48 protein-coding genes are annotated in these 57,046 nt (G+C 70.6%); 23 read left to right on the top strand and 25 right to left on the bottom strand.

Annotated features, from left to right (window positions below):
• The 3 genes from VMS22_05020 to groL form a co-directional block, all read left to right on the top strand.
• On the top strand, positions 1–1,725 hold a 1,725-nt coding region (locus VMS22_05020), incomplete at its 5' end, for a tetratricopeptide repeat protein (GenBank protein HXJ33383.1).
• 229 nt (positions 1,726–1,954) lie between these two features.
• The gene (gene groES / locus VMS22_05015) at positions 1,955–2,248 is read left to right on the top strand and encodes a co-chaperone GroES (GenBank protein ID HXJ33382.1); all 294 of its coding nucleotides are present in this window, start codon (positions 1,955–1,957) and stop codon (positions 2,246–2,248) included.
• Between the two features lie 16 nt (positions 2,249–2,264).
• The gene (gene groL, locus VMS22_05010; GenBank protein ID HXJ33381.1) at positions 2,265–3,893 is read left to right on the top strand and encodes a chaperonin GroEL; all 1,629 of its coding nucleotides are present in this window, start codon (positions 2,265–2,267) and stop codon (positions 3,891–3,893) included.
• A 100-nt stretch (positions 3,894–3,993) separates the two neighbouring features.
• On the opposite strand, the gene VMS22_05005 is transcribed toward groL, so the two are convergent.
• Together VMS22_05005 and VMS22_05000 are read right to left on the bottom strand one after the other, a co-directional pair.
• Entirely contained in the window at positions 3,994–4,236 is a 243-nt protein-coding gene (locus VMS22_05005) for a YMGG-like glycine zipper-containing protein (protein ID HXJ33380.1), read from the bottom strand.
• An 11-nt stretch (positions 4,237–4,247) separates the two neighbouring features.
• A complete protein-coding gene (locus VMS22_05000; GenBank protein HXJ33379.1) occupies positions 4,248–4,649 on the bottom strand; it encodes a Rap1a/Tai family immunity protein in 402 nt (133 codons plus the stop codon).
• 117 nt (positions 4,650–4,766) lie between these two features.
• Here VMS22_05000 and VMS22_04995 point away from each other — a divergent pair, with 117 nt between their 5' ends.
• Complete coding sequence (locus VMS22_04995) at positions 4,767–4,973, top strand: hypothetical protein (protein ID HXJ33378.1); 207 nt, start codon at positions 4,767–4,769, stop codon at positions 4,971–4,973.
• Positions 4,974–4,980: 7 nt separating this feature from the next.
• Here VMS22_04995 and VMS22_04990 read toward each other — a convergent pair whose 3' ends face one another.
• Genes VMS22_04990 through VMS22_04980 form a run of 3 tightly spaced genes read right to left on the bottom strand, consistent with a single transcriptional unit; the run spans position 4,981 to position 7,762 of the window.
• A complete protein-coding gene (locus tag VMS22_04990; GenBank protein ID HXJ33377.1) occupies positions 4,981–6,162 on the bottom strand; it encodes an FAD-dependent oxidoreductase in 1,182 nt (393 codons plus the stop codon).
• 12 nt (positions 6,163–6,174) lie between these two features.
• On the bottom strand, positions 6,175–7,077 hold the full coding sequence (locus tag VMS22_04985) for a VOC family protein (protein HXJ33376.1): 903 nt from the start codon (positions 7,075–7,077) through the stop codon (positions 6,175–6,177).
• A gap of 1 nt (position 7,078) precedes the next feature.
• Positions 7,079–7,762: a GntR family transcriptional regulator gene (locus VMS22_04980; GenBank protein ID HXJ33375.1), complete on the bottom strand. Its 684-nt coding sequence runs from the start codon at positions 7,760–7,762 to the stop codon at positions 7,079–7,081.
• A gap of 61 nt (positions 7,763–7,823) precedes the next feature.
• Between VMS22_04980 and VMS22_04975 the strand changes: the two genes are divergently transcribed.
• Positions 7,824–8,696 carry a fumarylacetoacetate hydrolase family protein gene (locus VMS22_04975; GenBank protein ID HXJ33374.1) on the top strand — a complete coding sequence of 291 codons (873 nt, stop codon included), beginning with the start codon at positions 7,824–7,826 and terminating at the stop codon, positions 8,694–8,696.
• Positions 8,697–8,855: 159 nt separating this feature from the next.
• Here the strand turns inward: VMS22_04975 and VMS22_04970 are convergent, their stop codons facing one another.
• Positions 8,856–10,025 (bottom strand): serine hydrolase domain-containing protein, encoded by a 1,170-nt coding sequence (locus tag VMS22_04970; GenBank protein HXJ33373.1) that lies wholly within the window; start codon positions 10,023–10,025, stop codon positions 8,856–8,858.
• Positions 10,026–10,051: 26 nt separating this feature from the next.
• Positions 10,052–11,527 carry a potassium/proton antiporter gene (locus tag VMS22_04965; GenBank protein HXJ33372.1) on the bottom strand — a complete coding sequence of 492 codons (1,476 nt, stop codon included), beginning with the start codon at positions 11,525–11,527 and terminating at the stop codon, positions 10,052–10,054.
• 91 nt (positions 11,528–11,618) lie between these two features.
• Between VMS22_04965 and VMS22_04960 the strand changes: the two genes are divergently transcribed.
• The 3 genes from VMS22_04960 to VMS22_04950 are packed head-to-tail and all read left to right on the top strand — an operon-like array spanning position 11,619 to position 14,654.
• Complete coding sequence (locus tag VMS22_04960; protein ID HXJ33371.1) at positions 11,619–12,797, top strand: acyl-CoA dehydrogenase family protein; 1,179 nt, start codon at positions 11,619–11,621, stop codon at positions 12,795–12,797.
• A gap of 31 nt (positions 12,798–12,828) precedes the next feature.
• Entirely contained in the window at positions 12,829–13,944 is a 1,116-nt protein-coding gene (locus tag VMS22_04955) for an acyl-CoA dehydrogenase family protein (protein HXJ33370.1), read from the top strand.
• A gap of 11 nt (positions 13,945–13,955) precedes the next feature.
• Complete coding sequence (locus VMS22_04950) at positions 13,956–14,654, top strand: DUF2461 domain-containing protein (GenBank protein HXJ33369.1); 699 nt, start codon at positions 13,956–13,958, stop codon at positions 14,652–14,654.
• A gap of 9 nt (positions 14,655–14,663) precedes the next feature.
• Here VMS22_04950 and VMS22_04945 read toward each other — a convergent pair whose 3' ends face one another.
• Positions 14,664–16,583, bottom strand: coding sequence for a hypothetical protein (locus VMS22_04945; GenBank protein HXJ33368.1), 1,920 nt, complete (start codon positions 16,581–16,583; stop codon positions 14,664–14,666).
• Between the two features lie 267 nt (positions 16,584–16,850).
• Here VMS22_04945 and VMS22_04940 point away from each other — a divergent pair, with 267 nt between their 5' ends.
• Positions 16,851–19,262: a sodium-translocating pyrophosphatase gene (locus VMS22_04940; protein HXJ33367.1), complete on the top strand. Its 2,412-nt coding sequence runs from the start codon at positions 16,851–16,853 to the stop codon at positions 19,260–19,262.
• Between the two features lie 40 nt (positions 19,263–19,302).
• Here VMS22_04940 and VMS22_04935 read toward each other — a convergent pair whose 3' ends face one another.
• On the bottom strand, positions 19,303–19,533 hold the full coding sequence (locus tag VMS22_04935; GenBank protein HXJ33366.1) for a cysteine rich repeat-containing protein: 231 nt from the start codon (positions 19,531–19,533) through the stop codon (positions 19,303–19,305).
• A gap of 322 nt (positions 19,534–19,855) precedes the next feature.
• Here VMS22_04935 and VMS22_04930 point away from each other — a divergent pair, with 322 nt between their 5' ends.
• The gene (locus tag VMS22_04930; GenBank protein HXJ33365.1) at positions 19,856–21,136 is read left to right on the top strand and encodes an aromatic ring-hydroxylating dioxygenase subunit alpha; all 1,281 of its coding nucleotides are present in this window, start codon (positions 19,856–19,858) and stop codon (positions 21,134–21,136) included.
• 36 nt (positions 21,137–21,172) lie between these two features.
• On the opposite strand, the gene VMS22_04925 is transcribed toward VMS22_04930, so the two are convergent.
• On the bottom strand, positions 21,173–23,269 hold the full coding sequence (locus VMS22_04925; protein HXJ33364.1) for an ATP-binding domain-containing protein: 2,097 nt from the start codon (positions 23,267–23,269) through the stop codon (positions 21,173–21,175).
• A gap of 34 nt (positions 23,270–23,303) precedes the next feature.
• On the opposite strand from VMS22_04925, the gene VMS22_04920 reads away from it, so the two are divergent.
• A complete protein-coding gene (locus VMS22_04920; protein ID HXJ33363.1) occupies positions 23,304–23,627 on the top strand; it encodes a hypothetical protein in 324 nt (107 codons plus the stop codon).
• Here the strand turns inward: VMS22_04920 and VMS22_04915 are convergent.
• From VMS22_04915 to VMS22_04905, 3 genes are all read right to left on the bottom strand, one after another.
• Positions 23,620–24,363 (bottom strand): alpha/beta fold hydrolase, encoded by a 744-nt coding sequence (locus tag VMS22_04915; protein ID HXJ33362.1) that lies wholly within the window; start codon positions 24,361–24,363, stop codon positions 23,620–23,622. The genes VMS22_04920 and VMS22_04915 overlap by 8 nt on opposite strands.
• 11 nt (positions 24,364–24,374) lie before the next feature.
• On the bottom strand, positions 24,375–26,099 hold the full coding sequence (locus VMS22_04910; GenBank protein HXJ33361.1) for an aldehyde dehydrogenase family protein: 1,725 nt from the start codon (positions 26,097–26,099) through the stop codon (positions 24,375–24,377).
• Positions 26,100–26,190: 91 nt separating this feature from the next.
• The gene (locus tag VMS22_04905) at positions 26,191–28,293 is read right to left on the bottom strand and encodes a TIM-barrel domain-containing protein (protein HXJ33360.1); all 2,103 of its coding nucleotides are present in this window, start codon (positions 28,291–28,293) and stop codon (positions 26,191–26,193) included.
• A gap of 43 nt (positions 28,294–28,336) precedes the next feature.
• On the opposite strand from VMS22_04905, the gene VMS22_04900 reads away from it, so the two are divergent.
• Positions 28,337–29,704 carry a heterodisulfide reductase-related iron-sulfur binding cluster gene (locus VMS22_04900; GenBank protein HXJ33359.1) on the top strand — a complete coding sequence of 456 codons (1,368 nt, stop codon included), beginning with the start codon at positions 28,337–28,339 and terminating at the stop codon, positions 29,702–29,704.
• A 31-nt stretch (positions 29,705–29,735) separates the two neighbouring features.
• On the opposite strand, the gene VMS22_04895 is transcribed toward VMS22_04900, so the two are convergent.
• Positions 29,736–30,203 (bottom strand): Hsp20/alpha crystallin family protein, encoded by a 468-nt coding sequence (locus tag VMS22_04895; protein ID HXJ33358.1) that lies wholly within the window; start codon positions 30,201–30,203, stop codon positions 29,736–29,738.
• Between the two features lie 189 nt (positions 30,204–30,392).
• Between VMS22_04895 and VMS22_04890 the strand changes: the two genes are divergently transcribed.
• Positions 30,393–30,746 (top strand): cupin domain-containing protein, encoded by a 354-nt coding sequence (locus VMS22_04890; protein HXJ33357.1) that lies wholly within the window; start codon positions 30,393–30,395, stop codon positions 30,744–30,746.
• A gap of 6 nt (positions 30,747–30,752) precedes the next feature.
• Here the strand turns inward: VMS22_04890 and VMS22_04885 are convergent, their stop codons facing one another.
• From VMS22_04885 to VMS22_04875, 3 genes are all read right to left on the bottom strand, one after another.
• On the bottom strand, positions 30,753–31,568 hold the full coding sequence (locus VMS22_04885; protein ID HXJ33356.1) for an enoyl-CoA hydratase/isomerase family protein: 816 nt from the start codon (positions 31,566–31,568) through the stop codon (positions 30,753–30,755).
• A 75-nt stretch (positions 31,569–31,643) separates the two neighbouring features.
• Positions 31,644–32,417 (bottom strand): adenylate/guanylate cyclase domain-containing protein, encoded by a 774-nt coding sequence (locus VMS22_04880; protein HXJ33355.1) that lies wholly within the window; start codon positions 32,415–32,417, stop codon positions 31,644–31,646.
• A complete protein-coding gene (locus tag VMS22_04875) occupies positions 32,411–33,484 on the bottom strand; it encodes a hypothetical protein (GenBank protein HXJ33354.1) in 1,074 nt (357 codons plus the stop codon). Before VMS22_04875 ends, VMS22_04880 begins: the two co-directional genes overlap by 7 nt.
• A 12-nt stretch (positions 33,485–33,496) precedes the next feature.
• On the opposite strand from VMS22_04875, the gene VMS22_04870 reads away from it, so the two are divergent.
• Complete coding sequence (locus VMS22_04870) at positions 33,497–34,018, top strand: hypothetical protein (GenBank protein HXJ33353.1); 522 nt, start codon at positions 33,497–33,499, stop codon at positions 34,016–34,018.
• Positions 34,019–34,054: 36 nt separating this feature from the next.
• Positions 34,055–34,930, top strand: a complete 876-nt coding sequence (locus tag VMS22_04865) for an SDR family oxidoreductase (protein HXJ33352.1) — start codon at positions 34,055–34,057, stop codon at positions 34,928–34,930.
• An 8-nt stretch (positions 34,931–34,938) separates the two neighbouring features.
• Here VMS22_04865 and aroC read toward each other — a convergent pair whose 3' ends face one another.
• Together aroC and VMS22_04855 are read right to left on the bottom strand one after the other, a co-directional pair.
• The gene (gene aroC, locus VMS22_04860; protein ID HXJ33351.1) at positions 34,939–36,021 is read right to left on the bottom strand and encodes a chorismate synthase; all 1,083 of its coding nucleotides are present in this window, start codon (positions 36,019–36,021) and stop codon (positions 34,939–34,941) included.
• A 53-nt stretch (positions 36,022–36,074) separates the two neighbouring features.
• Entirely contained in the window at positions 36,075–37,103 is a 1,029-nt protein-coding gene (locus VMS22_04855) for a TIGR03617 family F420-dependent LLM class oxidoreductase (protein ID HXJ33350.1), read from the bottom strand.
• A 165-nt stretch (positions 37,104–37,268) separates the two neighbouring features.
• Between VMS22_04855 and VMS22_04850 the strand changes: the two genes are divergently transcribed.
• Genes VMS22_04850 through VMS22_04840 form a run of 3 tightly spaced genes read left to right on the top strand, consistent with a single transcriptional unit; the run spans position 37,269 to position 42,643 of the window.
• Positions 37,269–38,453 (top strand): TolC family protein, encoded by a 1,185-nt coding sequence (locus VMS22_04850; GenBank protein HXJ33349.1) that lies wholly within the window; start codon positions 37,269–37,271, stop codon positions 38,451–38,453.
• Positions 38,450–39,547, top strand: coding sequence for an efflux RND transporter periplasmic adaptor subunit (locus VMS22_04845; protein HXJ33348.1), 1,098 nt, complete (start codon positions 38,450–38,452; stop codon positions 39,545–39,547). Before VMS22_04850 ends, VMS22_04845 begins: the two co-directional genes overlap by 4 nt.
• Before the next feature lie 6 nt (positions 39,548–39,553).
• Positions 39,554–42,643 carry a CusA/CzcA family heavy metal efflux RND transporter gene (locus VMS22_04840; protein HXJ33347.1) on the top strand — a complete coding sequence of 1,030 codons (3,090 nt, stop codon included), beginning with the start codon at positions 39,554–39,556 and terminating at the stop codon, positions 42,641–42,643.
• A 6-nt stretch (positions 42,644–42,649) separates the two neighbouring features.
• Here the strand turns inward: VMS22_04840 and VMS22_04835 are convergent, their stop codons facing one another.
• Complete coding sequence (locus VMS22_04835; protein ID HXJ33346.1) at positions 42,650–43,381, bottom strand: SAM-dependent methyltransferase; 732 nt, start codon at positions 43,379–43,381, stop codon at positions 42,650–42,652.
• A 145-nt stretch (positions 43,382–43,526) separates the two neighbouring features.
• Positions 43,527–44,192: a hypothetical protein gene (locus tag VMS22_04830; GenBank protein HXJ33345.1), complete on the bottom strand. Its 666-nt coding sequence runs from the start codon at positions 44,190–44,192 to the stop codon at positions 43,527–43,529.
• A gap of 95 nt (positions 44,193–44,287) precedes the next feature.
• On the opposite strand from VMS22_04830, the gene VMS22_04825 reads away from it, so the two are divergent.
• Entirely contained in the window at positions 44,288–46,996 is a 2,709-nt protein-coding gene (locus VMS22_04825; protein ID HXJ33344.1) for a hypothetical protein, read from the top strand.
• Here the strand turns inward: VMS22_04825 and VMS22_04820 are convergent, their stop codons facing one another.
• Genes VMS22_04820 through VMS22_04805 form a run of 4 tightly spaced genes read right to left on the bottom strand, consistent with a single transcriptional unit; the run spans position 46,997 to position 52,994 of the window.
• The gene (locus tag VMS22_04820) at positions 46,997–48,970 is read right to left on the bottom strand and encodes a tetratricopeptide repeat protein (protein HXJ33343.1); all 1,974 of its coding nucleotides are present in this window, start codon (positions 48,968–48,970) and stop codon (positions 46,997–46,999) included.
• 13 nt (positions 48,971–48,983) lie between these two features.
• A complete protein-coding gene (locus VMS22_04815; GenBank protein HXJ33342.1) occupies positions 48,984–50,588 on the bottom strand; it encodes a GMC oxidoreductase in 1,605 nt (534 codons plus the stop codon).
• Entirely contained in the window at positions 50,578–52,137 is a 1,560-nt protein-coding gene (locus tag VMS22_04810; GenBank protein ID HXJ33341.1) for a class I adenylate-forming enzyme family protein, read from the bottom strand. Before VMS22_04810 ends, VMS22_04815 begins: the two co-directional genes overlap by 11 nt.
• A complete protein-coding gene (locus VMS22_04805) occupies positions 52,137–52,994 on the bottom strand; it encodes an isocitrate lyase/PEP mutase family protein (GenBank protein HXJ33340.1) in 858 nt (285 codons plus the stop codon). Before VMS22_04805 ends, VMS22_04810 begins: the two co-directional genes overlap by 1 nt.
• Positions 52,995–53,019: 25 nt before the next feature.
• Here VMS22_04805 and VMS22_04800 point away from each other — a divergent pair, with 25 nt between their 5' ends.
• From VMS22_04800 to VMS22_04785, 4 genes are all read left to right on the top strand, one after another.
• A complete protein-coding gene (locus tag VMS22_04800) occupies positions 53,020–54,318 on the top strand; it encodes an alpha/beta hydrolase (protein ID HXJ33339.1) in 1,299 nt (432 codons plus the stop codon).
• 112 nt (positions 54,319–54,430) lie between these two features.
• Positions 54,431–54,973 carry a hypothetical protein gene (locus VMS22_04795; protein HXJ33338.1) on the top strand — a complete coding sequence of 181 codons (543 nt, stop codon included), beginning with the start codon at positions 54,431–54,433 and terminating at the stop codon, positions 54,971–54,973.
• A gap of 7 nt (positions 54,974–54,980) precedes the next feature.
• Positions 54,981–56,075 (top strand): cytochrome c peroxidase, encoded by a 1,095-nt coding sequence (locus VMS22_04790; GenBank protein HXJ33337.1) that lies wholly within the window; start codon positions 54,981–54,983, stop codon positions 56,073–56,075.
• Between the two features lie 8 nt (positions 56,076–56,083).
• On the top strand, positions 56,084–56,902 hold the full coding sequence (locus tag VMS22_04785; protein HXJ33336.1) for a sugar phosphate isomerase/epimerase family protein: 819 nt from the start codon (positions 56,084–56,086) through the stop codon (positions 56,900–56,902).
• The last annotated feature ends 144 nt before the right edge of the window (positions 56,903–57,046 follow it).

Below are 57,046 nucleotides of genomic sequence, written 5' to 3'. Positions count from 1 at the left end.
TACGACTCGCAGGAGGACCGCTACGAGACGGTTTGGTCCGAGGTGTCGGTCGGATGCGAGGCGTGCCACGGCCCGGGCTCGCGTCACGTCGAGTGGGCCGAGCAGGCGGCACGCGACGGAGCCGCGCCGAACGCGGATCGCGGGCTCGTGGTTCCGCTTTCGAGCGACGGAGCGCAGTGGGTGCTCGATCCCGACGCCCGCATCGCGCGGCGCAGCGTTCCGCGCGCATCACACGCAGAGCTGGACGCGTGCGGCCGCTGCCACTCGCGCCGCGCCGTGATCCGCGATGCCTACGAATACGGCAAGCCGCTCCTCGACACGCACCGCCCGGCACTGCTCGAGGCGGATCTCTACACGGTCGACGGACAGATCCAGGACGAGGTCTACGAGTGGGGCTCGTTCCTGCAGAGCCCGATGTACCACGCCGGCGTCACGTGCAGCGATTGCCACGATCCCCACAGCCTGCGGCTGCGCGCGGACGGCAATGCGCTGTGCGCGCGCTGCCACCTGCCGGCGAAGTTCGACACGCCCGAGCACCACTTCCATCCGGTCGGGTCGGCCGGCGCGCAGTGCGTCGCGTGCCACATGCCGGCGCGGACGTACATGGTGATCGACGAGCGCCGGGACCACAGCTTCCGCGTCCCGCGCCCCGATCTCTCGGCGACGCTCGGCGTGCCGAACACGTGCACGGGCTGTCACGCGGATCGGACGCCCGACTGGGCCGCGGCGGTGATCGCCGCGCGGCCCGGGGCCCACCGGCTCGGAACGTCGCACTACGCCCAGGCGATCGCGGCCGGCCGAAAGGGTGCGGCCGACGCGGACGGCCGTCTCGCGTCGCTCGCATCCGACGCGACGGCGCCGGCGATCGTGCGTGCGACCGCGGTGAGCCTCCTTGGGAACCCGGCGAATCCGCTCGTGCAGACGGCGCTTCGCGGAGCAGGCAACGGCGACGGGCTCCTGCGGTCCGCCACGGTCGACGCCGTCCGCGACGGCGATCCGCGTGCGGCGGCGCCGGTCGTCGCACCGCTCCTGACCGACCCCCTTCGCGCAGTGCGGCTCGGCGCCGCGCGGGACCTTGCCGGTGCGCCAGCCGGCACGCTCACACCGGACCAGCAGGCCGCGCTGGCGCGGGGGATCGACGAGTATCGCGCGGCCGAGCTCGCCAACGCGGATCGCCCCGAGTCCCACATGAACCTCGCCCTCCTCGACGCGCGGCTCGGGCGCATGGCGGATGCCGAGCGGGAGCTCGACACGGCCATCCGGCTCGGGCCGTACTTCGTACCGGCGCGCGTGAACCTCGCCGACCTCTATCGCGTACAGGGGCGCGACGCCGAGGGCGAGCAGGTCCTGCGTGCGGCGATCGCGATCGCGCCCGGCGTCGCCGAGGGGCACCACGCGCTGGGGCTCCTGCTGGTCCGTCAACGACGCACCGGCGAGGCGCTGGCGGAGCTCGGGCGGGCCGCCGCGCTCGCGCCCGACAACGCCCGCTATGCGTACGTGCTGGGCGTGGCACTGCATTCGACAGGGCAGACGGCGCGTGCGCTGCAGACTCTCGCCACGGCGCACGCGACGCGGCCGGACGATCGCGACCTCCTCGTCGCCCTCGCGACGATCAGCCGCGACGCCGGCGACCGCGATGGGGCCCGCCGCTATGCCGACGAGCTCGCCACGCTCACCCCCTGGGACGCGGATGCCCGCAAGCTGCAACACGAGATGGCCGAATGAGGGGGCCGATTCGACCCTCCGTCCCCCGAGGGATTCCGGGGTCTCCCGGCCCCCGGCCGCCATCCCCGTCCTGATCGCCGGTCAGGGCCGGTGTCCCCCTTGACTGCCAGCGCGTCCGGCCTTACACGCGCCGCGCACGCGCGAGTGTGTACAACCTACAGGAACGGCATCACGCAGCCCGGAGTCCCCCGGAGAAGGGGTCCGGCAGGGAGGTCTTGGTCAAATGGCAGTGCACATCCGTCCCCTCCACGACCGTCTGATCGTCAAGCGGATCGACGAACAGGAGCAGCGCAGCGCCGGCGGGATCATCATCCCCGACACGGCGAAGGAGAAGCCCCAGGAGGCGAAGGTCGTCGCGGTGGGCAAGGGCAAGGTGAACGACGACGGGAAGGTGATCCCCCTCGACGTGAAGGCCGGGGATCGCATCCTGTTCGGAAAGTACTCGGGCAGTGAGATCAAGATCGACGGTGAGGAGCACCTGATCCTGCGCGAGGAAGACGTCCTCGGCATCGTCGAGAGCTGAAAGGAGAATCGGAAACATGGCTGCCAAGATCGTGAAGTTCAGCGAGGAGGCGCGCGCGAAGATGCTGAAGGGCGTCAACGTGCTCGCCGACGCGGTGACCGTGACGCTCGGCCCCCGCGGTCGCAACGTCGTCCTCGAGAAGTCCTGGGGCGCGCCCAACGTGACCAAGGACGGCGTCACCGTCGCAAAGGAGATCGAGTTCGCCGACAAGTTCGAGAACATGGGCGCGCAGATGGTGAAGGAGGTCGCATCGAAGACCTCCGACGTCGCCGGCGACGGCACCACCACCGCGACCGTGCTCGCCCGCGCGCTCTTCAACGAGGGCGCCAAGATGGTGGCCGCCGGGCACGACCCGATGAGCCTCAAGCGGGGCATCGACAAGGCCGTCGTCGCCGTCACCGAGGAGCTGAAGCGGCTCTCCAAGTCGACCAAGGGGCGCGACGAGATCGCGCAGGTCGGCACCGTCTCCGCCAACGGCGACAAGACGATCGGCGAGATGATCGCCGAGGCCATGGAGAAGGTGGGCAAGGAGGGCGTCATCACGGTCGAGGAGGCCAAGAGCCTCGAGACGCAGCTCGACGTCGTCGAGGGCATGCAGTTCGACCGCGGCTATCTCTCGCCGTACTTCGTGACCGATCCCGAACGTATGGAGGCGTCTCTCGAGGAAGCGTACATCCTCATCCACGAGAAGAAGATCTCGTCGATGAAGGACCTGCTCCCGCTGCTCGAGCAGGTGGCCCGTGCCGGCAAGCCGCTCCTCATCATCGCCGAGGAGGTCGAGGGCGAGGCGCTCGCGACGCTCGTCGTGAACAAGATCCGCGGCACGCTCCAGGTGTGCTCGGTGAAGGCGCCCGGCTTCGGCGACCGCCGCAAGGCCATGCTCGAAGACATCGCCGTCCTGTCGGGCGGCCGGCTCATCGCCGAGGAGCTCGGCATCAAGCTCGAGAACGTGACCCTGAAGGACCTCGGCCGCTGCAAGCGGATCACGGTCGACAAGGACAACACGACGCTGATCGACGGTGCCGGCAAGAAGGCCGACATCGAGGGGCGGATCAAGCAGATCCGCGCCCAGATCGAAGAGACGACGTCGGACTACGACCGCGAGAAGCTGCAGGAGCGGCTGGCGAAGCTCGTGGGCGGCGTGGCGGTCATCAAGGTGGGCGCCGCGACCGAGGTCGAGATGAAGGAGAAGAAGGCGCGCGTCGAGGACGCGATGCACGCGACCCGCGCGGCCGTCGAAGAGGGCGTGGTCCCCGGCGGTGGCGTGGCGCTGCTGCGCTGCCAGCCAGTGCTCGACAACCTGAAGGTCGACGAGGAGCAGGCGTCCGGTGTCAAGATCGTCCAGCGGGCGATCGAGGAGCCGATGCGCTGGATCGCGCGCAACGCGGGCCAGGACGGCCCGGTTGTCGTGAACGCCGTGCGACAGGCGAAGGGCTCGCACGGCTACAACGCCGCGACCGACGAGTACGAAGACCTGATGAAGGCCGGCATCATCGATCCCACCAAGGTCGTACGCACCGCGCTGCAGAACGCCGCGTCGGTGGCGGGACTTCTGCTCACCACCGAGGCGATGGTCGCCGAGAAGCCGAAGGAGGAGAAGGCTCCGGCCGGCGGCGGCATGCCGCACGGCGGAGAGGACTTCTAGGCCGCTCGGCTCGACCGAGCGTGTCACTGGCGGGGCGTCGGTCGTCGACCGGCGCCCCGTCGCGCCTTCCGGGGCCGTGCGCGGCCCGCGTCGTGGCCGTCTATTGTTGCTTCGACTTCTCGTACTGGTCGACGATGGCGCCGCCCAACAGGCCGGCGCCCGCGCCGATGGCGGCGCCCATACCGGCGTTGCCGGCCATCGCGCCGATGGCGGCGCCGCCCGCCGCTCCGATCAGCGTTCCCGAGGCCAGGCGCTGCTGGGTAGGGGTCATGTTGGCGCAACCGCCGAGGGCGACCGTAGCCGCCAGGGCCGCGATCGCGAGCCGCCTCTGGTTCCCGCGCATGCTCGATCTCCTCACTTGGTCTTTTTCGCGGTCTTCTTGGGGCAGGGGTAGGTCTCGATGAGGTACCTGGCGACCACTTCTGCCGGCGAATACTGGACCAGGTCCGAGTGGGCGCGCCCCCAGACGACGAACGCCGCCACCGCCTCATTGCGCGACGGGCCCGGCTCCGGCGGGCAGAAGAACTGCCTCAGCTTGCCGCGGGCGATCAGCACCTGGAGCGTCTGGTAGGTCCCCGCGCCGAAGCCGTGACACACGTGGATCGCCGCCGTGTGCAACGGATCATCGTCGGCGACGGCGCAGAGCTCGATCAGGTCGGCGCCGGTCTTGAGCTTGAACGTCTCCTCGGTGACCGCACCGCGGGACGGCGACGCCATGGCGAGAAGGGCGACGAGCGCGACGATCGTTCTGGTCATGGGGACCCTAGAACAACAATCGGGCGCCCTTGCCAAGCCCTCGTCGGACTCGGCCGTGTCCCGTTGTGACCGGATGGCGATCGGCAGTATCATCGACGCTGGGCCGGAAGATCACCCATGCCTCGCGCGCTCGCGGCAATGCTGCTTCTGCTCGGCGCCTCCGCGCCGGTGTCCGCGAAGCTCCTGTGCCCGCCCGGACGGTTCATGCTGCACGCGGCGGACGCGCGTGCCGTGGCCTTGGATGGGCGCGAGCTCGGCGAGTGCGGGCGCTGGAAGACGGGAATGCCGACCCTCCATCCGTCCCATCCTGGCCCGTGCTCGTGAGTGCCGATCAGCCGACGCGGGCGTCGCGGAGGTGCCCGCGCTCCGTCACCGTCCCGAGCGGCGGCCCGAAGATCGTGCTGCGCACCTCGTCGTCGTGGGCCGCGCGCAGCAGCACGTCGCGATCGCGCAGGTGGCGCAGGACGTGGCGCAGGTACGTGATCGCGGTTTCGAGCTCGCTGCGGCGATCGTCGACGTAGCCGGCGAAGGCACTCGCCGAGCAATCCCCGGCTGCGAGCGCGCGATGTGCCGCGAGGGCGGCGAGCCGCCCCATCCGCATCGCGAACTCGACGCCCATTCCCGTGAGGGGCGAGAGGTAGCCCGTCGCGTCGCCGGCGAGGAGGAGGCGATCTCCTGCGACCTCGGTCACGCGATACGCGAGCGGCGCCATGGCCCACGGTTCGCCCAATCGCGGCGCGCGCGCGAGGCGTTCGGCGAACCAGGGGTCGAAGCGCTCGGCGACGCGCTCGAAGAACTCGGCGGGCTTCGCGCGGTCGGCCTGCTTGTCCGCGAGATCGGCTTCGAGCACGAGCCGGAACAGCCCCGGCCGGATGCGAGCGCCGCTGATCATCGCGCCGCGGTCGCCGTAGAAGTGACGGTCCCAGAATCCGACGGCCGCGTCCGGGAAGTCGCTGAAGAAGAGCGCGACGGCGATCTGCCGGAACTCCGGATCCTCGGTCTTGAGCTTGCGGATCCGCGGCGCGAGCGCGTGGCGACCGCCCGCGTCGATGACGAGCGGCGCGCGGTACTCCGGCCCCTCCGCCGTACTGACGATCGCCTCGTCGGCCCGCACGTCGAGGCCGGTCGCGCGACGGCTCCACGCGATGCGTCCCCCGACCGCGGCGAAGCGTGTACGCAAGGCCGCGTCGAAGCCGCCGCGATCGACGTTCAGGTACGAGATCCCGTCGGGCAGCGCGTGATACGTCCACGAGAGGTCGGGGTACACGTTGCGGACACCGCGCATCCGATCGAGCACCCACGGTCCTTCGAACGCGACTCCGAGCTCGTCGCACTCGTGCTGGGTGCCGGGCGCGAGCAGCTCGCCCGACTCGATCGCCTCGGCGCCGTTCGACGCCTCGGCGAGCCGCTCCAGCACGAGGACGTCGTGGCCCTGCTGGACCAGCCGGATCGCGGCGGCGCATCCCGCCGGTCCCCCTCCGATCACGATGACGTCGGCGTCGAAGCGGCTCATGTCGGGCTTCTCCTATCCGAGAAGCGTCGCGAGGTCCTTGGGCGCAAGGAACTCCTCCGGGATCGGCGGCGCCCAGGCGCGAACCATCTGCGCGCCCGCCCATGCAGGCGGCGCGTAGGCCGCTTCGTCCGTGATGCGATCCAGGTCGGCGATGTACTCGGCGAAGTTCCCCGCCGGGTCGCAGAGGTACCAGAAGAAGTTCGAGCCGATCGCGTGCCGCCCGAGTCCCCACACGTGACGCGTCGGATCGGCGGCCAGCATGGCGGCGGCGCCGCGACCGACCTCGTCGACGTCGGCCACCTCCCACGCGGTGTGGTGCAGGAACGAGCCGGGTCCCTGCTGGACGGCGACGTTGTGGTGGTCCTCGCTGCAGCGCATGAACGAGACGAACGGGAGCCCGTCACTGACGGCGAAGCCGAGGCCGCGGGTGAAGAAGCGGACCGTCGCCTCGTGGTCGGGCGATGCCATCGCGACGTGCGACAGCTTCCCGGGTCGAACGGCGGCGCTGCGAAGGACGCCGTCGGCGGGACGATTCAGGCGTTCCGAGCGGCCCGGTGCGTTGCGCGACGTCGGCTCGGTGCGCGTCGCCTGGATGCGGGGCGCGACCGTGATCTTGATCGTGAGACCCGTCACCGGCTCGCGCGTACGCAGGGTGGGGCCGTCCATCTGCGCGGCCACGTCGAGCCGTGCGAGCGCGGCAGCGATGCGCCCGAGATCGTCGGGATTCTCGGCGCCGAGGCCGAGCTCGACGAGCCCGCGCCTCGCCGCTGCGACGAGGCGGAGCTGCTCGCCGCCGTCAGGGGTCGCCAACGAGCCGGTCCCAGTTTCGGCGAGGCCGAAGTCGCGGTAGAACGCCGCGGCCGTCGCGACGTCGGGGACACCGAGAGTGATCGTGGTGAGCCGGTGTAGCGCCATGTCATTTCCTCCGCGGCTTGGGTTCGGCCTCCGCGTCCATCGTCGCACGGACGGCGCGCCGCGTGCCCTCGAGATGTCGTGTGAGCCCTCGGACGGCCCGATCGATCTGCCCCCGTACGACCGCGTCGCGCAGCATCGCGTGCTCGTCCTGCGGGTCGCTTCCCCGGCGGTAGTGCTGCGCGCCGAGGAGCTGGTAGCGCTGCGAGTGCTCGGCCAGGAGCGCCGTCATGCGGCGCATCCACGCCGACGGGCAGCGGGCGAGGAGCGTCGTGTGGAACGCCAGGTGCGCTTCGGCCGCTTCCACCGGATCGACCGGCCGCGCCCGCAGCGCGGCTTCGAGACGCTCGTGCGCGGCGAGCACCTGGCTGCGATGCCCGTCGTCGCTGTGCTCGAGCGACGCACGCAGCGCCGTCGGCTCGAGAAGCAGGCGTAGCTCGTAGAGGTCCGCCGCTTCCTCGAGCGAGAAGGGCGCCACGCGCGCGCCCCGCTGCGACGTCAGCTCGACGAGCCCGCTGCCCCCGAGCCGCTGGAAGGCCTCGCGCAGCGGCGTGGGGCTGACGGCCCAGCGTTGGGCCAGGTCGTCGGCGACGAGCTTCGAGCCGGGCTGAAGCTCGCCCGTGAGGATGGCGGCCTTCAAGCGGTGGTGCGCCCAGTCGGCGCGGGTGGTGGGGGCATGGTCGGGCATGCGGCAGGACCCTAGCAGGCCCCTCTTGCAATGGCAATAATCTATAACCTATGAGGACGGTATGAAGCTCGTGACCTTCACCCATCAGCGCGACACCCGGATCGGCGTCGTCCGCGGAGAGCAGGTGGTCGACCTGGCGACGGCCGCTCCGGGCCTTCCACGGGAGATGATCGCCTTCCTCGCCCTCGGGGCCGACGCCATGGCGGAAGCGCGCGCCGCCTCGGAACGGCCGGGCGCCCGCATCGCGCTCACCGACGTGCGGCTCGAGCCGCCCGTGCTGCGGCCCCCGAAGTTCCTCGCCATCGGCTTCAACTACGCCGATCACGTGGCCGAGGCCGGCGCCGAGCGCCCGCCGTTCCCCGTCTTCTTCAACAAGCAGTCGACCTGCGTCGTCGGTCCGTACGACCCGTTCCACCTGCCGCGGGTCTCTCCCCTGCTCGACTACGAGGGAGAGCTCGGCCTCGTCATCGGCCGGCGCTGCCGGCACGTACCGCGCGATCGCGCCGCGGAGGTGATCGCCGGCTACCTCGTCGTCGACGACGTCAGCGTCCGCGACTGGCAGATCCGCACGCCGACCATGACGATGGGGAAGTCGTTCGACACGCACGGTCCGATCGGGCCGTGGATCGTCACGCCCGACGAGGTCGGCGATCCGCACGCGCTCGAGCTGCGCACGTGGGTGAACGGCGAGCTGCGGCAGCACTCGAACACCCGCCAGCTCATCTTCGACTGCTTCGCGCAGGTGGAGCACCTCTCGACGGCGTTCACGCTCGAGCCGGGCGACATCGTCACCACCGGCACCCCGAGTGGCGTCGGCGGCGCGATGAAGCCGCCGCGCTTCCTCGCCGCGGGCGACGTCGTCCGCATCGAGATCGAACGTGTCGGCCACATCGAGAACCGCGTGATTCCCGAGCCGGACGACACGGCGCGCTGAGCTCGGGGCGCCGGTCCCGCGAGGTTGGGGGGAGAGGCTTCGGCTTCGGCTCCGCCGCGCGACAAATCACGCGCCTCGTCACGGCCCCGCATTTCGTCGCGCCGCTTCGCAGGCGCCTCCGCCTCTCCCCCCAACCTCGCGGACGCTGCACCGCGACGATCAGAGCGACGCGTAGACGGCGTCGAGGAGCGCGGTCGCGCGTGGGTCCAGGATGATGTTGGGGCCCATGCGGTTCATCACGTAGCCGAAGCCGAGCTTGGCATCGGGATCCGCGAAGCCGAGCGAGCCGCCGGCGCCGGGGTGGCCGAACGAGCGCGTGCCGGGGCCGAAGCTCGCGTCCTTGCGGTCCTGCGAGAGCATGTAGCCGTGGCCGAAGCGCGTGTTCACCATGAGGACGAGGTCGGGTCCGTGGGACAGCTCCGCGTGACAGCGCGCGACGCCCTCGGTTGAGAGGACCGTGACGCCGTCGACGCTCCCGCCGCGCGCGAGGGCGCCGTACACGCGCGCGAGCGATCGCGCGTCGCCGTGTCCGTTCGCGCCGGGGATCTCGGCCCGCCGCCATTCGGGATAGTTCACGCCGAGCCCGATCGACGGCGGGTTCATGAAGGCCTGGGCCGACAGGCCCCCGGGATTCGACAGGATCACCATCCCGAGCTGCAGCGTCTCGGCCCCCGGCTCGGGAAGCGGGATCGGGCTCATCTCGGCGACGCGACCGTGCTCCTCGTCGTGAAGACCGATGTGGAAGTCCATGCCGAGGGGGCGCGCGATCGCATCGCGGAAGTAGGTGCCGAGGCTCTTGCCCGTCACGCGCCGGACGACCTCACCCACGAGCCAGCCGAAGGTGACCGCGTGATAGCCGTGCGCCGTCCCGGGCTCCCACCACGGCTCTTGCGCGGCGAGCGCCGTCACCATCGCATCCCAGTCGTAGAGCGCCGGGCTGGGAAGCAGTGGCCTCGCGGCCGCGAGCCCCGAGCGGTGGCCCAGGAAGAAGCGGACCGGGATCGATCCTTTCCCCGCCTGCTCGAACTCCGGCCAGTAGCGCGCGACGGGCGCGTCGAGGTCGACGCGGCCCTCGTCGACGAGCTGGTGCAGGCACAGCGCCGCCATGCCCTTCGTCGTCGAGTAGACGTTGACGATGGTGTCGCGCTCCCAGGGGCGCGTCTTCGCGAGGTCGGCGTGACCGGCCCAGAGGTCGACGACGGGCTTGCCGTCGATCGTGAGCGCGACCGCGGCGCCGATCTCGTCGCGGGTCCGGAACCCCTCCGCGAAGGCGTCCTTCACACGCGCGAAGCGGGGATCACATGTGCCGTGGATCGTGGTGTCGCTCATCGGCCCCCCTCTACACCGGGATGCGCTCACTCCGCATCCTCGTCACCGCCGCCGAACAGGAGGTCCAGGAACGGGCGGTCCTCGTGCGTCACGAACACGCACACGTGATCGCCGGGCAGCACCTTGGTGTCGCCGCGCGGCGCGAGCACGGCCGCGTCGCGCAGGAACAGCGTCAGCACGCAGCCGTCGGGTAGTGGCAGCTCGTGCACCGAGGCCCCGGCGACGGCCGAGGCGCGATCGATCGTGTACCACACGAACTCGCCGGGATAGTCGCGCAAGGACACCAGCTCGACGCTCGCCGGTGCGCTCGTCGGCGCGCGCGTCGTCAGCTGCCAGCGTCGGGCGAGCCGCGCGACCGTTGCGCCGGGCACGATGCTGTTCACCAGCACGACGAAGAACACGAGGTGGAAGATGGCGTCGCCCTCGGCCACGCCGCGCAGCACGGGATATGCCGCGAGCACGATGGGGACGGCGCCGCGTAGGCCCACCCACGCGACGAACATGCGCTCGCGCCACGGCGCGCGGAACGGCATCATCGTCGCGAGGACGGCGACGGGACGTGCCACGAGCGCGAGCGCACCCCCGAGCAGGATCCCGACCGGCGCCACCGCAAGCATCCGTGACGGGAAGACCAGCAGCCCCAGCATGAGGAACATGGAGAGCTGCGCCAGCCAGGCGAGCGCGTCGTGGACGCGTCGGATACCGGCGCGGTACGGCATGGGGCCACCGGCGAGCACGAGCCCCGCGACGTACACGGCCAGGAACCCGCTGCCGTCGAGGAGCGTCGGCACGCCGAAAGCGACGAAGGCGAGGGCGACGGTCACGGCCGCGTAGAGGCCCGCGGCCGGCAGGACCATGACGCGCAGGAGGAAGCGCCCGGCGAGCCCGACGGCGACGCCGCCCGCGGCCCCCAGCACGAGCTGCCGCACGGCCAGGAGGGCGAGATCGAGCCCCAGGGCCTGCTTGCCGAGCATCACCTCGGTCGCACCGACCGTGAGGAGGATGGCCATCGGGTCGTTCAACCCGGACTCGACCTCGAGCGTCGCGCCCGTGCGTTCCTTGAGGCGCATGCCGCTGCCCCGCAGCACCGAGAACACCGCCGCGGCATCGGTCGACGACACGACGGCGCCGACCAGCACCGCGAGCGCCGGCGACAGGCCGAGCGCGATGCCGATGCCGGCGGTGATCGCCGCCGTGAGCAACACGCCGACGCTCGCGAGCGCGCCGGCGCGGACCGCGACGCTACGGAAGGCCGCGTACGGCGTGCCGAGACCGCCGTCGAACAGGATCAAGACGAGCGCGATCGTGCCGAGCCGGAAGGCGAGGGCGTAGTCGCTGAAGGGGATCCCGCCGATTCCTTCCGACCCGGCGAGCATGCCGACCGCCAGGACCACCAGCAGCGCGGGAACGCCGAGGCGCTGCGAGAGCGTGCTCGTCGCGGCGGCGGCGATGAGGAGCGCCCCCGCGGCGGCGAGCAACGCGGCGGTCGCGATCGGCTCCACGGCGTCCTCCTTCCAGTCTCGCCGCTGCCGAGCAACCGGGCGCGCGCGGTCCTTGACACTCAAACGTACGTTTGGGTACGCCTGACGAACCATGCACATTGCGCTCACCAAGGAGCAGGAGAAGCTGCGCCTCCAGCTCCGGGAGTATTTCGCCGGCCTGGTCACGCCCGGCTACCAGGCCGAGCTCGCCACCAGCGAGGGCGGCGGCCCCCTGTACCACGAGGTCCTGCGAAAGATGGGCAAGGACGGCTGGCTCGGGATCGGTTGGCCGAAGGAGTACGGCGGCCAGGGCCGCACGCCGATCGAGCAGTTCCTGTTCTTCGACGAGGCGATGTACGCCGGCGTCATGGTGCCGACGCTGACGCTCAACGCCGTCGCGCCCACGCTCATGCAGCACGGCAACGAGGAGCAGAAGAAGACGATCCTGCCGAAGATCCTGCGTGGCGAGTGCCACTTCGCGATCGGCTACACGGAGCCGTCGGCCGGCACGGATCTCGCCTCGCTGCGCACCAAGGCCGTCCGCGACGGCGACACGTGGGTCATCAACGGCAACAAGATCTACACGAGCCAGGCCGAGTACGCCGACTACATCTGGCTCGCCGCGCGCACGAACCCCGACGCGCCGAAGAAGCACGACGGTCTCTCGATCTTCATGGTACCGACCAAGGCGGCCGGGTACCGTTGCACGCCGATCACGACCATGGGCGGCTTCCGCACGAACTCGACGTACTACGAGGACGTGCGCGTGCCGGCCGACCACTTGATCGGCCCGCAAGACGGCGGCTGGTGGCTCATCGTGACGCAGCTGAACCACGAGCGCGTCTCCCTCATGACCGTCGGCATGGTGCTGAAGCTCTGGGAGGACGTCGTCGCGTGGGCAAAGGCGACGAAGCTCGCCTCGGGCGAGCGCGTGATCGACCAGGGCTGGGTGCAATTGAACCTCGCGCGCGTGAAGGCGGGGCTCGAGGTGCTGCGGCTCGTCAACTGGAAGCAGGCATGGGCGCTCACGCAGGGCTCGCTCAACTACGCCGACGCGTCGGTCGTGAAGGTGTTCGGCAGCGAGTTCTACGTGACGGGCTACAAGCTGCTGCTCGAAGTGCTGGGCGCCGCCGGCGCGATCCGCGACGGCAGCCCCGACGCCGTGCTGCGCGGGCGCTGCGAGCGCCTGTATCGAGGGCACGCGCCGATCCTCACCTTCGGCGGCGGCACGAACGAAGTGCAACGCGAGATCATCGCCATGGCCGGCCTCGGCATGCCGAGGGCCCGATGAAGGAAGGCGCCGAAGGCGCCGCACAGATCAAATGGATTTCCACTATTCCCAGGACCAGGACGCGCTGCGCGAGCTGGCGCGGAAGATTCTCACCGATCACTCGACCGACGATCGCTTGAAGGCCCTCCGCGCCGCGGGCGAGTGGCTCGACAAACCCGCGTGGGACGCGCTCGCGAAGGCGAGCCTCCTCGGCATCGCGGTCCCGGAGGACCTGGGCGGTTCGGGTCTGGGCTTCGTCGAGCTGTCCATCCTCTGCGAAGAGGTGGGACGCGCGGTCGCGCAGGTACCCGTGCTCGCGTCGTGCGTGCTGGGCGGCCTGCCGATCGCGGAGTTCGGCACCGCCGCGCAAAGGAAGGCGTGGCTTCCCGGCGTCGTGCAGGGGACGATGGTGCTGACGGCCGCGCTCACCGAGGTCGGCAACGACGATCCCGTCCGGCCGACGACGACCGCGACGAAGGACGGGAGCGGGTGGAAGCTCGACGGCGCCAAGGTGTGCGTGCCGGCGGGCGACGTCGCCGCACGGATCCTCGTGCCGGCGACCACCGGGGGCGGCTGGGTCGGCGTCTTCCTGGTCGATCCCAAGGCGCCCGGCGTGACCATCGAGAAGCAGATCCTCACCAACTGGGAGCCGCACGCCAAGGTGACGCTGAAGGGTGTCCGCGTCGGCGCCGACGACGTCCTCGGCGACCCGGCGAAGGGGGACGCGATCGCGCGCTGGATCGCCGAGCGCGCCACGATCGCCTACTGCGCCACGCAGCTCGGCGTCTGCGACAAGGCGCTCCGCATGACGGCCCAGTACACGACGGAGCGGAAGCAGTTCGACCGTGCGATCGCCACCTTCCAGGCCGTGCAGCAGCGTGCGGCCGACGCTTTCATCGACCTCGACTGCATCCGCATGGCGACCTGGGAGTCGATCGATCGCCTCGCGAACGGCACGCCGGCGACGGAGATGGTCCGCATCGCGAAGTACTGGGCGTCCGACGGCGGCCAGCGAATTGCCGTCGCCGCGCAGCATCTGCACGGCGGCATCGGCGTCGACGTGGACTACCCGCTCCACCGCTACTTCTGCTGGGCGAAGCACATCGAGCTGACCCTCGGCGCCGCGCCGCTGCAGCTCGCCCGGATCGGCGCGGAGATCGCCGCCTAAACCGGCCGCCCATGGCCACGCGCGCCGCTCCCACCAGGTTCCAGGGGTTCGCGGACACGGACGGGCGTTTCTTTCGCGCGCTCGCGAAGCACCAGGACCGCAACTGGTTCGCGGCGCACAAGCACGAGTACGAGCAGGGTTGGGTCGAGCCGATGCGCCTCCTGCTCGCCGAGGTTCGCGAGCAGATCGATCCGCTCTTTGCGCACCATCCGCTGGGCGATCCCAAGGTGTTTCGGATCTATCGCGACGTGCGCTTCTCGAAGGACAAGTCGCCCTTCAAGACGACCATCGGGGCGTATGTGCCGCTCTCGGGCGTGGGGCACGGGCCAGGCGCGCCCGTGCCGGTCTACGTGCAGCTCGGCACCGAGACGTTCGTCGGTGCCGGCCACTACATGATGGACCCAGGACAGCTCACGCGCTTTCGCGCCGCCGTGCTCGACGACGCGCAGGGCAAGGCGCTCGTCCGCATCGTGGCTGCGCTTGAGAAGGCGGGCTTTTCGCTCGAGTCGTTCGCGACGCTGAAGAAGGTGCCGCGCGGGTTCGACCCCGAGCATCCGCGCGCCGACCTGCTACGTCGAAAGAGCCTCGCCGTGGGATTCCCGACGCTGCCGAAGCGCCTGCTCGTGTCGCGCGCGCTGATCGGCTGGCTGGTGAAGCAGACCGAGAAGGCGCGTCCGCTCGTCGAATGGCTGGCGGACGTGACCGCCTGAAGGGGCGGGTCAGCCAGCGGTCGCCGCCGAGGCGGCCTGCACGACGTCCGTCCGCGCGCCCGTGGCGGCCTCCGCCACGACCGGCGCGAGCCCGCTGACGAAGTCCTTCTGGTGCTTCTCGAGCCCGGGAATGAGGACGATGAGGGGCGCGTTCTCGCGCGCGGCGAGATCGACGATGAACTTCCCGGCCGCGGCCGACTCGGACGCCAGGTCGAGGATCACCACGTTGGCGCCGGCGGCGAGATCGGAAGCCTGCTTCAGGTTCCACGCCGTGCGAACCAGCATGCCGCCTTGGAGGAGCCCCTCGCGGAGCGGAATCAGCGCGGCGCCGTCGGAGCCCACCATGATGACCTTTGCGCCCTGCGGCGCGAGCGGCGCGAGCTGGGCGTGGACGCTCTGCGGATCGATCGGCCGCGCGATGACCTCGAAGCGGCCGAGCGACAGCGCGCGATCGCCGTCCGCCACGCAGCACCAGAGCGGCGTCGCGATCTTCGCGGCGCGCAGCGCGACCGCGGCCTCGACTGCTCCGGGCGCCGCGATGTTCACGACACAGCAGTCGGGTGTGAGCTCGTTGACGCGATCGCACACCTCGGGCCGGGCGGGCAGCGCGTGTGCTTCGACGCCGACCGGAGCCTCCCAGCCCTCGGTCGCGTCGATGATGCCGACCTTGGGGCCACCGGCGACCTGCGGGGCGACGGGCTCGGGCTCGTACGATGGCTCCGCCGGCTCGGCGTCGGGAACGACGGCAGGCTCCGGCTCCACGTCGTCCGCCACGGGAGCCAGGACTTCCTCCTCGACGGGATCGCTCGAAGCGAACTTCGGCGAGAACGTCGAGATCGGCTCTTCGGCGGGATCGCTCGCAACGATCGGGGAGACGGTCGGGGGCTCCTCGTCCCCGATCGGCTCGGGGGCGTCGGGCTCGACCACCGGCGTCGGCACGAAGGTCACGAGCGGTTTCACTTCCAGCAGCATCGTCGGCGCAGGCGCTTCCTGCACGGGCGTCGCTTCGTGTGCCGCGGCCTCCTCGTGCGCACGCACCTGCTCCTCGAGGCTCGCGATCTGCAAGCGAAGGCGCGCCTCGCGCTCGGTGGCCTCGGTCAGCCGGGCGACGGCCTGGGCGTGCTTCATGACGACTTCGTTGTGGTCCGACGACAGCTTGTCGATCTGCTTCCGCGCCTGCTCGTGTGCGCCCTTCGCTGCGAGTAGCTCGCGCTCGGTCTCGACCATGATCGCGCGCATGCGCTCGATCTCGACCGGGACGGGGCCGTTCTCGCCCGCCTCGCGCTGCTGGCGCATGCGCAAGAGCTCGGCCTCCGACTCGGTCGCGCGCTCGACGGCGCGCGCCAGCTCCTGGCTCATCGAGGACACGCGCCGCTGCTCGGTCGCGAGCGCTTCACGCACCGACTCGAGCTCGCCGACGGCGCCGCAGCGCGCGTCCTCCTCGGCCTGGAGGATCTCGCGCGTGAGGCGCATCGTCTCCTCGCGGTCGGCCTGGGCGCGGATCGTTGCGGCGTCCACCTCGACGCGCAGCCGCTGCTCCTGGATCTTCACTTGCGTGAGCTCGTCCTTGCAGCGGTCCAGCTCCTGCGCGTGCAATTCGGCCTTCTGGCGCTCGGTCGCCACGCGCGACTCGAACATCACGCGCTCGGCGGCGTGCGCCGCCGCACGCGCCTCGAGATCCGCGATGCGGTCGCGGAGCGCATGGAGCTCGCGACCCATCACGTCGCGCTGCTCGTAGACCTGCGCGAGCTCGGGTACGAGCGAGCGCGCGATCGACGCGAACGATACGGCGTCGACTGCCTGCGCGGCCGTCATCTGCACGACCCGAACGATCTCCCTCGTCGCTTCGCGCACCGCGGCAAGACCCGCAGCGCTCACGGTATCGCGCGACGCCGCGCCGTTCGTCCCGTGCTCTACGATATCGCGCATGTCGGGGGAGTCGTTCACGCCTCCAAGGTAGAAGGTAGATCGGTGAGTGAGAAGGCCGGTCGAAAACGGGTCGTGTCAGCGATTTGACCCCGGGTCGCCGACGGCGTCGCCCACTCGACAATCCCCCGGGGCCGATGCTAGGACCTCGCCCCCGTAGAGTGTGATGAAGCGTCCGCGGTGGGTCGCGGGCGGCCAACCACTCGAAACCCGCGGGGATTCAGTCAGATCGCACCGACTGGACCTCGTTTGTTTGGAGAAGGTGCCCGTATGCGATTCCCACGTGTGACCACCGTTGTGCTCGCGGCCGTCACGGCCGCCCTGCTGCCCGCCGTGGCTCTCGCGAGCGAGGCCAGCCTCGTCCTGCCGCCCCTCGGCGACGGCCGCAGCCTGCTCCTGTGGCTCGGCATCGTCGTGTGCGGTCTCGGCCTTGCGTTCGGCATCGCCCAGTTCATGGCGCTCTCGAGGTTGCCCGTGCATCGCGCGATGAAGGAGATCTCGGAGCTGATCTACGAGACCTGCAAGACGTACCTGCTGACGCAGATCCGCTTCATCGGAATTCTCTGGGTCTTCATCTCGGCGATCATGGTCGTCTACTTCAAGTTCCTCGCCGTCGACCACGAGGGCGCGCACCTGCCGTGGGTGAAGGTCATCACCATCCTCGTCTTCAGCCTCGTCGGCATCGCCGGGAGCTGCGGCGTCGCGTGGTTCGGCATCCGCGTGAACACGTTCGCGAACTCGCGGACGGCGTTCGCGGCGCTCAAGGGCAAGCCCTACCCGACCTACGCGATCCCGCTCCAGGCCGGCATGTCGATCGGCATGCTGCTCATCGTGACCGAGCTCGCGATCATGCTCTTCATCCTGCTCGGCGTGCCGTCGGACTACGCCGGGCCGTGCTTCATCGGCTTCGCCATCGGGGAGTCGCTGGGCGCTGCCGCGCTGCGCATCGCCGGCGGCATCTTCACGAAGATCGCCGATATCGGGTCGGACCTCATGAAGATCGTCTTCAACATCAAGGAGGACGACGCGCGGAACCCGGGCGTCATCGCCGACTGCACGGGCGACAACGCGGGCGACTCCGTCGGCCCCTCGGCCGACGGTTTCGAGACCTACGGCGTCACGGGCGTCGCCCTCATCACGTTCATCCTGCTCGCTACGCCCGAAGCCGCGGTGCAGGCGCACCTGCTCGTGTGGATCTTCGTGATGCGCCTCGTGATGGTGCTCTCGAGCGGCGGCTCGTACTGGCTCAACGGCGTCATCCAGCGCGGCCGCTACGCCGACGCGAACGACATGAACTTCGAGCACCCCCTCACGTTCCTCGTGTGGCTCACGTCGGTCGTCTCGATCGCCGCGACATTCATCGTCTCGAAGCTGCTGATCGGCGGCCTCGGCGACGGGACGCTGTGGTGGAAGCTGTCGGTCATCATCTCGTGTGGCACGCTCGCGGGCGCGGTCATCCCCGAGGTGGTGAAGATCTTCACGTCCACCGAGTCGGGCCACGTGCGCGAGGTCGTGACCGCGTCGCGCGAGGGCGGGGCGTCGCTCAACATCCTGTCGGGGCTCATCGCCGGCAACTTCTCGGCCTACTGGCTCGGCATGGTGATCCTCGGCCTCATGGGCCTCGGCTTCATCATGAGCACGCAGGGCGTGGAGGCGCTCTTCATCACGGGACCGGGCGGCGTCACGCCGGCTCCGGTGTTCGCGTTCGGGCTCGTCGCGTTCGGGTTCCTCGGCATGGGCCCGGTGACGATCGCGGTCGACTCGTACGGGCCGGTCACGGACAACGCCCAGTCGGTCTACGAGCTGTCGCTGATCGAGACCATCCCGAACGTCGGCCAGGAGATCCAGCGCGACTTCGGCTTCACGCCGAACTTCGATCGGGCCAAGCACTACCTCGAATCGAACGACGGGGCGGGCAACACGTTCAAAGCGACGGCGAAGCCGGTGCTGATCGGAACCGCGGTCGTCGGGGCGACGACGATGATCTTCTCGATCATCATGACGCTCACGGACGGCCTCAAGACCGGCATGGACAAGCTTTCGCTCATGCACGCGCCCTTCCTGCTGGGCCTCGTGGCCGGCGGCGCGGTCGTGTTCTGGTTCACCGGCGGTGCCATCCAGGCCGTCGCAACGGGGGCCTACCGCGCCGTCGAGTTCATCAAGCGCAACATCAAGCTCGAAGGCGTGGAGAAGGCGTCGGTCGAGGACTCGAAGAAGGTCGTCGCCATCTGCACGCAGTACGCCCAGAAGGGCATGTTCAACCTCTTCCTCGCGGTCTTCTTCTCGACCCTGGCCTTCGCCTGCGTCGAGCCGTTTTTCTTCGTCGGCTACCTGATCTCGATCGCGCTCTTCGGCCTCTACCAGGCGCTGTTCATGGCGAACGCCGGCGGCGCGTGGGACAACGCCAAGAAAGTCGTCGAGGTCGACCTCAAGCAGAAGGGGACCGACCTCCACGCCGCGTGCGTGGTCGGCGACACGGTGGGCGACCCGTTCAAGGACACGTCGTCGGTCGCGCTGAACCCCGTCATCAAGTTCACGACGCTCTTCGGCCTCCTCGCCGTCGAGCTCGCGATCTCGATGAATGCAGGCACGAGCCGCCTGCTCGCGGTCGTCTTCTTCCTGTGCTCGACCGTGTTCGTGTACCGGTCGTTCTACGGAATGCGGATCGGCGCGGCGGAGTAGCGCTCGCGTCGGCGCCGGGCGGCGAGCCCGGCGTGCGGCGTCACTGCTTCAGCCAGGCCTGGAAGAGCGCCTCTTTGCAGGGCTCCGACAGCTCCGGCAGGTGCGCCTTCATGCACTCCTTGATCCGACCCTGGCCGGGCGGAACGTTGCTGCAGAAGTGCGCAATGTCGGGTTTGCACGCCGTCAGCACGGGATGCTCGGCGGCTCGCGCGATCGCAGCCGACGCCCCGAGCGCCAGCAGACCCGCCAGGAGCAGAATTCTCGTCGCCATCGTCAGTCCTCCAGTTCGGTTCGAGCCGGCCGTCGTGGATGCACACGGCCGAGCACGCCGATGGCGTAGCAGATGTTGCGGGCGTCAGCTTGCCATTTGGTGCCAAGTCGACGAGGTGGAGGCGTGCTGCGGCGCGCGAGGAAAAGGACGGGTGCGTCGAGCGCTCGGGGTCTCCTGGCGCCGATCTACGTCGGTCCCGCGAGGGTACCCCGCACGAACGCGATGATCGCTCCTGCGGCGACGTCGGGAGCGCGCGCGGTTGTGTCGACCTCGAAGTCGTGGTGCTGGTCCCATTCCTGCGTGCCATGCTATCCCCCCTTTCATGTCCACTCGGCCGACGCCGATCCGCCCGACCCCGACGGAAAAGACCATCGAGCCCGACCTCGGCACCGAGCTGATCCCCAAGGAGCGCTACACCTCGCCCGACTTCGCCCGGCTCGAGTGGGATCGCATGTGGACGCGAGTATGGCTCTTCGCCGGCCCCGAGGCCGACGTGGCCAATCCGGGCGACTGGTTCACGTTCGAGATCGGGCCGGAGTCGATCATCGTCGCGCGTGACCGCGCCGGCGCGCTCCACGCGCACTACAACGTCTGCTTGCACCGCGGGAACCGGCTGTGCGAGCCGGGGCGGGGCAGCTCACCGACGTTCAGCTGCCGCTATCACGCCTGGGAGTGGAACCTGGACGGCACGCTGCGGCACGCGACCGACGCGGAGGACTTCACGCAGGGCCTGCCGCCGGGGCTCCGGCTGGGACCCGTGCGCTGCGAGACGTGGGGCGGCTTCGTGTGGGTCACGCTCGATCCCGCCGCGGAGCCGCTCGCCGAGTATCTCGGCGTCATCCCCGAGCACCTGGCGCCGTACAACTTCGAGGAGCACGTCCTGGTCGACGACGTGACGCTCGAGCTCGACTGCAACTGGAAGACGTGCGTCGACGCGTTCAACGAAGCGTACCACGTCCAGGGAACGCACCCCGAGCTGCTCGAGTACTCCGACGACGTGAACGTGCAGATCGACCTCTACGGCAAGCACAGCCGCTTCATCTATCCCGTCGGCACGCCGAGCCCGCGCCTGGGCAAATCGAATCGCGTCCCGCGCTGGCTCGGCGACATCATCCTGCGGGGATCCGGCATCGACCCCGAGACGTTCGAAGGCACGGCCGCCGACGTGAAGCCCGCGGCGATCGCGGCCACCCGCAAGGTCGCCGCCGATCTCGGCATGGACCTCTCGGCGCTGCGCGACGAGCAGATGCTCGACGACTACCACTACACGATCTTTCCGAACGTGACGCTCAACATCCACGGCCGCGGCTTCTGGCTTTTCCGCCACCGGCCGCATCCGACCGATCCGCAGAAGATGCTCTTCGACTTCCAGGACTACATGCGCTGGCCCGAGAGCCTCGGGCCGCGCGAGCGGCCGGCGCACCGCCGCGACGTGCAGGGCGGCACCTCGCTCGGCATCGTCCTCGACCAGGACCTCCACAACCTGCCGCGCGTCCAGGCCGGCATGCGCTCGCGCGCGTTCGAGGGCCTGCTGCTCGGGCGGCAGGAGCGCCGCATCCGGCACTTCCACCGTACGCTCGAGAGCTACCTCGACGCGCCCTAGGCGACCGACCCAAGACTCCGTCTTGGGTCGGCCTTTCTAGCCCTGGGCCGTGAGCTGCTCGCGCACCGCGACCGCCGGCGTGCCCACGCTCGTCAGCCAGAGCTGGTGCACCGCGCGCGTCGCCGCCACGTGCAGCCGCCGGCGCGACGTCGCCGTGTCGGGGTAGCTCGTCGAGCTCGCCTCGACCACCACGACGTAGTCGAACTCGAGGCCCTTCACCTGCTCGACCTCGGTCACCTCGATGCCGGGAGCAAAGGTGAAGTTCTGGTGCTCGACCAGGCGCAGGCGCGGCGTCTCGCTCGTCTGCAGGCCGCTGAAATAGAGCTTCGACAGCTCCGCCGACGGCGTGAGGATCGCGACCGACGCCAGCGGCTCGGCGGCGACCAGCTCCTTCAACGCATCGGACAGCCATCCAACGCACGCGCCGTGGTCCGTGAAGCGGAAGAGCTCGATGACCGGGCCGGAGCGCACCGTCTTGGGCGGCGTCGCGTCCTCGCGCAGGTCACCCAGGAGGGCAACCGCGAAGCTCGCGATCTCGTGCGTGCAGCGGTAGCTCACCTCGAGCGTGCTGACCTCGGTGCCGTCGAGCCCGAGCCGGCCCAGGAACTCCGACCACGACCGGAAGCCGCCGTGCTCTACGATGGCCTGCTGGGTGTCGCCCGCGAGCGTGATGCTCTTGCGCTCGTCGAGGCACCCGAGCAGCACGCGGACCTCGATCGGCGCGAAGTCCTGCACCTCGTCGACGGCGATGTGCCGGTAGCGGAGCGGCCGCTCGCCGCGTCCGGGCAGCGCGCCCACGCGCAGCTCCCACGCATAGAGCAGGAGGGCCTCGTCGGCCTCGTCGATCTCGGCCTGCACCGCGTCGTCGCCGGCAAGGAACGCCGTCAGCTCCTCGTGGCGCACTCGGCACCAGTCGGTCGCGCGCCGGAGCTCCTCGCTGCTGAAGGTGCCCGGCGCTTCGGCGGCGACGACCTCCTCGAGGAGCGTCAGGTTCATGAGCGTGCTGCCCCAGTCGTCGACCACCTGGCGCGCCGACGCCTTCCCCGGCGTGGCGTGGACGTGGCGCTCGAGCGCCACCATCAGCACGGGATGGAGCTTCAGGCGATGCACGACGGCGGGCGTGGTGTCCCGTATCGTGTGGGGCAGGCGCGGGAAGAGGCGCCGCACGACGTCGGACGCCCACTCGTGGAACGCCCGCACCTGCACGCGGTTCACCTGCAGGGCCGGGAGCACGTGGCTCACGTAGTCGCGCAGCGCCTGCGAGAACACGACGAAGAGCGTGTCGGGCGAATCGATGCGCGGATCGTCGTAGGCGAGGTATGCGATGCGGTGGAGCGCGACCGTGGTCTTGCCGGAGCCGGCCGTGCCGCGGATCACCACGAAGCCCGACGATGGTTTGGTGATGAGGTCGAACTGCGTGGAATCGATCAGCCCTGCGATGTCCGGCAGGTGCTTGTCGGCGCGCCGGCGCAGGCCGCGCCCGCCCGTACCCAGCGAGCGCGCCGCGATCTCGTCGGCGCCGTGCGCGCGGAGCGCCGACCCCTGTCCGCCCGCGAGGCGTGCCGGCTCGCGCTCGAGCCGCTGCCAGCCGCCCTCCGTGCCGTCGTCCGTCTGGAAGATCCCCTCGGGCGCGTCGACGCGGCGGAGCTGCCGATCGCGGATCGACACCGTGCGGCGCGCGAGCACGACGCCTTCCTTCACGCGGCCCGCGATCTCCTCCTCGTATTCCTCGCCCTGGCGGTAGCGATAGAAGACGCGCGAGATGGGCGCGTTCCGCCAGTCGACGATCGGATAGCCGGGCAGCAGGCGCGTCGTCTTCCCGATGAGGATCTCCTGCACGGCGCGGTTCTCGCGGAGGCGCAGGTGCGCGAAGTAGGGCGACGCGGTGTCGACGGCCGCTGCGCGCTCGGCGGTGCGGAGCTGCTTGAGCAGCGCCGAATGCCGATCGAACTGGTGCACGAGCGCCCCACGATCCTCCTCCTTCGTGCCGCCGTCGCGGATCGAGTCGCGCAGGTGCTCCAGCTCCTTCACGAGCGACGTCTCGGATGGCGCGTGCTCCGGCGCGGTCGCGTCGAGACGCGCGCTCACCTCCGCGAGCAGCCTCAGCTCTTCTTCGACGATTGGGTCTGGCACGATTCGGGGAAAGGTTGGTAGTCTCCACGTCGCGATGGGGAAGCGCAAGCCGTCCGCGCGTACCGAGCGGCGCGCCCGCGCCCACGTCCACGAGGAGCTGGTGCGCGACCTGGAGGCGCTGGCGCGCGTGACGCCGGGCGGGACGCCCGCGCGACCGATCGACGTCGAATCACCGGCGCAGGTCGAGCCGATCGTGCAGGCGACGCCGTGCCCGCTGTGCGACGGGACCGTCCAGCTCGACGAGCACGCCGTCCGCACGCAGGACGGCGAGCGCTTGCGGGTTGCGAGGGTGCGGTGCACCCAGTGCGGCATCGATCGCGAGCTCTACTTCCGACTCGCGTCGCCCCTGCTCAATTGATCGGCCGGTCGAGCCGCTGGGTCAGCCACGCGCCGATCGTGCGGATCTCGTCGGCGCTGATCGCGTGCGGGATGGGGTACTCGTGGTAAGTGAAGTCGCGCGTCATCGGCTGGAAGGCGTCGCGAATCGCGCGTCCGCTCGCGACTGGAATGACGTCGTCACGGGCGCCGTGCGCGACGAAGAGCGGCACGCGTGCGACGGCGTCCGGCTGCGCCGTGGCAGGGAAGACCTCGTCGCTGAATCGACCCGAGAGCACGACGACGCCGGCGAGGCGCTCGGGGATGGTCCGCAGCAGCCCGAGGGCCATCATCGCACCCTGGCTGAAGCCGAGCACGTAGAGGCGCGCGGGATCGGTCCCGAGCCGCGCCGGCGCCGCCTCGATCCAGCGCACCAACTCGGCCAGCGTCTCGCGGGCCTGCGCGACGTTCGGGACGATCGTCCCGTCCGCTCGCCACTGGATATCGAACCACGCGAAGCCGGTGTGGTACGGGCGCGGCGCGCGCAGGCTCACGACCATGAAGCGCGGATCCAGCTCCGGGGCGATCGAGGCCAGGTCGTCCTCGTCGGCGCCGATCCCGTGAAGCAGGACGAGGAGCGGTGGCTTGCCCGGTGTGCGCTCCCGAGGTGACGCGGTGCGCTCGACGAAGGTCGGCCGGGAAGTCGGTTCGCGCATGGCTGGTCCGCCGTCGTTGCACGCGGCGACCGCCGCCGCCAGCAACGCCGCTGCGAGGCGCACGCGATCCCGGCCTAGAGCAGAGCCTTCAGGAGCAGGCCCGGGAGCTTCAGCCAGCTCGGTACGGCCTCCATGTCCGCCGCCGCCGGCGCCACCTTGCCCGTCTTCGGATTGTCGAAGAACCAGAGCGGGTACGGCGAGACGGTGAGCGGTCCGCGCACCACGGACTTGTCGACGCCGCCCAGCATGTACGTGTTGTGGACCCAGCCGAGGCCGCTCTGGATGTTCTTCAGGGTGGAGCTCTGGTGTCCGCCCCATGGCAGCGTGCCGAACGCGTAGCAGAGCGCCGCCCAGTGGTTGATCGACACCGTGCCGTAGCGCAGGTCGACGGTCGCCTTGTCGAGGGCCGCCGCCGTCGCCGGATCCTTCTCGTGCTTCGGGTGGACGACGATCATCGCGCTGAGCGTGCCCCACAGCCGGTCGTTCATGAACGACGTCACCGTGCCGAGGAACTCGACCGGATCGGGCGTGCCGACGCTCGTCTCGGAGAGGATTCCGCAGAACGGCTCGGTGCGGAAGAGCGGGTCGTCCGAGCTGGAATCCAGGCCGCGCACGAGCGCCCACTGCAGGCGCTCTGCCGAACCCTGTCCGAAGCGCTCGACGTTGCCGTGACCGGCCAGCAGCCTCTCGTAGCGCTCGAAGGCGCCCGGGTAGTAGGCCTTGCGCGTCGGCGCCTGGGCGAGGCCCTGCGCCACCAGGTCGAGGAACTTGTCGCGTTGCGGCCATCCCTTGGCCGTGATCAGCATCTTCGCCGCGTTGCAGTTGAACGAGGCGTTGTTGAAGACCATCGACACCACGTTGCGCGACTGGAACCACAGCTCGGCGTCGCTGTAGGCGTAGGGCACGATCGCGACCGGGCTCACGTTGCCGAGCTCCGACGAGATCGGCACTTTCAGCAGCGGATCGTTCGCCGCCATCCGGCGATCGCGTTCGGGGCCCGGCGCACCCCACACGATCGTGTCATGCGTGCGGTCGGAGCCGGTGATGTGCACGTCGTCGACCATCGGATGGTACGTGATGTATTGCCCGACGTCGGCGCCGCCGTAGACGATGCGCAGGTAGCCGCGGTCGATGAGCGGCGCGAGCGCGCGCTCGAGGTACGGCCCGACCCACTCGTTCACCGGGTTCATCTTGAGGATGCAGACGAAGCCCTCGATGAACATCTTGGTCGCGACGTCCATCGGCGGGATGCTGGACACGTTGCCCGCGCCGAGGATGAGCGACACGCCGCCCTCGGGATCCTTGCGGCCATAGAACTCGGCCTGCGACTCGCGAGCAACGCGCTCGTCCACGCCGGCGGTCATGAGGACATGGCCGGCGAAGCCGCCGTACATGACCGAGTCGAGCGTGCTCGACGGGAAGAGCGCGATCTCGATGCGGCCGTCGGGGCGTCGCCGCACGCCGCGCCCCAGCGCGGGCTTCCCGGCCGCTGCGATCTGATCGAGGCTGTCGGCCAGCAGGCGGAACATCCGGATCGTGGCCGTGGGTCCGGCGAGCCACTCCTCGGACGGATCGGCGCCGCGGGCGCGCGAGCCCTCCGCGACCCAGGCCGGCGCCTCGGCGAGCAGTCGCGGGATGCACTCGCGCAGGAGCTGCGACTTGGCGGTCGGAGCCAACTGCGCGAATTCACGAGCACGTTCCTTGAGGGCCGCGACCGCCGCGTCGATCTCGTTCTGCCGGGTGGGGACTGCGCTCGACGCACTGGCGCTCATCTGCAAGGACGTGCTCGGAGCCTTCATCGTGCGGCGTTCATACACCAGCCCCGGGACGCCAGCCTAGGCCCGTCGCTGGGATCGCACTTGCGCTAGTCGCGGGCGCAGGCGCGCGGGTTCAGGGGACTTTTGCGTCGCCTCGCACGTAGACGGGGATGCGATCGAGGGGAGCGTCGACCATCATCGTCCTCGGTCCGCGGACCTTCTCGGTCGGCGTCCAGAAGCTCCGCCAGGTACCACGCGGGAAGTAGACCTTGCGCTGGCGCTCGCCGATCTTCCACACCGGCGCGACCAGCAGATCGGGTCCGAACATGTACTGGTCCCAGCGATCGCGCAGCTTCTTGTCCCGCCGATCGAGGAAGACCATCGGCCGCACGATGGGCATGCCCGTCGCAGCATCCTTGGCGGCGTCGACGATGTACGCATGCAGGGTCACGCGCAGCTCGGCGTAGGTGCGGTAGATGTCGATCATCTCCTGGTCGTACTGTGGGGTCGTCGGCATGTCCCAGGGCGCGTGCGTGCCCTTGCCGCCGATCTCCATGATGCCCGAGAACGCGCTGAACTCGATCCAGCGCGCGAACACCTCGCGGTCCTTGAACTCGTAGTAGCCGCCGGTGTCGGAGCCCCAGATGGGGAAGCCCATGAAGGCGGCGCGCTGCTGCGAGATGATGGCGCTGCGCAGGCCGAGGTCGGTGCCGGGCCCGCCGCCCAACCGCTCGCTGCCGGGAATGTCGCCACCCCAGAAGATCGACCAGCGCTGCGTCCCCGAGTAGCCCGGGCGCGAGAAGAGCACGAAGTCGCCGTCGGGATGCGCGGCGACGAGCGCGTCGTAGTGGATCTTCGCCTGGAGCGTCGGGTAGTCGTTGCGAACCTCGCGACCGGTGCGGCCGTCCGCCCAGACGTCGGTCGCCTGCGACGGGATGTGCTCCTCGCCGCGATCGAGCTTGATGCCGTCGATGCGGTTCGCGGCGATGAATGCGGCGAGCTTGTCGCGAAGCCACGCCTGCGCCGCGGGATTCGTCACGTCGAGGATGAAGCTCGAGCCGAAGACATCGTCGCACTTGGGCGTTCCCGTTGCCCCGGGCGGGGCGATGAAGCCGAGCAAGTTCGCTTCGAGGCCGTTGTCGCCGGGCATGGCGCCGCACGCCCACGCCGAGCTCCAGGTCATGATGCGGTAGCCGCGCGACCGCAGCGCGGCGAGCAGGTGGTCCTGGTTCGGGAGCCGCGCCGGATCCCACGCGAACTGCGCGAAGCCGTACTCGCCCTGCAGCACCGGGCGGTCGAAGAGGTAGACGCCCGGCGTGATGTCGAGGGCGTCGTACATCTGCACGTCCTCGGCGACCTTGGCGTTGACCGGCATGCCGTCGAGCACGGCGGTCTCGCCCGTGGGCAGCTCGTCACGCCACCGCCAGTGCAGGAACGCCCAGTCGGGCGGGACGAGGGGGCGGCCGGTGAGCGCCGTGTACTCGTCCAGGATCGTGCGATGATCGGGACCGACGAAGACGTGGAAGCCGAGACGCCGGTGCTCGGGCGTCGTGCCGGCCTCGAACCGGAAGCTCACGACCGACTCGTCGCTCTTGGCGACGTCGAACGCGCCGACGGTCGTGCCGTCGACCGAGAGGCCGTAGCCGCGCGAGCTCTGGTAGAAGGGCGCGTAGAGCGAGAAGGTCGGGCGGACGTACATCTCGACGGTTTCGCCGCGCCGATCGAGCGTGCCCACCTCGGGCGGCTCGATGTCGTCCTCGGTCTGGTCGACGACGCCGTCGACGATCGGCGGCGAATCGCGCAGTCGCTCGGTGAGGCCGTAGATCACCTCGCTCTTCGGCGATCGGAACCGGTCGCCGAGCGCCGCCAGCGTTTCGGGGGCCGGCGGCTCGATGGTCACGTCGAGCGCGCGCGGCGTGCGCCAGCGCAGCGTCACTTTGGTGGGCGCGGCCTCGCCCGTCTCGACCGTCAGGATCGCGCCGTCGCGCTGCTTCGAGAAGCCGCGCACCCGGCCGAGACGGACCGGATCGCCGCCACCGGCGCGCTCGAAGAAGACGCCGCCGCCCGAGGCTTCGCTCGTGAGCAGCCGGCCGTCGCGATCGCGCACGCGCAGGAGGTAGCGGGAGGTCCGGACCTCGGCCACGGCCTCCTTGCTGGCGATGCGGAGGTAGCTCCCCTGGCGCCCGCCGCGCACGGCGGCCATCGACAGGCCGGCGAGGCCGGCGAGGACCGCCACGGAAGTTGACGCGATTCGGACAAACGACGTAGTTCGACCCCACATGACCTTCGATCCTCGCGATCCGAGCTTCTACGACGAGGCCGCCGTGGACGCCGAGCTCGTCCGCGTCTTCGACATCTGTCACGGCTGCCGGATGTGCTTCAACTACTGCCCTTCGTTCCCGGCGCTCTTCGACGCGGTCGACGCGCACGAGGAGCGAGGCGAAGGCGAGGTGAAGGCCCTCTCGCCGGCCGAGAAGTGGAAGGTCGTGGACCTGTGCTACCAGTGCAAGCTCTGTTACGTTAAGTGCCCGTACATCCCACCGCACGAGCTGAACGTCGACTTCCCCCGGCTCATGCTCCGGGCCAAGGCGACGCGGGTGCGGCGCGAGGGCGTCACGCTGCAGGACAAGGCGCTCGGCGACCCGGACCGGATCGCGAAGGTGTCGACCGGGATCGCGGCTTCCATCGTCAACTGGGCCAACGGCAAGAAAGGGCTCCGCGTGCTCGTGGAGAAAGCCGTCGGGATCCACCGCGATCGCGTGCTGCCGCCGTTCGCCGGCCAGACGTTCGAGCGCTGGTTCGGGAAGACGCGCAACGGGGCGGCGGGCGAACGCCGGGTCGCGCTGTTCGAGACCTGCTCGATCAACTACAACTATCCCCACATCGGTGCCGCGACCGTGCAGGTGCTCGAGCACAACGGCTTCCGCGTCCTGCGCCCGCCCCAGCGCTGCTGCGGCATGCCGGCCCTCGACGGCGGCGACATCGAGCGGGCGGTCGCGATGGCACGCGCGAACGTCGCCTCGCTCCTGCCCCTGGTCGAGCAGGGTGTGTCCGTCGTCGTCCTCGGACCGACGTGCGGCTACACGGCGAAGCAGGAGTGGCCCGCGCTCGTCGGCACCGACGACGCCCGCCGCGTCGCCGCGCACGTGGTCGACGCCGGCGAGTTCCTCGCGCGCGAGCACGCCGCCGGCCGCTTGAACCGCACCTTCACCAAGCCGCAGGGCAAGCTCGGCTACCACGTGCCCTGCCACCTGCGCGCCCAGAACATCGGGGCGCCGTTCAGTGCGCTCCTGGAGCTGATTCCCGACACGACGGTCGAGGCCATCGAGCGCTGCTCGGCGTTCGACGGCACGTGGGGGATGAAGAGGGAGTACTACGAGCTGTCGCGGAAGTACGCGAAGAAGCTCTGCCGCGCGCTCGACGACAGCGAGGCCGTGCGTCTCGTCTCCGACTGTCCGCTCGCGGGACTCAACGTCACCGAGGAGCTCGGGGTCACGCCGGCGCACCCGATGGAGGTTCTGCGCGACGCCTACGGGCTCGCGCCCGCGCTCCCGGCCGTCGAGAACGTTTGGCCGGGTGGATCGGTCGCCGGCTGCGGGCGCGCGTCGTGCGCCGGCGGCTTTTGCCACGCGAAGCCGCCGGGGTGACTCGGGTCACCCGGCGGCCTCCGCAGCATCGTCAGGCCGACTTCGACGCGTCGGCGATCTGGACGTTGACCTTCTTGGTCACCGGCTTCGGGATCGGCACCGCGATCTCGAGCACGCCGTGCGTGTACTTGGCGACGATCTTCTCCGGATCGACGCCGTCGGGTACCCGGATCCGGCGCTCGAAGCTGCCGTAGGTCACTTCCCGATACGCCGCTTCCTTGTGCTCGGCTTTGCGCTCGCCGCGGATCGTCAGCAGGTCGTCCTCGACTGAGATGTCGACCGCCTTGGGATCGACACCGGGCAGGTCCGCCCGGACGTGCAGGGTCTCGTCCTTCACGAACGTCTCGACGCGCGGCGCCCAGTCGGCCACCGCCTCGACGGCGCGGTTCCCGAACACGTTCTCGAAGAGCCCCTCGATCTCCTGATGAAGGCTCCCGAGATCCCGGAGCACCGAGCGGGGCTCCGAGGTGGGCCACCTGCGAGACACCGGTCCGTTCATTGCTCGCTTCCTCCTTACGATTTGAATTGCGGGCCCTCGCCCGCGAAGCGGTGGGTAAGCACGGCCCGCGAGGCTGTAAAGGTGTCACGTCCCTGACGATCGGCCGTGACGAATGCGCGGGGCGCGCCTTGACTCCCAAGCCCTCACGACACAACTTGAGTCGTCGCACCGCGGGGTGTCGACGCCGACATGCGCCGAGTGGACAAACCGTGGGGTTACGAGCTGATCTGGGCCGAAACGCCGAGGTACGTCGGCAAGATCCTCCACATCACCGCCGGGCATCGGCTCTCGCGGCAGCTCCACGAGCGCAAGGACGAGACCTTTCTGGTCCAGGCAGGTGAGATGGACCTCGAGGTCGGCGAGGGCGCCGATCGCCGCACGACGCGCATGCGCCCGCTCGACTCGTTCCATTGTCCGCCGGGCACGGTGCACCGCATGGTGGCGGTGACCGACGTCGACGTCGTGGAGGTGTCGACGCCCGAGCTCGACGACGTCGTGCGGCTCGAGGACTCGTACGGCCGCGAAAGCCCGCGGAAGCCGTAGGCTGCACTATTTCCCTTCGAAGCGCGGCGGCCGCTTCTCGCGGCCCGACGCGAAGCCCTCGACGAGATCCTCGGAGACGAATCCCACGGCCGCGTTCATGGCCTCGTAGCGAAGCGCGTCGTCGAGGCCGCGCTTCGACCACTGGTCGATGGTGCGCTTGGTCGCCTGCACGGCGAGCGGCGCGTTGGCGGCGATCTCGCCCGCGAGCTTGCGCGCCTCGGTGAAGAGATCTGCCTCCGGATACACCTCCTGGAGGAGCCCGAGCTGCTGCGCCTTCGCCGCGTCGAAGCGCCGGCCGGTGAGCGTCATCCACTTCGCCCACGCGGGGCCCACCTCTTCGGCGAGACGCATGTCGAGGCCGCAGTCGATCGCGACGCCGATGCGGACTTCGGGGCAGCCGAAGATCGTGCCCTCGGCGGCGACGCGGATGTCGGCCAGCATCGCGATCTCGAAGCCCGCCCCGAGGCAGTAGCCGTGCAGGGCGACGACGATCGGCTGTGGCATCTCCTCGATGAAGCGCGTGCGCCGGTGCGAGCCGCGATAGCGGTGGTAGTAGTTCATCACCTTCTCGGCGGGCGAGCGGCCGACGATCCGATCGCGGACGTCGGGCTTGAGGTCGATCCCCGCCGAGAAGGCCCGGCCGTTGCCGCGCAGGACGACGGCGCGGACCTCGCGGTTCGCGGCCACCTCCTCCATGCGCCGGAAGAGGGCCATCCCCATCTCCCAGCTCCACGCGTTCAGGCGATCGGGACGGTTGAGCGCGACGATCGCGACCCCGTCGTCGATCTCGAGCGTCACCGCGTCGGCGAAGTCGTCGGCCATGGACCCTCCTCGCCGACGCGGTCTACGCTCCCGTCGTTCGCGCGGTCAAGCGAGCGGGCCTTGCGGGCGCGCGCGTCAACCACCATCGAAGCCCTCGACGGCGAAGGTCGGCGGCGCACCGGGCACGCCCTTCAGCTCGACGGCGGGCATGGCGCGCAGGCGGAAGCGCGGATCGCACGTGTCCCGGACGGCTTCGGTGACCAGGATGTCGACGTCGTGTACGCGCGTCAGGCGCTCGACGCGCGCCGCGAGGTTCACCGTGCGACCGATGACGCCGTACTCCATGAGCGCCGAGTTGCCGATCACGCCGGCCACGACCGGGCCGCGATGGATCCCGAAGGACATCGCGAGGTTCGGAAGCCCCTCCGCCTGCGAGCGGCGATTGTAGTCGACGAGCGCGTCGCGCATCGCGAGCGCCGCGTGGAGCGCGTCGTTCGTCTGCCAGGGGTTCGGTTCGAGCGCACCGAAGAGGGCGAGAAAGCCGTCGCCGAGGAACTTCCCCAGGTGTCCCCGGTGCTCCGCGAGCACGCGGCCCATGATCTGGAAGTAGCCGTTCAGGAGCGCCACGAGGCGCCCCGGATCCAACTGCTCCGCGAGCGCCGTGAATCCCTTCAGGTCGGCGAACAGGACGGTGATCTCCTTGATCTCGGACCGCGTGGAAACGCCGCGCCGTTCGATGATGCCCTCGATCACGTCGAGCGGCGCAAACCGGGCGAAGGCGTTCTGCAGGCGCTCGAGCTCGCGCGACGCGTCCTCCAGCCGGTCCTCGATCGCCGTCGCGCGCACGCGCGAGCGCCATGCGAGCCAGCCGAGCGCCGCCGCGAGCGCGACGAGGGCGATCGTCAGCACGTTTCGAGCAGGATGCTCAGCCGGCAGACGCCGTTGGCGAGCGATGCGATCCCGACCGCCTCGATGAGCTCGTCGCGCGTCAAGTGCCGGGCGAGCTCGCGCGTGCGCCGCTGGATCACGGGCACCTGGTACCAGACCGTCTCGCGGGCGAACGGGACGAGGAGCGCCTCGCGCCGATCGAGCTTCGGCGAGCCCAGGTTCGTCAGAATCTCGGCGACGTCGGCGGGGCCGAGCCCGGCCTGGGCGAGCTCCACACTGGCCTCGCGCTCGGAGTACGCGCAGCCGAGCGCCTTGCCGATGACGGCCAGCATGAGGAGCTTGGTGCGTCGTGGGAGGACCGGCGATGCAATCGCTTCGTCGATGGCGGTGCGCAGGACGCGCGCCGCGGGCGAGCCGTCGAGCGCCGCGACGACGTCGGCGCACGGCCCGATGTTCGGCGGCAGCGGCTCGGGTCGCATGAGCTTGCCGCGGATCCGGCGGGCGACCAGCGGCCGCAAGAGGCGCATCACCACGCGCTCGGCCGGCGTGAAGTCGGGCGGGAAGGCGAGCAGGGTCGCGATGCGATTCGCACACACGTTGGTCGCCGCGCAGTAGGCGATCTCGGCGATCGCCGGCTTGGAGTATCCCGCTTCGAGGAGCCGGGAGTAGTCGGGCGCACCCACGCGCGGGTTCGCGTGCGAGACCCGGCGCGCGAAGTCGAGCGCCAGGCGATCGGCCGGCGAGACGTCGGCGAGGTTGAGGTCGCGCTCGAGCTGCTGGACGCGGGCGGCGTCGTAGCCCAGGACCCGCAGCAGCACGCGCGTGACGCCGTAGCAGTAGCGGCACGAGTTGTCCTGGCTGACGACGAGGCCGATCATCTCCCACAGGTCGAGCGGCATGTGCGCGATGGACTTCCCCGACAGCCTCGGGAACTCGCGTGCGACCCAGGGGACGGAGGCGAGGCGGGCCGACCACGCCGGGACCACACCGTGCAGTGCCCGGCGGATGTCGGCGGCGAGCTCGCGCGGCATCGCCGTCGGCTCGAGCCAGCATTCGCCCCACTCGATGTTCGCGATCGAGTCCGACATGCCTTGACGATCGTGCACTCTCCGCTGTACCGCCGCAACATGGCCGCGTCACAGCCCGCCGCACCCCGTCTCGTCTTCGTCAACGAAAAAGACGTGCCGTGGCAGGAGATCATCGCCCAGCGCCACGGCGACCGCCGCGTCTCGGTCCACGAGAAATTCCTCGACTGGACCGAACGCCGCATGGTCGTCCTCGGCCGCTACGATCCCGACGTCGTGATCGAACGCCACGGCCACAAGAGCGATCACCTGGTCTACGTGCTCGACGGCGATCTCGCGATCGGTGACCGGCACTGTCCCGCGGGCACGCTCGTCGTGCTCGAGGTCGGGGCCACGTTCGGACCCCTCGTGGCGGGCCCGCGCGGCGCGCTCCTCTTCGAGACCTGGGCCGGCGACCCGGCGCCAGTGCCGGCCGACAAGGAGGAGTATCACGCGCTCCTGCGCGCGCGCGGCATCGAGCGACTGCCGCTGCCGAGGATCGTGCGCCCGCCGACGGCGCCGCGCCGTCCCGGCGACGACGAGCCGACCTACGGCTGATTGACCGCGCCGCGCCGGCGGTGCGAGAGTCCGTCGATGCCCGTTCCCGAGCCGCCGCCACTCGGAACCGCGATGCTCCCGCCGGGGACGTTCGCGGGCGAGGTCGTCGCCGTGACGGGCGGCGGGACCGGCCTCGGCAAGGCGATCGCGGTCGAGTTCGCGCGCCTGGGGGCCGCGGTCGCCATCGTGAGCCGCGGTGCCGATCACCGGGCGCGCGGTGTCGAGGCGGTGGAATCCGCCGGCGGTCGAGCGATCGGCGTCGAGATGGACGTGCGCGAGCCCGACCAGGTCGCCCGCGCCTTCGACGTGATCGAGGGACAGCTCGGCCCCGTCGGCGTCATCGTGAACAACGCGGCCGGCAACTTCCCCGTCGCCGCCGAGGAGCTGTCGCCGAACGGATGGAAGTCGGTCACCGACATCGTCCTCAACGGCACGTTCATCTGCTCGCGCGAGTTCGCCCTGCGGCGGATCGCGGCGTCGGCGCCCGGCGCCATCCTCAACATCGGCGCGACCTACGCGTGGACGGGCGGTCCCGGCGCCGCGCACTCGGCCGCCGCGAAGGCCGGCGTCGTCAACATGACGCTGACGCTCGCCGTCGAGTGGGCGCCGTACGGCATTCGCGTGAACTGCCTGTGTCCGGGCCTCTTCCCGCACGAGGACATGCCCGCGCACATGACGGCGAACCGTCCCGAGGGCTACGCCGAGGCGGGCACGACGATCCCTGCCGGTCGCGTCGGCCGGCCGCACGAGCTCGGCTGGGCGGCGACGTACCTCTGCTCCCCGTTCGCGACCTATCTCACCGGGCACACCCTGGTCCTCGACGGCGCGAACTGGCAGCGACGCGGGCTCAAGATGCCGGTCGTCGTCCCGGTGAGGGATCAGGTCCCGCGCCGCCCACCGAAGGCGCGATAGCGCGCGCCTCAGCGCGGGCGGATCGCTTCGTTGCGGAGCGCGTGGTCGGCCAGGACGAGCGCCGCCATCGCCTCGATCATCGGCACCGCACGCGGGAGCACGCAGGGATCGTGGCGGCCCCGGCCGGTGATCGTCGTGTTCTCGTGGCCGGCCGACACCGTCTTCTGCTCGCGCATGACCGTGGCCGTGGGCTTGAAGGCGACGCGGAAGTACACCGTCTCGCCGTTCGTGATGCCGCCCTGCAGGCCGCCGCTGCGGTTCGTGCGCGTACGGACGCGATCGCCCTCCATGTAGAACTCGTCGTTGTGCTCGAGGCCGGTGAGGTTCGTCCCCGCGAACCCCGAGCCGATCTCGAAGCCCTTGCTCGCGGGCAGCGACAGCGTCGCCTTGGCGAGGTCGGCCTCCAGGCGATCGAACACGGGCTCGCCCCAGCCGGGCGGGCAGCCGCGGATCGCGCACGTGACGATGCCACCGAGCGAGTTGCCGTCCTTGCGCGCCTGCTCGACGGCCGCGATCATCTTCTTGGCGACGGCGGCCTCCGGACAGCGGATCGGCGTCGCGTCGACGGCCGCACGGGTGACCGTCTCGACGTCGCTCTCGGCGACCAGCGTGTGGACCTTCGAGACCCAGGCGACGATCTCGACGTTCCACCGCACCGAGAGCACCTTCCGCGCGATCGCCCCGGCCGCGACGCGGCCGGCCGTCTCGCGCGCGCTCGTGCGGCCGCCACCGCGCCAGTCGCGGATGCCGTACTTCGCGTCGTAGGTGTAGTCGGCGTGGCTGGGACGGTATTTCGTCTGCACCTCGCCGTAATCGCCCGAGCGCATGTCCTCGTTGGGGATCTCGAGGCTGATCGGCGTGCCGAGCGTCTTGCCGTCGAGGACGCCGGAGAGGATGCGGACGGTGTCGGACTCCTTGCGCTGGGTCGTGAGGTGGCTCTGCCCCGGCGCACGCCGGTCGAGGTCGACCTGGATCTCGGCCGCCGTGATGGGCACGAGCGACGGACAGCCGTCGATGACGGCGCCGATCGCGCCGCCGTGCGACTCGCCCCAGGTCGTCACGCGGAACAGATGTCCGAACGTGTTGCCCACTGCGGGTCAGTTTAGCCCGCGAGTTCCCGAGCTACCAGCGGCGGACGCCGCCCTCAGGCCGCGCGCAGGTCGGCGAGCAATTCGCGGATGCGGCCGTCGCGATCGGGGCCCGTGCCGGTGGCGTAGAACGCGAGACGCGAGATGCCGCGGAAGCGCTCGCGGATCTTCGGCACGATCTCGTCCCAGCGTCCGACGGCGGCAAAGGTGCGCACGATGTCCTCGGGCACCGCGGCGATCATCTCGCCCCACTTCCCCTCGCGCGAGAGGCGATTCAGCTTCTCGCCCAGGTCCTGCCAGCCGTGCAGCGCGAGCACGCCGCGATAGGCGGGCGTCGAGCCGTAGAACGAGATCTGCGTGCGCACCATCTGCACCTGCGCAGCCACCGCTTCGTCGTCGGGGCCGGTCGCGAGGAAGCCGCCGCCCGAGAGCTCGATGGCGTCGAGCGAACGGCCGGCCTTCGTGGCGCCGGCCTCGATGTTGGGCAGGATCACCTCGTCGAGGTAGCGCCGCGTGCAGAAGCCGTGCAGGCGCGCGCCGTCGCAGAGCTCGCCGACCAACCGGCACATCGCGGGATTCACCGCCGAGACCTGCACCGGAATGTGCGGGTGCGCGATCGGTCCCGGATTGAAGAACGGCGTCATGTACGTGTAGCGGTAGTGCTTGCCGACGAAGGCGGGCTTCGTCCCGTTCTGCCACGAGTCCCAGATCGCGCGCAGCGTGAGGATGTACTCGCGCATGCGCGGCACCGGCGCGGACCACGGCACCGAGAAGCGATCCTCGTTGTGCTTTCGCACCTGGCTGCCGAGGCCGAGCAGGAAGCGGCCGTTCGAGTAGCGCTGGAGATCCCATGCGATCTGCGCGGTCACCATGGGTGCGCGCGGAAACGCGATAGCGACGCCGGTCGAGAGCTGCAGGCGCGTCGAATGCTCCGCGGCGACGAGCAGTGGGAAAAATGGGTCGCGATTGATCTCCGGTGAGACGATTCCGTCGAAGCCGATTGCCTCGATGTGTCGAACCGCCTCGGGAATTCGAGCGATGTCGTCGTAGGGGAAACCCGTCTCGATCACGATGGAGTGAGGCATTGGTGTCAGTGAATATCGGACGAAAGTCGGACGTCAACGGCCCGTGTGGGCCTCGTAGGATCCGAGCGCGTGGCGAGACGCCTCGTGCGTATCGGTCGTCTCGCCGCCGCCGTCGGAATGGTCGCGGGCTCACACTTTGCTAACGCGAGCGGGGTGGGGTTGACGATGGACGAGGCGATCGCGCGCATGCGGGCACAGAGCCCGGACGTCCTCGCGGCAGCGCTGAAGGTGAAGGCCGCCGAGGGCGACCTGCGGACGGCCGGCGCGTACCCGAATCCGACCCTTTCGGTGGGCGTGGGGAACTTCGCCATCGGCCGCACGAATCCGCCCGGCCTCGGCGCCGGCGAGACCGTCGTCGTCCAGGGCGGGCTCAGCGAAGAGCTCGAGCTGTGGGGCAAGCGGCCCGCGCGGATCGCGCAGGCCCAGAGCGCGATCGCATCGGCGCAGAGCGCGCGAGGTGATCTCGAACGCACGGCCACCTTCGAGGTGCGGCGCCGCTTCCTCGACGTGCTGGTCGCCACCGAGCGGCGCCGGCTCGCCCGGGAGAACCTCGACCGCTATCGCGAGACGGTGAGAGTGAGCCAGGCGCGGGCGCGCTCGGGCGACATCTCGCCGGCCGACTTCAACAAGATCGCCCTCGAGCAGCGCGGCTTCGAGCGCGAGGTCGCCGACGCCGACCTCGAGCGCCAGCAGGCGATGGCGGCGCTGCTGCCCCTCATCGGCAGCGAGGGCGACGACGTCGAGCCGGTCGGCAGCCTGGCGCTGCCGCCCGTCCCCGGCACATCGGCCGCCCTCGTCGACGATGCGCTCGCCAAGCGACCCGACCTGCACGAGGCCGAATCGGACGTCGAGGCCGCCGATGCGGCGCTCGAGCTCGCGCACGCCGAGGCGTGGCCGAACCCGACCGTCGGCGTCGGCTACACGCACAGCCAGTTCACCGTCTCCGGCGATCTCGCCGACCAGATCGGCGCCAACGTGTCGATCGCGCTCCCGGTCGCGAACCGCAACCAGGGCGCCATCGAGCGCGCCGAGGCCGAGGCCCTGACGGCGCGGGAGGCGGTGCACAAGCTCCGCCTGACGATCCCCCGGGAAGTGCAGACGGCGCTCGCCGCCTACGCCAGCGCGAAGGCGCGCGTCGACCGCTTCGAGCACCAGTTCTTGAAGCAGGCAGAGGCGGCGCGGAAGGCCGCCGAGGTGTCGTACCGCGACGGCGCGGTCTCGCTGCTGGAATTGCTCGAAGCCGAGCGCACCTACATCGCCACGCAGCGCGACTACCTGGACGCGCTGCGCGACGGCCACACCGCCGCCTACGACGTGATCCGGGTCACGGCCCTCGAGGTACGACCATGAGACGTGCAATCGTCCCCGCCCTGGCCCTCGGTGCGACCCTCGCGTGCGGCCGGGGTCACGACGCTCCCTCGGTCGAGGACGCGACGCCGCCGGCGGCGCTGTCCGCCGCGCAGCTCGGCTATCTCGAGTTCCAGAAGGTCGGCGAAGCCGCGACGCCCGACGTCGCGAACCTGGCCGGGACGATCGACTTCGACGACGAGCGGACGGCGCGCCTGAACGCCGTCGTTCCCGGGCGCGTGGCCGAGCTGCTGGTGCAGGTGGGCGACCGGGTGGAAGCCGATCAGCCGCTCGTCGCCCTCGAGAGCCCGGAGGTGAAGGGCGCGCAGGCCGAGTACGTGCGGGCCGAGGCCGACCTCACCGTCGCGCGCAAGGCGTCGGAGCGGGCGGCGCGCCTGAAAGAGGTGCAGGCCATCTCCGAGAAGGACTTCGTCCAGGCGACCGAAGACGCCCAGAAGGCCGCCGCCGAGTTCGAGCGCGCGCGAGCGGTGCTGGAGCGCCTTCGCGTCGCACCGGGCGACGGCACGACCCACTACCTCCTGCGCTCGCCGGTCGCCGGCACGGTGGTCGAGCGCAAGGCGGTGCTCGGCACGGAGGTGACGCCCGAGAACGCCGAGCCGCTCGTCGTGGTCTCCGATCTTTCGCGAGTGAAGGTGAGCGTGCGGGTTCCCGAGCGGCAACTCGGCCTCGTGCGGAGCGGGCAGGCGGTGCGCGTGCGCGTCGACGCCTATCCGGACGATTTCCCCGGCGAGGTCGCGACGGTCGGCGCGGTCGTCGACGACACGACACGCACGGTGGTCGCGCGCTGCCTCGTCCCCAATCCCGACCAGCGCTTGAAGCCGGCCATGTTCGCGCGCGTGACGCTGCGGGCGCCCGCCGACTCCCGGCTCTTGAGCGTTCCGGTCGACGCCGTCGTCTCGGACGGACAGCGCTCGCAGGTGGTCGTGCGCGCGCCCGATGGGACGCTCGCGCTCCGCCCGGTCGACCTCGGTGCCGAGGTCGACGGCCACGTGCAGATCCTCTCCGGCGTGGTGCTCGGCGACGAGATCGTCACGCGCGGCGCGCTCTTCGCGGCGCGCGCGCTCGACCGGTCGTGATCCGCGATGCTCCGCCGCGTCCTCGACTTCTCCTTGAAGCGGCCGCTCGTCGTCGTCGCGGCGACCATCGCCTTCGCGGTCGCCGGCGCGATCGCGTTCTGGAACCTTCCGATCGAGGCCTTTCCAGAGCTCGCCGACCCGCAGGTCTACGTCATCACGCTCTACCCGGGCCACGCCGCGGAAGAGGTCGAGCGGCAGGTGACGCTCCCGATCGAGACCGAGCTCAACGGTCTCCCCGGCATGACCCGCATGCGGTCGGTGTCGATCTTCGGCCTCTCGTACCTGACGCTGACGTTCACCGACCGCACCGACCTCTACTTCGCGCGCCAGCAGGCGAGCGAGCGCCTGGCCGGCGTGGATCTGCCCGACGGCGTCAAGCCCGAGCTGGGGCCGCTCGCGACGCCGACCGGCGAGATCTTCCGCTACACCCTCGAAGGGAAGCGCTACTCGCCGATGCAGCTCCGCGAGCTCCAGGACTGGGTGATGGAGCGGCACCTGAAGCAAGTGCCCGGGGTCGCCGACGTCGTCTCGTTCGGAGGCTACCTGAAGCAGTTCCAGGTGCAGGTCGACCCGCAGCGCCTGCAGGCGCGCGATCTCACGCTGCAGCAGGTGTTCGCCGCGCTCGCGCGCTCGAACGCGAACGCCGGTGGCAACTACATCCAGCGCGGAGAGCAGCAGTACGTGGTACGCGGGCTCGGGACTCTCGCCAGCACGAAGGACGTCGAGGACGTCGTCATCGCGACGCGCGGAGGCACGCCGATCCGGGTCACCGACGTGGCGCGCGTGGTCGTCGGGGCGGCGCCCCGCCGCGGCGTCGTCGCGCGCGATCTCGGGCCGGAAGCGGTCGAGGGCATCGTCCTCATGCGACGGGGCGAGAACCCGTCCGAGGTCCTGACGGCCCTGCACGCGAAGCTCCGGCAGCTGAACGACGGCATCCTGCCGAAGGGCGTCCACATCGACCTGTTCTACGATCGCGGCCGCCTCGTGCACCGGACGCTGGTGACGGTCACGCACAACCTCGTCGTCGGCGCTGTGCTCGTCGTCCTGGTGGTGGGCGTCTTCCTGATGAGCATGCGGGCCGCCCTCATCGTGGCGCTCACGATCCCGCTCTCGCTGCTCGGATCGTTCCTGTACCTGAAGGTCCGCGGGATGTCGGCGAACCTGCTCTCGCTCGGCGCGGTCGACTTCGGGATCATCGTCGACGGCGCCGTCATCATGGTCGAGCACGTCGCGCGGCGGCTCGCCGGCATCACCGAGCGCAACGCCGCGCGCTCGGCGGTCGAGGAAGCGGCGACCGAGGTCGCGCGCCCGACGCTCTTCGCGCTCTGCATCATCATCGTCGCCTACGTCCCCATCTTCTCGCTCGAGCACGTCGAGGGACGGATCTTCGCGCCGATGGCGAACACCGTGTGCGCCGCCCTGGTCGGCGCGCTCGTGTTCTCGTTCACGCTGATCCCGCTCCTCACGTTCGTGTTCCTGCGCGGACGAACGTACGAGGGTGCGACGCCGGTCGAACGCCTGGCGCTGCGGGCCTATCGTCCCGCGCTGCGCTGGTCGCTCGCCAACGGGCGCACCGTCATGATGCTCGCAAGCGGCGTGCTCGCCTTCGGCGTCTGGCGGCTCGGGCGCATCGGCACCGAGTTCCTCCCGACCCTCAACGAGGGCGCGCTCTACGTGACCGTCACGCTGCCGCCGTCGATCGGCCTCGAGCACGCGGCGCGGACGATCGTGCCACGCATCCGTTCCGACCTCGCGAGCTTTCCCGAGGTCCGCAGCATTCTCTCGCAGCTCGGCGGACCCGACGACGGGACCGACCCGGCGCCGGCCAACAACCTCGAGTACTTCGTCGACCTGAAGCCGCGCGAGCGCTGGCCGAAGGGCATGACGCTCGAGCGCCTGGTGGCCGGCATGCGGGACAGCCTGGAGCGCATTCCCGGCATCGAGAGCAACTTCTCGCAGCCGATCAAGGACAACATCGAGGAGAACATCTCGGGCATCAACGGCCAGGTGGCGATCAAGATCTTCGGCGACGACCTCGACGCGCTCCGCAAGGTCGCGGCCGAGGTGAAGCGCCAGCTGGCCGACGTGAACGGCGTGGCCGATCTCGCCGTCGTGCACGCGGCCGAGCTGCCCCAGGTGCACGTGGTCGTGGACCGCCAGACGATTGCGCGCTACGGCATCAACGTCGCCGACGTCGAGGACGTGATCGAGACCGCCATCGGCGGCAAGGCGGCGACGCAGCTCTGGGAGGGCGAGCGCCGCTTCGACGTGGTCGTGCGCCTGAACGAGGTCTCGCGCGCCACGCTGGCGCGCCTGCCGGACGTGCGGGTCGCGACACCGGACGGCGCGCAGGTGCCCCTCGGCCAGCTCGCGCGCATCGACGTCGCCGCCGGCGAGGCGGCGATCGACCGCGAGGCCAACGCCCGCTACGTCGCGGTCAAGTGCAACGTGCGCGGGCGGGACCTGGGCGGCTTCGTCGCCGAGGCGCAGCGGCGCGTCGCGGCGCGTGTGACGCTGCCGCCCAACAGCTACATCACCTGGGGTGGCGAGTTCGAGAACCAGCGCCGCGCCATGGCGCGCCTCGCGTTGATCATCCCGGTGAGCATCCTGCTCATCCTGGCGCTCCTGTATCGCGCCTTCGGCTCGATCGGATGTGCGCTGCTCATCATCGCGACGATCCCGTTCGCGCTGACGGGCGGCGTCGTGGGGCTCGACCTCGCCGGGCTCAATCTCAGCGTCGCGGCCTGCATCGGGTTCATCGCGCTCATGGGGCAGGTGGTGCTGAACGGCGTCGTGCTCGTCTCGCAGATCAACGCGCTCCGTGCCGACGGCCGCGGCGTCGATGCGGCCGTCGAGGAGGGTGCGCTCTCGCGCCTGCGGGCCGTGCTCATGACGGCGCTGCTGGCGGCCCTGGGCCTCCTGCCGGCGGCGCTCTCGACCGAGATCGGCTCGGAGACGCAGCGCCCGCTCGCCGTGGTGGTGATCGGTGGCCTCATCTCGGCGACGCTGCTGACGCTGCTGGTGCTGCCGGTCCTCTACCGCACGTTCCTCGGCGGCGGGATCCGGCGCGAGCCGGCGATCGCCCGTGCGGCGTGAGGCGGGCTACGGTCCTTCCCGCCGCGCGTGCAGCAGCAGCTCGGCCGCGCCGCGGCTGCCTCGCACCGGCGAGGGAACGTGCGCGACGACGCGCCAGCCGGCCGCCTCGACGCCGTCGATCGCGCGAACGAGCGCGCGCTCGAGTGACGCCTGATCGTCGGGCGCCTGGGGCAGCCGCAGCTCGAACATCGGCTTCACGAGCGCGACGAGGTCGGCGTCCGCGTCGAGGGCGACCCCTCCGAGCTGTCCGATCGCGGTCGCGATCGCGACGTACGAGAGGTCCATCGTGACGACGCCGACCGTGTCGGGCACGAGCGCGCGACCCAGCGCGGCGAGGTTCGTCGCCTCGAGGTTCACGACCCGTGGATCCTGTCGCAGCGACCCCAGGAGCTGCCCGTGCCCCGCGTCGACGGCGTAGACGCGCCGCGCACCCGAGGCCAACAGGACGCGCGTGAAGCCGCCGGCCGCCGCGCCGAGGTCGAGCGCGACCCGACCCGCGACGCCGACGTCGAAGGCGGTGAGCGCCGCGCGGAGCTTCGCTTCGCCGCGCAGCGGCACCGATGAGCGAACGACGATCGCGGCGTCGATCCGCACCAACGAACGCGGATTCGTCACGATGCGACCGTCGACCAGGACCTGGCCGGACACGATCGCCGCGACCGGATCGGTGAGGTCCGGTCGAACCTGGCGTAGGTGTTTCTCCAACTCACGGCGTGCGGCACGCCTTCGCGCTCCCATGATCCCCTCCGTCCTGCGGCCGTTGGTCGCAGGACGGGCGGGAGGACCTCGCGGGAGAGCGGAGGTGCCGCCGTTGGATCAGCGTCAGCCGAAGCCCGTCATCGAGCCGACTATCGCACGACGGAAGGGCGGCCGGCCAGAGGAGCTACCAGCCCGGCGGCGGGCCATCGAGCCAGGCGATGCCGAGGAGCGAGTCGCCGCGTTCGCGATCGACTGTGCGAAAGAGCTCCCACTCCTGCGGCGTCGCGTCGATGTCGATCACGGGATGGCCGATGGGACGGCCGCGGCCGACGCACACGAAGGTCTCGGGTTCGAATCGACGCACGCCGTATGCGCCGGCGATCGCCCGGCCCACCTCCTGCTGCCAGACCGTGGGTCGGACCCCCGGCTTCGGGACGCCGCCCGGCATGGTGGGGATCCGGCGAAAGCTGGCGGGATGCGCCGTGCGCCCGCAGGCGAGGCGAGGGGCTTCGGGTCCCGAGCCCATGCCCAGGCGACTCAGCTCGACGAGCAGGCCGCGCCGCCGGAAATCGGGGGCGACGCATGCGAGCCCGCCCAGATGCACGACCTGGGGACCCAGGCGCGGAAGGTCCAGACGGCGGACCGACGACAGCGCGAAGGCGACGAGATCGCCGTCGTGGAAGGCCAGCGAGACGTTCGCGAGGTGGTGCATCGACTCGCGGAGGTACTCGGCGTCGGCCTCGCGATAGCTGCGCGCGAACAGCCCGAGGACCATGTCCTCCACGCCGGGCGGTAGCATCGCCGTCGGCTGGACGTCGAACTGGAGGTCGGCCCACGCCTGCGCCGGCACGCCCCGATTGTCGCGAGCGACTCCACCCGTCGCAACCGCCGATGCACCGCGCCTGGTTTCCCGGCCCGGTGCTGGCTAGGAATCGGGGCGCCCAGATGACGAGCGGAGATCTCATCGCGCTCTCGGCGACCGTCGAGCGGTGGCTCACACCCGCGGCCGCGGCCGGCCTCGTGGTGCTCGCTGCGAACGCCCTCCTCGGCGCGCGCGCGCGCCAGGACGACGCCTCCCGGCTGGACGGGCCGCCGCCGGCGCCGCGAACCGAGTATCTCGCCCTCGCCGGCATCCTCGCCGTCGCCACGCTCGTCCGCGTCGTCGGCTGGGACGGTACGGCGACGCCGCCGTTCTGGTTCTCCGAGGCGCCGACCCTCCACGTGGGACGGATGCTCGAGCAGCACACGGCGTGGAGCACGATCGTCCGCCAGCTCGGCGCGACGCAGGCCTGGGCCGCGCACGACTCGGCGATCCTGCTGCCCGTGCTGATCGCCCTGCAGTCCCGGCTGGGCGCGCGCTTCGGCCTTCCGACGCTGGCGGGCGCGGCGTTCGGGATCCCCGCCGTCGCGCTCGCCTGGGCCCTCGGCCGCCGCGTCCGCTCTCCCGCCTTCGGCTTGCTGTTCGCCGCCTTCGTCGCCGTCTCGCCGATGCAGATCATGTGGTCGCGCCTCGGCTCGCACTACAGCGGCGCCGTCGCGCACGTGCTCCTCGCCATGCTCGTCGGGTGGATCGCGGCCGAACGGCGGAGCGTCCTGCTCGCGATCGTGACCGGCATCCTCGCGTGGGCAAGCGTCTATCACTACTACGCCGCCCGGGTGGCGATTCCGCTCGCGCTCGCCGCGCTGATCGGGGGTGCGCCGAGGGGCACGAGTCTCGGGCGACGCCTCGGACTCGTGCTCGCGTGTGTCGTCGCGTTCGGCGCCATCGCGTACGCGGTGGGGCGCGGCAACGTCGTGCCGGGCCTCTGGCCCACCTATACGGGCTACGTGGGCAACAAGGGCGAGCGGAACCTCGTCGAGTTCGTCACCCGCAACGCGGCGTCGATCGGGATCGAGAGCCGCTCGACGCTCGAACGGTACTTCTTCACCCGCCGGACGGGGTGGGGGTCGAGCGCCACCAGACCCGGGATGCAGGACGGCGGGCTCACGCTGCTGCCGACGGCCTTCCTCGGGGTGCTGGGTCTTCTCGCCGTCTGCCGTCGCGTCCGCACGCAGTGGCTCTGGCTCGCCCTCGGGATCGCCGGCTTCGCCCTCTCCGCCATGAGCGTCATGACCTCCCGCCGCGCGATCGTCTTCGACCTCGCGTGGTGCGCGTTCGCCGCGCACGGCGTGCTGGCGTTGGTCGACGGGCTTGGACGGAGCTGGTCTCGGCGGGTGCGCATCGCGGTCGCCAGCGTCATCGTCGCGTCGATCGGGCTCTGGGGAACGGCGGCGGTGTTCGCGTTGAGCGCCGCCTTGCCCGAGAAGAGCGGCCAGCACATCCCGTTCGCCGAGGCGGGATTCGGCGACGGCATCACCTGTACCCGGTGTCTCGAAGCGGGGCGCGAGTGGCGGCGCGAGATCGCCGACGGCGCGTTCGTCGTGCTGTTCGACAACGACGCCGAGCGGGAGAACCGCACCAGCCCGGGCGGGCTCATGACCTACGGCAAGATCGCGGCGCTCGGCGCGCGGGCGCCGCGGCGCTTCGTCGAAGGCTACTCGCTCATGGGCAACTTCGACCTCGAGCCGCCCACGCCGGGCCGCATGTTCGACAGCTACGCGACGACCTTCGCGGGTGACCTCGCTCACCGCGTCGAGCACACGAGGGCGACGTACATCGTCTGGCACTTCGAGCGCCCGACGCTCTGGGAGCGGCGCCTCGCCGAGCGGCTCGTGCGGGCGGGCGGCACGCTCGAGGTGTTCCCGACCCCGCTCGGCCCGGACGGCGGGATCCGCGTCGTGACGCCGTGGCATCGCCGCGCCGAAGCGCTCGCCGTGATCCAGGATCTCGCCGTCGGCTTCGATCCACGCGAGGATTCGCGGTGCGTGACGCTGTCCAGTCGGCCGGTCACGAGGACGATCGATCCGGTATTCCTCGTGACCGCCGCGGCGGACGCCGGCGCAGCCGAGCCGCCACAGTGGCTGGTCGCGAGCTGGCACGAGGCCGCCTTCCGCGCGGCGCGAATCGAGATGCCTGCGACGGCGGTGGGCGGCGCCGTCGCCCGATCCGCCGACGGCCACGTCGTCGTCGAGCTGCTCGGAACCAACGGCGTGCAGCGCACCGTCGAGCTCCCGTCGGGACGGGCCGGCGAAGTCCTGCCCGGCGTCGCGATCCACTACGGGCTCGATTGCGCCGCACGCATCGGCGGCGCCTGGTGGACCGTCGAGCCGTTCACCGGACGCGTCGCCTCGACCGATCCCGCGGCCGCCGCGATCCCGCCCGGCGGGTGGATGGGGATCGCGCGCGGGCCGCGGGGCGAGGTCGTGCTGGCGGGCGCGGAGCAGCAGATCCTCGTCTTCGATCCGGCCACGCAACGCGAGGTCGTGCGCTTCGATGCCCGCGTGCCACCGACGGTGCGGGAGACGACCGACGAGTGCACGCCGATCGCGGCCGGATCGACCTGGATCGCGACCGTCAATCTGCGCACGGGCGTCGCGAGCTTCTACGACTACGCCGGAGGGTCGCTCGGCACGAGGCGCGTCGACCGCATGGGGACGAGCGAGCTGCTCCTGACGACGATCGGAGGCGCCGGTCGCTACCTCGCCGTCGCGGCCGGCGGCCTCGTGCGGACGTTCGAGGTCGTCGTCGATCCGTCGTGCGCCGCCGCGCGCTGACTACGACCGGCCGCGCAGGCGGTCCCAGAGGTCGAGCAGGACGCCGCCGCGCCGGCGCCGGAGCTGCTCGAGCTCGTCGTGCGCGAGCTGCACCGTGCCCTTGTCGTTCGGGTAGCGGCGCAGGATCCATTCGAGGCGCGCGCGCCCGCGCGCGACGTGCCCCATACGGAGATCGCACACGGCGACGTGCCACTGCGCGCCCGCAGCCCAGCGCCCGTTCGGGAAGCGGCCGATGAGGCGCTTGAACTCGCGCTGGGCGCGCATCCACTTGCTCTCGCGGAAGAACGACGCGGCGTAGAAGAACATCGCGTCCTCGGCCTTGCCTGGATACTGCCGCATGAGCTCGCGGAAGTAGGGACGCGCGCCCGGGTAGTCCTTCTGGTCGTAGCGGGCCATGCCGTCGGTCCACAGGACGTTCGGATCCGTGATGCCCGCCAGCGAGGAGACGTCCTCCGCGCGCAGCTCGCCGGTCACCACGGCGGGGCTGTTCTTCCATCGCCAGAGCCGCGCCGGCTCGGGTTGCGGCAGATAGGTGAGCAGCCCGTACTCGCCCACGAGCTCCCAGCCCGGATCGAGCGGCGCCTCGAACAAGGTGAGGCGGAAGCCGTCGCGGTGGGCGCCGTAGTGCACGTAGCCCGAGAGCCCCGTCACGAGCAGCGTTCCCGCGGGAAACGAGGCCTGCTGGTCGCGGAGCCACTTTTCGCAGTCCTTTGCGCCGTAGATCCCCTCCGGGTTCGCCACCTCGGCTCGGACCTCCTCGGGATCGAGGACGAGCATCCGCAGCCAGTAGCCGACGGTGGTGTCGGCGACGATCTTCGGCGGCGAAGCGCGCTCGATCGCGTCGACGACGCGGAAGAGCGCCTCGCGGTAGACGCGCCCCGGCCCGGTCGCGTTCGCGGCGCCGATGAGGTTGAGGACGAGGAGCGGGACGAAGACCGCGGCCACGCCGACGGGGCGGTCCTCGCGCGTGCGGTCGAGGAGGAGCTTCGCCACGTGCGCCGCCATCGGAAAGGAGAGCGGCGCGAGGTACCGGAAGATGCGCGGCACCGTGTAGTACGCGTCGAGCGAGAAGCCGTTCGGGAAGAACTCGAGCAGCACGAAGAAGCTGCCGTAGAACCCGGCGAGGAGGGCGTCGAGGCGGTCGAAGCGGCCCGAGGCCCGGCTGAGCGCCTTCATCACGAGCAGCACGACGAGGAGGTAGGGCACGACCCCGAACAGCGTCGTCCCGAACTCGGAACCACGGAACAGCATCTGCGGGTAGTGGCCGAGCTCCCGTCCGAGGTCGCCTAGGGCCACGGGGTAGTTGGCCGCGTGGCTCTCGATGAACGGGATCGGCGTGCCGAGCGTCCACCACCAGTACGCGCACGTCGCGCCGTGGAGCAGGGCGCTCGCGACGGTGAACGCGATCGCGCCGCGCCAGCGCCGTCCCGCCGCGTAGTAGAGCGCGAGGCCCGGCAGCGCGTAGACGGCCCACAGCTTCACGTAGAACCCGAGCCACAGGCAGAGGGCGACGAGGACGCCCTGGAGGACCGGACGGTGCTCGAGCCGTGCGAGCACGACGAAGCCGACCGCGAGCGTCCATGCGAGATAGAGGTCGTTCGTTCGCACGGTGCCCAGCACCACCTCGAAGGGGGCCGTCGCGACGGCGAGCCCGGCCACGAACGCGCGCCCGCGACCGTATCCGGGCACGAGCAGCGCGTAGGCGAGGACGCCGAAGGTGGACGACAGGATCCACGTCGGCAGGAGGATCGTCGTCTCCGAGATGCCGAAGAGGTATGCGAAGAGCCAATTCAGGCCCCAGCCGGCGAAGCGGAGCTGGAGCTGCTCGTGAAGGTTCGGTGCGCCGGTGAGGACACGCTGGACGACCGAGAACTCCTGCGCGTCGTCGCCGAGGACGAGCCCCGACAGGAACCACCAGCGAACCAGGAACGCGACGGCGAAGAGCAGGGCCGCGGCCGGGAGATGCCGACGCACGAAACGCGATCCTCTACGTGCGCGCGAGCAGCGTCCCCACGCGGTCCGCGTTGGCCATGATGTTGAACGTGAGACCCTTCGGCGGCAGCCACGGGAACACCGAGCCGTCGGCGACGTAGACGTTGCGCGTGGCGCGCAGGCGGCTGTCGCGGTCGCACGTGAGCGGATCGTCGCCCGCCGGGACGATCGGGAAGGTGCCGGCGTAGTGCAGGCTCGAGCCGTTGCCGGGCCGGATCATGCGGAGCGGGAAGCAACCGAGCTGGCGGAAGAAGCCGAGCAGGAGCTTTTCGTCGGCCTGCTGCATCCGTACCTCGTCGGGCGTCTGGCGGTAGCGCACTTCGAGCCGATCGGGCTCGCCGCGATGGAGGATGCAGTACTTGCCCTCGCCCGGACGATCCTCGTGGTGGATGCCGAGGATCGCGAAGTTCGGGATCATCACCTGCAGGATGCGGCGCGCTTCGCGGTAGGCGATCGGCGCCTCCTTCATGAGCTTGAACGTCAGGAGCGAGCGGTAGGAGAAGACCTGCGACTGGAGCACGCGGCCCGGGAGCTGCACCATCGCCGTCAGCTGGGCCAAGCTGTAGCGCCGGTCGCGCGTCGCGCGCCGCAGCATGCCGAGGTTGAGCATCGGGGCGTAGGCGTACGCGTTGCACACCATCGGGATGCGCGTGCCGTAGCGATCGAGCGAGCGCAGGACGATGCGCGCCGTGCCGAACGTGCCGGCCGCGAGGACGAGCTTGCGGCCGAGGTGCGCCTCGACGAGCCCGTCGTCGGCGCGCTTCACCTCGATCCGCACGACGGCGCCGTCGTCGCGGAAGCCCTGCACGAGGCGGCGATTCAAGTACGTGAAGTTCGGCGCCTGCAGCAGCTCGTCGAGCGTCCACTGGGCGCGGTAGACGCTGCGGTCCATGTCGGCCCAGTACTCGAGGTCGAGGTAGCCGTGCGGCCCGCGCCCGCGATGCTGGCGCGTGCAGACCGCGAGCCGCGGCTTGCCGAGGTAGAACCCCCTCGCCGCGAGCGCCGCCCGGCGCCGGTCGTAGCGGCCGAGGATCGTTTCGGCGTTCACGTCCACGTCGAGCGCCGGCATGATGCTCGGACTCTCGGGAAAGAAGCGCGCCAGGTCGTCGTGGTCGCCGCACACGCCGATGCGCTCGGCGACGGCGTCGTAGTGGGGCTGGAGGTCGGCGACCGACAAGCCCATGTCGCGCAGCTCGTCGTCCGTGAACGGGAAGACGCCGGCGCTCCAGCCGGCGCCGAGCCCGCCGCGCGCGAGGCTCATCGAGACGGCGAAGTCGTCGGTCTCGGCCGGCTGCAGCTCCGGAGCGTCGCGCAGGATGTGCGCGCGGGGCGGCGTCAGCTGTGCGCCCACGCGCACGCCGCCGAACGGCACGCCCTCGAACCGGTCGCCGAGGAGGTAGCGATGCTGGCCTGCGTCGGTGCGTCGCAGCGTCGAGAACGGCTCGCGTGGGATCAAGCCGGCGTAGTGCCGGTCCTCGTTCCCGAAATCGAGCATGAGGACGCGCTTCCCGGCTTCGACCAGCGGCGCCGCGCAGTTGACGCCGCCGGGACCGGAGCCGACGACGATCACGTCCGCGCCGGCGTCCGCGCTACCGGACACGATGGCTCTCGGCGTACGATCTCAAGGCGCGCTTGTCTACCTTGAACATCGGGGTGACGGGAAGCTCGGGAAGCACGGTCAGACCGTCGGGACGCTTGAAGCTCGCGAGCTCCTCGCCGACGAAGGCGCGCAGCTCGTGCAGCGTCGGCGGCGCGGCGGGATCACGCGCCTGCACGAACGCCCAACCGACCTCGCCCATGCGGTCGTCCGGCAGACCCAGCACGGCGGCGCGCGCGATCTTCGGGTGGCGCGCGAGCACGTCCTCGACCTCGGACGGATAGACGTTGTAGCCGCCGCGGATGAACATCTCGCTCTGGCGGCCGCGCAGCCGCAGATACCCCGCCGCGTCGAGCGAGCCGAGGTCCCCGGTGTGGATCCAGCCGTCGGCGTCGATCGTGGCTGCCGTCGCCTCGGGATTGCGCCAGTACCCGCGCATGGTGGCGGGCGAGCGAATGACCACCTCGCCGACCTCGCCGGCCAGCAGCGGGCGATTCTCCGCGTCGACGATCCGCAGCTCCACGCCCGGCGTCGCCTTCCCGACCGTGGTCGACAGGATCTCGATCGGATCGTCCGGGAGGGAACCGGTCGCGATCCCGACCTCGGTCGACGAGTAGCGCACCACCACCTTCGCCTCGAGCGTCTCCTCGACGCGGCGGATCAGCTCCGGCGACGACGGCGCGCCACCGAGGAGCACGCTGCGGACCGACGAGAGGTCGCGGCTGCCGCGGTCGGGATGGTCGAGCAGCATGATCGCCTGGGTCGGGATGCACCCGATGTGCTCGAGCCGCTCGCGCTCGATCGTCTCCATCATGACGGCGGGATCGAAGGCGTCGTGGAGGATCGACCCGCCGATGGTGCCGATCTGGACGGCGATCCGGGCCATCGTGCCGACGTGCGCGAACGACAACCCGGCGGCCAGGTGCTTGCGGAAGTGCGGGGCGCCGCCGGGATGGCGGCGGTCCTCGATCTCGGCCAGCGCCAGGAGATTTCGGTGCGTGTACCACGCGCCTTTCGGCGCGGCGGTCGTGCCGCTGGTGAAGATGATCGCCGCCGGATCGTCCGGCAGCGGGCCCGCCGCGGGTGGCTCGGCGGCGAGCGGATCGATCACGCGGCGCGTGCTCGCGCGCACCGCCCCCGGCTCGACCCAGATCGCCGCCAGCTCCGGTAGCTCGGGGCGCAGCGATTCGACCACCGCGCGGAAGTCGGCGTCGTGCCACGCCGTGATGGCGAGGAGGAGCTTCGCGCCCGACTGCCGCAGCACGTGACCGATCTCGGTGCGCCGGTAGCGCGCGTTGATGCCGGTCGTGACGGCGCCGATCCGCGCCGCCGCGAGGTACGCCACGAGATAGAGCGGCGTCGACGGGAGCAGCAGGGCGACCACGTCGCCGCGTCCGACCCCGCGCGCCGCGAAGCCGCCGGCGAGCCGATCCGCGAGGTCGCGCCAATCGACGTACGTGAGCCGCTCGTCCCGATAGCGGAAGGCCTCGGCATCGGGCGCTTCCGCCGCCGCGGCCTGCAGCAGCTCGGGCAACGTCGCTGCGCGCAGCATCAGCGCAGCCAGTCGCGCTCGCGGCGGTAACGCTCGCCCAACCCGACGAGCGCGTTGAGCTCGCCGAACGTCGTCATGCGATCGGCCATCGCGGCGGTGCGTCCGTCGCGCGCGAGCGTCGCGAAGAGGGCCCGCAGCGCGTGCGTCGAGGCGAGCAGCGGCGCCACCGGCACGAGCACCAGCCGATGGCCCGCCGCCGCCAGCTCGGCCGCCGAGCGGATCGGTGTCTTGCCCTGCTCGACCATGTTGGCGACGAGCGGCACGTCGGGCGGGATCGCCGTGCGCACGCGCGCCATCTCGTCCTCCGACTCCGGCGCCTCGACGAAGACGGCGCTCGCGCCGTGCTGCGCGAACGCGCGACCGCGCGCGATGGCGTCGTCGAGCCCCGTGACCGCACGGGCGTCGGTGCGCGCCGTGATCCAGAAGTCCGGCCCGCCGGTCTCACGCGCGGCGGCGAGCTTCGGCAGGTACTCGTCGAGCGGGACGACGCGCTTGCCGTCCATGTGGCCGCAGCGCTTCGGCCATACCTGGTCCTCGAGAAAGCAGCCCGCCGCGCCCAGGCGGACCAGCTCCTTCACCGTGCGCTCGACGTTGAACGCGTTCCCGTAGCCGGTGTCGATGTCGACCAGCACGGGAATGTCGACCGCCGCGACGATGCGCGCGGCCGCGTCCAGCACCTCGGTCTGCGTGATGAGCCCGAAGTCGGGCTCGCCGAGGCGGGTCGCGGAGAGGCAGTAGCCCGAGACGAGCACGGCGCGGAACCCCGCTTCGGCGGCGAGCTTCGCCGACAGGGCGTCGTAGACGCCGGGAATCACCAGCGGGCCGTCGCCCGCGAGGAGGGCCGTGATGCGATTCATTGCGGTTGCCGCTGCGCGACGATCCATGGCACAGATCGCGAGCATGATCCACGCGGAGCAGACGACCGTCCAGCGCATCGTGTTCCCACATTGCTATCGGACGCTCGATCCGGCCGTGCGCCGCGAGATCGTCGATCACGCCGCCGCCGACGGGTTTCCGCTGACGGGCATCCTCTACCGCCCCGCGAAGAAGGATCCCGACACAGTCCTCGTCGCCATGCATCCGCGGGCCGACTTCAGCCGCCATTACCTCGCGCCGCAGCTCACGTCGGCCGGCTACGCGTTCATGGGGTCGACGAGCCGGTACTTGAACCACGACGCGGACGCGCTCCACGAGCGCCTGCTGGTCGACGTCGCCGGCACGATGACGTGGCTGCGCGCGCAGGGCTTTCGCAAGGTCGTCCTGCTGGCGAACTCCGGCGGCGGGTCGCTCTTTGCGTTCTACCTCCAGCAGGCGGGCCGGGCGCCCGAGAAGCGCATCGTGCGCGCGCCGTCGGGCGATCGGGTGCCGCTCGACGAAACCGCGATGCCGATGGCCGACGGTCTGATCCTGCTCGCAGCGCATCCGGGCGAGGGCATGTTCCTGCTCGATCGTCTCGACCCGTCGGTCATCGACGAGGCGAACCCGATCGCGTCGAACCCGCGCCTGGACATGTACGATCCACGCAACGGCTACCGGCCGATGGGCGACGGGCCCTCGAGCTACTCGGCGGATTTCCTCGCGACGTTTCGCGCCGAGCAGCGCGCGCGCTGCGAGCGCCTGGATCGCGCCGCGCAGGAGCGCATCGACGAGGCCGCGTACTTCAAGAAGAAGCTCGGCACCGCGCCGGCCGAGGAGCGGCCGCGGCTCGCGCGCCACGCCCTGCAGCGCCCCTACCTGCTCATCTACCGCACGCTCGCGGATCCACGCTACCTCGATCCGCGGCTCGATCCGTCCGAGCGCCCGCTCGGATCGATCTTCTCGTATGGTCGTGACCCCGTCGTCGGGAACTACGGCGAGGGGCTGGCACGGACGATGACGGCACGCGGCTGGCTCTCGACCTGGTCGGGCCTCTCGTCGAACGCCGCGCTCGAGCGCACGCTGCCCGAGGTGAGCGTCCCGACGCTCGCCGTGTGCGCCATGGCCGACATGGACATCTATCCGAGCGAGTGCCGGCAGGCGTACGACCGGACGGCGGCGACGGACAAGACGTACCGCGAGCTCTCGGGCGCGAGCCACTACCTCTACCCCGCCGGCGAGAAGGGATCGAAGCTCGCGCACCCGCAGGATCGCGTCGCCGACGAGATCATCGTGCCGTGGCTGCGCGAGCGATGGCCGGTGTGAGCCGCGCGCGCCGCGCTCGTTGCGGATCGCTCCTGGAGCCAACGTCCGCGGTGCTGCTCGCGAATTGAACCTTGACTATGGCCGTCGCCAGCGGGTAGAGACCCGACCGCCGATGCTCCGGCTGCTCCTCACGGCTCTCGTCGTGGCCGCGTTCGTTCCCGCCGTGGGGGAGGCGATGTGTCGTTGCCACCGCACGGCCACCACGCCACGCTGCGCGAACCCCGACGAGAAGCATCGCATCACGCTGCAGATCGACCTTGCGGTCGAGAACGACAGCGTCGAGGTCATCACGCAGTCGGGGCCCTATCACGTCCCCGTCGCCGATCTCGACGGCAAGAGCGTGCTCTTCATCTTCCTGCCGCGCGGCGAGGTGTTCCAGGGTTTCCTGCAGGAGGTCGTGCCGGACAGCATCACGATCGGCGCCATGCACGGCGCGCAGGCGACCATCACCACGGCCGCGGCGTTCCCGCCCGGCGAGTACGAAATGCTCCTGTTCGTCGACGTCGTTCCGGGCGGCGGGCTCGGGCCGCAGCGCGGCGATCTGGCCGCGTTCGACAACACGGGCTGCGAGCCGACCGGCGTCTCGGTGCGCGTGCCGGTCGGCTGCGAAGACGCGACGGTGATCCTCACCAACCGCCACTTCATCATCTTCTGAGGACGACGTGCACCGCCTACTCATCCTGTGCCTGCTGCTTCCGGCGTTCGCCGGCGCCGGCGAGCTGCGCTACCCGGAGCTGCCGCCGCTCGGGCACCCGCCACGCGACAAGGGCAACCCGCCGACGCCCGCGCGTCGCGACCTCGGCGCGGAGCTCTTCTTCGACCAGCGCCTGTCCGGCTCGGGCTTCACCGCGTGCAACAACTGCCACGTCTACAACACCAACTGGCAGGACAATCTGGTGAAGCCGCGTCCCGACACGAGCCAGGGAACGATCTTCTTCACGCTGCCGTTCAACACCGAGTCGCTCCTGAACATCGTCTACCGCCCGGCGTTTTTCCGCGACGGGCGAACCGACGACCTGGGGCATGCCTTCGTCGAGCCCTGGATCGAGGACAACCAGCAGCTCGGCAAGACGCGCCCCGAGGCCGCTGGGCGGCTCGCGGGTCTCCTGCGGGCGCACCCCGGATACGTCGCCCGATTTCAGCGCGCGTTCCGGCGCGACATCCGCACCCTCGACGACGAGGCGGTGTTCGACCTCGCCGGCAAGGCGCTGGCGGTCTTCGCACGCCAGCTGGTCACGCGCGCGACGGCCTTCGACAAGTGGAACCAGGGGCGCGGCAGGATCCCCGAGGCGGCGGAGAAGGGCGTGGCGCTGTTCACCGGCAAGGCAGGATGCGCACGCTGCCACAACGGACCCAACTTCAGCGACGGCCGCTTTCACAACGTGAGTACGTCGCCTCCCGATGCGAACGGCATCCGCGCCGACGAGGGCCGCGCACGCGTCACCGGCAATCCCGAGGACGGCGGCAAGTTCCTCACCCCCACCCTGCGCCAGGTGGTGACGACGTCGCCGTATTTCCACGACGGCTCGGCCAACACGCTCTCGGACGTGATCGATCACCTGGACGCGCAGAGCGGGAGCGATCCGAACCACGACCCGCTGGTCGGACAGCCGCTCGGCCTGACGCCCGACGAGAAGTTCCAGCTCTACGCGTTCCTGAAGACGCTGCGCGGCCCGCCGGTCGTCGTGCGCGGTCCGACCGGCAAGCTCTGCGACGATGCCGCGGTCGAGGCGTTGCGGTCGCACCTCCCGCGCTGACGGGTCCGGTGACCCCGGCACCCGAACGTCTCACCATCGGCCACTACATGATGCGGGGCTGGTCGCTCGCGGACGACGTGCGGCACCTCGAGCGCGCGGGTTTCCGCTCGATCAGTCTCGCCTCGACGAAGCTCGACGCCTTCGGCGTGCGCAAGGCGATCGATCTGCTCAAGCGATCGAGCCTCAAGGTCGCGCACGTGGGCTCGTACGGCCGCTTCGGGGTGACCGGCGCCTCGATGCGCGCCGGCATGGAGCAGGTGCGCCGCGCGATCGAGTGGGTGAGCGAGCTTCGCGCCGACGTGCTCGTCGTCATCGCCGGCGGGCGCGAGGGCGCCCCGTGGGAGCGTGCGGCGAAAGTGTACCGCGACGCCTATGCCGCGCTCCTGCCGGAGGCGACGAAGGCGGGGCTCAAGCTCGCGATCGAGGTGATCCATCCGCTCCGCCAGGACCTGTCGTTCATCAACACGCTCGCCGACGCGCGCGAGATCGCTCGCAGCGCCGGCACGCGCGGCGGCTACGTCCTCGACGTCTGGCACTCGGGCTGGGAGCGCCGCCTCCTCCAGACGATCGCCGCAGACGCCAGGCGCCGCATCCACGCGGTGCAGCTTGCGGACTACAAGCCGCTGACGATGCGCACGCTCGACCGCGCGCTCCTGGGCGAGGGCATCCTGCCCCTGCGCGACATCATCCGAGCCCTCGAACGCTCGGGCTACCGGGGGTGGTACGAAGCCGAGATCATCTCCGACGACATCGACGCCATGGGTTACGAGCGGGCGCTGGCGCACACGCGAGATGCGTTCGGGCGGCTGCTGCAGGGCGGGCGCTAGGCGGTTCGTCGCGTCGCCGCGCGTAGGTGCCGCGAGGGCGGGGGCAAGGCTTCGGCTTCGGCTACGCCGCGCGAGAACACATAGGGAGCGTCTCGGCCTTCACGTAGCGTCGCGCCGCTTCGCAGGCGCCTCCGCCCCGTCCCC

This window comes from Candidatus Eisenbacteria bacterium (genome assembly GCA_035577985.1).
Taxonomy (GTDB): domain Bacteria; phylum Desulfobacterota; class Binatia; order DP-6; family DP-6; genus DATJZY01.
This window is presented reverse-complemented; position numbering and strand designations above follow the sequence as displayed.

Bases quoted from the DNA above. Each gene is read 5' to 3' on its own strand.
- VMS22_04995 (HXJ33378.1), top strand. From the start codon at position 4,767: ATGCCTCGCGCGCTCGCGGCAATGCTGCTTCTGCTCGGCGCCTCCGCG.
- VMS22_04935 (HXJ33366.1), bottom strand. From the start codon at position 19,533: ATGGCGACGAGAATTCTGCTCCTGGCGGGTCTGCTGGCGCTCGGGGCG.
- VMS22_04845 (HXJ33348.1), top strand. From the start codon at position 38,450: ATGAGACGTGCAATCGTCCCCGCCCTGGCCCTCGGTGCGACCCTCGCG.
- VMS22_04800 (HXJ33339.1), top strand. From the start codon at position 53,020: ATGGCACAGATCGCGAGCATGATCCACGCGGAGCAGACGACCGTCCAG.
- VMS22_04940 (HXJ33367.1), top strand. From the start codon at position 16,851: ATGCGATTCCCACGTGTGACCACCGTTGTGCTCGCGGCCGTCACGGCC.
- VMS22_04795 (HXJ33338.1), top strand. From the start codon at position 54,431: ATGCTCCGGCTGCTCCTCACGGCTCTCGTCGTGGCCGCGTTCGTTCCC.
- VMS22_04970 (HXJ33373.1), bottom strand. From the start codon at position 10,025: ATGAGCGACACCACGATCCACGGCACATGTGATCCCCGCTTCGCGCGT.
- VMS22_04920 (HXJ33363.1), top strand. From the start codon at position 23,304: ATGGGGAAGCGCAAGCCGTCCGCGCGTACCGAGCGGCGCGCCCGCGCC.
- VMS22_04875 (HXJ33354.1), bottom strand. From the start codon at position 33,484: ATGTCGGACTCGATCGCGAACATCGAGTGGGGCGAATGCTGGCTCGAG.
- VMS22_04835 (HXJ33346.1), bottom strand. From the start codon at position 43,381: ATGGGAGCGCGAAGGCGTGCCGCACGCCGTGAGTTGGAGAAACACCTA.
- VMS22_04840 (HXJ33347.1), top strand. From the start codon at position 39,554: ATGCTCCGCCGCGTCCTCGACTTCTCCTTGAAGCGGCCGCTCGTCGTC.
- VMS22_04810 (HXJ33341.1), bottom strand. From the start codon at position 52,137: ATGCTGCGCGCAGCGACGTTGCCCGAGCTGCTGCAGGCCGCGGCGGCG.
- VMS22_04865 (HXJ33352.1), top strand. From the start codon at position 34,055: ATGCCCGTTCCCGAGCCGCCGCCACTCGGAACCGCGATGCTCCCGCCG.
- VMS22_04885 (HXJ33356.1), bottom strand. From the start codon at position 31,568: ATGGCCGACGACTTCGCCGACGCGGTGACGCTCGAGATCGACGACGGG.
- VMS22_05005 (HXJ33380.1), bottom strand. From the start codon at position 4,236: ATGCGCGGGAACCAGAGGCGGCTCGCGATCGCGGCCCTGGCGGCTACG.
- VMS22_04945 (HXJ33368.1), bottom strand. From the start codon at position 16,583: ATGCGCGATATCGTAGAGCACGGGACGAACGGCGCGGCGTCGCGCGAT.
- VMS22_04895 (HXJ33358.1), bottom strand. From the start codon at position 30,203: ATGAACGGACCGGTGTCTCGCAGGTGGCCCACCTCGGAGCCCCGCTCG.
- VMS22_04950 (HXJ33369.1), top strand. From the start codon at position 13,956: ATGGCCACGCGCGCCGCTCCCACCAGGTTCCAGGGGTTCGCGGACACG.
- VMS22_04975 (HXJ33374.1), top strand. From the start codon at position 7,824: ATGAAGCTCGTGACCTTCACCCATCAGCGCGACACCCGGATCGGCGTC.
- groL (HXJ33381.1), top strand. From the start codon at position 2,265: ATGGCTGCCAAGATCGTGAAGTTCAGCGAGGAGGCGCGCGCGAAGATG.
- VMS22_04930 (HXJ33365.1), top strand. From the start codon at position 19,856: ATGTCCACTCGGCCGACGCCGATCCGCCCGACCCCGACGGAAAAGACC.
- VMS22_04960 (HXJ33371.1), top strand. From the start codon at position 11,619: ATGCACATTGCGCTCACCAAGGAGCAGGAGAAGCTGCGCCTCCAGCTC.
- VMS22_04850 (HXJ33349.1), top strand. From the start codon at position 37,269: ATGGACGAGGCGATCGCGCGCATGCGGGCACAGAGCCCGGACGTCCTC.
- VMS22_04990 (HXJ33377.1), bottom strand. From the start codon at position 6,162: ATGAGCCGCTTCGACGCCGACGTCATCGTGATCGGAGGGGGACCGGCG.
- VMS22_04900 (HXJ33359.1), top strand. From the start codon at position 28,337: ATGACCTTCGATCCTCGCGATCCGAGCTTCTACGACGAGGCCGCCGTG.
- VMS22_04855 (HXJ33350.1), bottom strand. From the start codon at position 37,103: ATGCCTCACTCCATCGTGATCGAGACGGGTTTCCCCTACGACGACATC.
- VMS22_04825 (HXJ33344.1), top strand. From the start codon at position 44,288: ATGACGAGCGGAGATCTCATCGCGCTCTCGGCGACCGTCGAGCGGTGG.
- VMS22_04985 (HXJ33376.1), bottom strand. From the start codon at position 7,077: ATGGCGCTACACCGGCTCACCACGATCACTCTCGGTGTCCCCGACGTC.
- VMS22_04980 (HXJ33375.1), bottom strand. From the start codon at position 7,762: ATGCCCGACCATGCCCCCACCACCCGCGCCGACTGGGCGCACCACCGC.
- VMS22_04805 (HXJ33340.1), bottom strand. From the start codon at position 52,994: ATGAATCGCATCACGGCCCTCCTCGCGGGCGACGGCCCGCTGGTGATT.
- VMS22_04890 (HXJ33357.1), top strand. From the start codon at position 30,393: ATGCGCCGAGTGGACAAACCGTGGGGTTACGAGCTGATCTGGGCCGAA.
- VMS22_04955 (HXJ33370.1), top strand. From the start codon at position 12,829: ATGGATTTCCACTATTCCCAGGACCAGGACGCGCTGCGCGAGCTGGCG.
- VMS22_04910 (HXJ33361.1), bottom strand. From the start codon at position 26,099: ATGAAGGCTCCGAGCACGTCCTTGCAGATGAGCGCCAGTGCGTCGAGC.
- VMS22_05000 (HXJ33379.1), bottom strand. From the start codon at position 4,649: ATGACCAGAACGATCGTCGCGCTCGTCGCCCTTCTCGCCATGGCGTCG.